This is a genomic window from Telluribacter roseus (assembly GCF_017355915.2).
In the GTDB taxonomy this organism is placed as follows: domain Bacteria; phylum Bacteroidota; class Bacteroidia; order Cytophagales; family Spirosomataceae; genus Telluribacter.
In genome coordinates, this window is sequence record NZ_JAFEUV020000012.1 from 28,214 (window position 1) to 85,884 (window position 57,671).

Annotated in this window: 40 protein-coding genes (1 of these 40 cut by a window edge); 20 read left to right on the forward strand and 20 right to left on the reverse strand. The window is 51.2% G+C overall.

Features of this window, described 5'->3' with window-relative positions; genetic code table 11:
• The first annotated feature begins 378 nt into the window (after positions 1–378).
• The 3 genes from JTN23_RS19505 to JTN23_RS19515 all read left to right on the forward strand — a co-directional run bounded on the left by JTN23_RS19505 (position 379) and on the right by JTN23_RS19515 (position 6,888).
• Positions 379–3,711 carry a SusC/RagA family TonB-linked outer membrane protein gene (locus JTN23_RS19505; RefSeq protein ID WP_247236715.1) on the forward strand — a complete coding sequence of 1,111 codons (3,333 nt, stop codon included), beginning with the start codon at positions 379–381 and terminating at the stop codon, positions 3,709–3,711.
• A gap of 27 nt (positions 3,712–3,738) precedes the next feature.
• Complete coding sequence (locus JTN23_RS19510; protein WP_247236716.1) at positions 3,739–5,439, forward strand: SusD/RagB family nutrient-binding outer membrane lipoprotein; 1,701 nt, start codon at positions 3,739–3,741, stop codon at positions 5,437–5,439.
• A gap of 93 nt (positions 5,440–5,532) precedes the next feature.
• Positions 5,533–6,888 (forward strand): purple acid phosphatase family protein, encoded by a 1,356-nt coding sequence (locus tag JTN23_RS19515; RefSeq protein WP_247236717.1) that lies wholly within the window; start codon positions 5,533–5,535, stop codon positions 6,886–6,888.
• A 17-nt stretch (positions 6,889–6,905) separates the two neighbouring features.
• Here JTN23_RS19515 and JTN23_RS19520 read toward each other — a convergent pair whose 3' ends face one another.
• Positions 6,906–8,216, reverse strand: a complete 1,311-nt coding sequence (locus JTN23_RS19520) for a hypothetical protein (protein ID WP_247236718.1) — start codon at positions 8,214–8,216, stop codon at positions 6,906–6,908.
• Between the two features lie 210 nt (positions 8,217–8,426).
• On the opposite strand from JTN23_RS19520, the gene JTN23_RS19525 reads away from it, so the two are divergent.
• The 4 genes from JTN23_RS19525 (at position 8,427) to JTN23_RS19540 (ending at position 15,061) form a co-directional block, all read left to right on the forward strand.
• On the forward strand, positions 8,427–9,671 hold the full coding sequence (locus JTN23_RS19525; protein WP_247236719.1) for a DegT/DnrJ/EryC1/StrS family aminotransferase: 1,245 nt from the start codon (positions 8,427–8,429) through the stop codon (positions 9,669–9,671).
• 29 nt (positions 9,672–9,700) lie between these two features.
• Complete coding sequence (locus JTN23_RS19530; RefSeq protein ID WP_247236720.1) at positions 9,701–12,382, forward strand: glycosyl hydrolase 2 galactose-binding domain-containing protein; 2,682 nt, start codon at positions 9,701–9,703, stop codon at positions 12,380–12,382.
• 312 nt (positions 12,383–12,694) lie between these two features.
• Positions 12,695–14,605, forward strand: coding sequence for a PAS domain-containing sensor histidine kinase (locus JTN23_RS19535; protein ID WP_247236721.1), 1,911 nt, complete (start codon positions 12,695–12,697; stop codon positions 14,603–14,605).
• A gap of 24 nt (positions 14,606–14,629) precedes the next feature.
• The gene (locus tag JTN23_RS19540) at positions 14,630–15,061 is read left to right on the forward strand and encodes a response regulator (RefSeq protein WP_247236722.1); all 432 of its coding nucleotides are present in this window, start codon (positions 14,630–14,632) and stop codon (positions 15,059–15,061) included.
• Positions 15,062–15,137: 76 nt separating this feature from the next.
• On the opposite strand, the gene JTN23_RS19545 is transcribed toward JTN23_RS19540, so the two are convergent.
• The 5 genes from JTN23_RS19545 to JTN23_RS19565 form a co-directional block, all read right to left on the reverse strand.
• Positions 15,138–15,839, reverse strand: a complete 702-nt coding sequence (locus JTN23_RS19545) for a 3-keto-disaccharide hydrolase (protein ID WP_247236723.1) — start codon at positions 15,837–15,839, stop codon at positions 15,138–15,140.
• A 32-nt stretch (positions 15,840–15,871) separates the two neighbouring features.
• Complete coding sequence (locus JTN23_RS19550; protein ID WP_247236724.1) at positions 15,872–17,035, reverse strand: AraC family transcriptional regulator; 1,164 nt, start codon at positions 17,033–17,035, stop codon at positions 15,872–15,874.
• A gap of 46 nt (positions 17,036–17,081) precedes the next feature.
• Positions 17,082–18,332 carry an MFS transporter gene (locus JTN23_RS19555; protein ID WP_247236725.1) on the reverse strand — a complete coding sequence of 417 codons (1,251 nt, stop codon included), beginning with the start codon at positions 18,330–18,332 and terminating at the stop codon, positions 17,082–17,084.
• 139 nt (positions 18,333–18,471) lie between these two features.
• Positions 18,472–19,308, reverse strand: a complete 837-nt coding sequence (locus tag JTN23_RS19560) for an ROK family protein (protein WP_247236821.1) — start codon at positions 19,306–19,308, stop codon at positions 18,472–18,474.
• Positions 19,309–19,782: 474 nt separating this feature from the next.
• Positions 19,783–22,392, reverse strand: coding sequence for a family 20 glycosylhydrolase (locus JTN23_RS19565; RefSeq protein ID WP_247236726.1), 2,610 nt, complete (start codon positions 22,390–22,392; stop codon positions 19,783–19,785).
• Between the two features lie 86 nt (positions 22,393–22,478).
• On the opposite strand from JTN23_RS19565, the gene JTN23_RS19570 reads away from it, so the two are divergent.
• The 4 genes from JTN23_RS19570 to JTN23_RS19585 all read left to right on the forward strand — a co-directional run bounded on the left by JTN23_RS19570 (position 22,479) and on the right by JTN23_RS19585 (position 28,795).
• Entirely contained in the window at positions 22,479–23,576 is a 1,098-nt protein-coding gene (locus JTN23_RS19570) for an acyltransferase family protein (protein ID WP_247236727.1), read from the forward strand.
• A 190-nt stretch (positions 23,577–23,766) separates the two neighbouring features.
• Complete coding sequence (locus JTN23_RS19575; RefSeq protein ID WP_247236728.1) at positions 23,767–24,744, forward strand: dihydrodipicolinate synthase family protein; 978 nt, start codon at positions 23,767–23,769, stop codon at positions 24,742–24,744.
• 1 nt (position 24,745) lies between these two features.
• On the forward strand, positions 24,746–26,254 hold the full coding sequence (locus JTN23_RS19580; RefSeq protein ID WP_247236729.1) for a sodium:solute symporter family protein: 1,509 nt from the start codon (positions 24,746–24,748) through the stop codon (positions 26,252–26,254).
• A gap of 270 nt (positions 26,255–26,524) precedes the next feature.
• Positions 26,525–28,795 (forward strand): NADP-dependent malic enzyme, encoded by a 2,271-nt coding sequence (locus JTN23_RS19585; RefSeq protein ID WP_247236730.1) that lies wholly within the window; start codon positions 26,525–26,527, stop codon positions 28,793–28,795.
• 54 nt (positions 28,796–28,849) lie between these two features.
• Here JTN23_RS19585 and JTN23_RS19590 read toward each other — a convergent pair whose 3' ends face one another.
• Complete coding sequence (locus JTN23_RS19590; protein WP_247236731.1) at positions 28,850–29,293, reverse strand: response regulator; 444 nt, start codon at positions 29,291–29,293, stop codon at positions 28,850–28,852.
• 251 nt (positions 29,294–29,544) lie between these two features.
• On the opposite strand from JTN23_RS19590, the gene JTN23_RS19595 reads away from it, so the two are divergent.
• From JTN23_RS19595 to JTN23_RS19605, 3 genes are all read left to right on the forward strand, one after another.
• Positions 29,545–30,831: a sensor histidine kinase gene (locus JTN23_RS19595; protein WP_247236732.1), complete on the forward strand. Its 1,287-nt coding sequence runs from the start codon at positions 29,545–29,547 to the stop codon at positions 30,829–30,831.
• 245 nt (positions 30,832–31,076) lie between these two features.
• On the forward strand, positions 31,077–32,423 hold the full coding sequence (locus tag JTN23_RS19600; RefSeq protein ID WP_247236733.1) for an NAD(P)/FAD-dependent oxidoreductase: 1,347 nt from the start codon (positions 31,077–31,079) through the stop codon (positions 32,421–32,423).
• A 44-nt stretch (positions 32,424–32,467) separates the two neighbouring features.
• On the forward strand, positions 32,468–32,995 hold the full coding sequence (locus JTN23_RS19605) for a YceI family protein (RefSeq protein WP_247236734.1): 528 nt from the start codon (positions 32,468–32,470) through the stop codon (positions 32,993–32,995).
• A 57-nt stretch (positions 32,996–33,052) separates the two neighbouring features.
• Here the strand turns inward: JTN23_RS19605 and JTN23_RS19610 are convergent, their stop codons facing one another.
• Complete coding sequence (locus JTN23_RS19610) at positions 33,053–33,814, reverse strand: NUDIX hydrolase (RefSeq protein WP_247236735.1); 762 nt, start codon at positions 33,812–33,814, stop codon at positions 33,053–33,055.
• A gap of 275 nt (positions 33,815–34,089) precedes the next feature.
• Here JTN23_RS19610 and JTN23_RS19615 point away from each other — a divergent pair, with 275 nt between their 5' ends.
• The 3 genes from JTN23_RS19615 (at position 34,090) to JTN23_RS19625 (ending at position 38,379) form a co-directional block, all read left to right on the forward strand.
• The gene (locus tag JTN23_RS19615; RefSeq protein WP_247236736.1) at positions 34,090–35,046 is read left to right on the forward strand and encodes a ParA family protein; all 957 of its coding nucleotides are present in this window, start codon (positions 34,090–34,092) and stop codon (positions 35,044–35,046) included.
• Positions 35,047–35,107: 61 nt separating this feature from the next.
• Complete coding sequence (locus tag JTN23_RS19620) at positions 35,108–36,082, forward strand: ParB N-terminal domain-containing protein (protein WP_247236737.1); 975 nt, start codon at positions 35,108–35,110, stop codon at positions 36,080–36,082.
• Between the two features lie 1,370 nt (positions 36,083–37,452).
• Positions 37,453–38,379, forward strand: a complete 927-nt coding sequence (locus JTN23_RS19625) for a replication initiation protein (RefSeq protein WP_247236738.1) — start codon at positions 37,453–37,455, stop codon at positions 38,377–38,379.
• Positions 38,380–38,444: 65 nt separating this feature from the next.
• Here the strand turns inward: JTN23_RS19625 and JTN23_RS19630 are convergent, their stop codons facing one another.
• The 4 genes from JTN23_RS19630 to JTN23_RS19645 all read right to left on the reverse strand — a co-directional run bounded on the left by JTN23_RS19630 (position 38,445) and on the right by JTN23_RS19645 (position 45,259).
• Entirely contained in the window at positions 38,445–38,594 is a 150-nt protein-coding gene (locus tag JTN23_RS19630; protein WP_247236739.1) for a hypothetical protein, read from the reverse strand.
• 238 nt (positions 38,595–38,832) lie between these two features.
• Entirely contained in the window at positions 38,833–40,269 is a 1,437-nt protein-coding gene (locus JTN23_RS19635; protein ID WP_247236740.1) for a RagB/SusD family nutrient uptake outer membrane protein, read from the reverse strand.
• Between the two features lie 36 nt (positions 40,270–40,305).
• Positions 40,306–43,542 (reverse strand): SusC/RagA family TonB-linked outer membrane protein, encoded by a 3,237-nt coding sequence (locus tag JTN23_RS19640; protein WP_247236741.1) that lies wholly within the window; start codon positions 43,540–43,542, stop codon positions 40,306–40,308.
• 736 nt (positions 43,543–44,278) lie between these two features.
• Positions 44,279–45,259, reverse strand: coding sequence for an aldo/keto reductase (locus JTN23_RS19645; protein ID WP_247236742.1), 981 nt, complete (start codon positions 45,257–45,259; stop codon positions 44,279–44,281).
• A 219-nt stretch (positions 45,260–45,478) separates the two neighbouring features.
• Here JTN23_RS19645 and nudC point away from each other — a divergent pair, with 219 nt between their 5' ends.
• Positions 45,479–46,405 (forward strand): NAD(+) diphosphatase, encoded by a 927-nt coding sequence (gene nudC / locus JTN23_RS19650; protein WP_247236743.1) that lies wholly within the window; start codon positions 45,479–45,481, stop codon positions 46,403–46,405.
• Positions 46,406–46,536: 131 nt separating this feature from the next.
• On the forward strand, positions 46,537–46,719 hold the full coding sequence (locus JTN23_RS19655; RefSeq protein ID WP_247236744.1) for a hypothetical protein: 183 nt from the start codon (positions 46,537–46,539) through the stop codon (positions 46,717–46,719).
• A gap of 94 nt (positions 46,720–46,813) precedes the next feature.
• Here the strand turns inward: JTN23_RS19655 and JTN23_RS19660 are convergent, their stop codons facing one another.
• The 6 genes from JTN23_RS19660 to JTN23_RS19685 all read right to left on the reverse strand — a co-directional run bounded on the left by JTN23_RS19660 (position 46,814) and on the right by JTN23_RS19685 (position 53,780).
• Positions 46,814–47,659 (reverse strand): alpha/beta fold hydrolase, encoded by an 846-nt coding sequence (locus tag JTN23_RS19660; RefSeq protein WP_247236745.1) that lies wholly within the window; start codon positions 47,657–47,659, stop codon positions 46,814–46,816.
• 20 nt (positions 47,660–47,679) lie between these two features.
• Entirely contained in the window at positions 47,680–48,537 is an 858-nt protein-coding gene (locus JTN23_RS19665; RefSeq protein ID WP_247236746.1) for a metallophosphoesterase, read from the reverse strand.
• 420 nt (positions 48,538–48,957) lie between these two features.
• The gene (locus JTN23_RS19670; RefSeq protein WP_247236747.1) at positions 48,958–49,275 is read right to left on the reverse strand and encodes a hypothetical protein; all 318 of its coding nucleotides are present in this window, start codon (positions 49,273–49,275) and stop codon (positions 48,958–48,960) included.
• Positions 49,276–49,704: 429 nt separating this feature from the next.
• Positions 49,705–50,565 carry a DUF2306 domain-containing protein gene (locus tag JTN23_RS19675; RefSeq protein WP_247236748.1) on the reverse strand — a complete coding sequence of 287 codons (861 nt, stop codon included), beginning with the start codon at positions 50,563–50,565 and terminating at the stop codon, positions 49,705–49,707.
• 219 nt (positions 50,566–50,784) lie between these two features.
• Entirely contained in the window at positions 50,785–53,445 is a 2,661-nt protein-coding gene (locus JTN23_RS19680) for a permease prefix domain 2-containing transporter (protein WP_247236749.1), read from the reverse strand.
• The gene (locus JTN23_RS19685) at positions 53,442–53,780 is read right to left on the reverse strand and encodes a PadR family transcriptional regulator (RefSeq protein ID WP_247236750.1); all 339 of its coding nucleotides are present in this window, start codon (positions 53,778–53,780) and stop codon (positions 53,442–53,444) included. Before JTN23_RS19685 ends, JTN23_RS19680 begins: the two co-directional genes overlap by 4 nt.
• A gap of 238 nt (positions 53,781–54,018) precedes the next feature.
• On the opposite strand from JTN23_RS19685, the gene JTN23_RS19690 reads away from it, so the two are divergent.
• Complete coding sequence (locus JTN23_RS19690; protein WP_247236751.1) at positions 54,019–54,474, forward strand: DUF1801 domain-containing protein; 456 nt, start codon at positions 54,019–54,021, stop codon at positions 54,472–54,474.
• 59 nt (positions 54,475–54,533) lie between these two features.
• Here the strand turns inward: JTN23_RS19690 and JTN23_RS19695 are convergent, their stop codons facing one another.
• Positions 54,534–55,667 (reverse strand): mechanosensitive ion channel family protein, encoded by a 1,134-nt coding sequence (locus JTN23_RS19695; RefSeq protein WP_247236752.1) that lies wholly within the window; start codon positions 55,665–55,667, stop codon positions 54,534–54,536.
• Positions 55,668–56,071: 404 nt separating this feature from the next.
• A protein-coding gene (locus tag JTN23_RS19700) for an MDR family MFS transporter (RefSeq protein WP_247236753.1) crosses the window boundary here: on the reverse strand, positions 56,072–57,671 show its 3' portion. 152 nt of this gene lie beyond the right edge of the window; only the last 1,600 of its 1,752 coding nucleotides appear in the window; its start codon lies beyond the right edge, outside the window; it ends in the stop codon at positions 56,072–56,074.

Here is a 57,671-nt window from a genome sequence, read left to right on the forward strand (position 1 = left end):
ACTACGCTTTCTGCCATTTCTGCCTTGTACATTGCGCCTCTGTTTCAGTTTTTTAGTCAGAGCCTGCGCAGTGTCGACGTACCGGCGGGGGGGGGGCCCCCCCCCCCCCCCCCCCCCCCACCCCCCCCCCCCCCCCCGCTTCTGTATTAATCATGTGTAAACTACATTACCAGATTATTAAATCATGAAATACCTTTATATACCAGTAGTCTTTTTGGGGGGCAGATCAGTATCATAGGTACCACTCCAAACGGTAGGCCCTATGGACAAAAAGCTACTTCAGGCCGGGTGCAACACCTCCTGAATAAATACCAGTACCAGGTTTTCGCATACACTTCTTGAACCTTTAGAGCAGGCATACAACTTAACTATCAACCTATGGAACAACACTCTATTATCCCACTAACGCTGCGACGATTGCTCATCATTCTAATTATGATTGGAATGTGCCTTCCAGCGGTCGCCAACCAGCCACTTCGTACTGTAACCGGTAGAGTTACCTCACAAGCCGACGGTACCCCTATGCCGGGTGTGAACGTACTGCTAAAAGGAACCCAGACCGGTACCACCACCAACGCATCAGGTACCTACTCCATTGATGTTCCGAACGACAACGCCGTACTGGTGTTCTCGTACATTGGGTACAACTCCATGGAGGTACCCGTAGGCGGCAGAAGTACGGTAGATATCACCCTCGAAGAAAGCGTAGAAACCCTGCAGGAAGCCGTAGTAACGGCTCTGGGTATTCGAAGAGAAAAACGATCGCTGGGCTATTCGATCGGTGAAGTGTCAGGAAAAGATATTGTAAATGTGCCGCAGGAAAACGTCATGAACGCCTTATCGGGTCGGGTAGCGGGGGTGCAGATCAACCAGACCAGCGGCGTGGGCTCATCGGTAAGCGTTATTATCCGCGGAGCTACCTCACTCAGCAGCGACAACCAGCCCCTGTTCGTGATTGACGGAGTACCCGTTGCCAACTCGCTGAACAACCTTCGTCAGATGGGTGATCGTAACAACGTGGACTATGGTAATGCCATTTCGGACATCAACCCCGAAGATGTGGAGTCTATTTCGGTACTGAAGGGCCCTAGCGCGGCCGCTCTGTACGGCTCACGTGCCGGTAATGGGGTGATCCTGATTACCACCAAGAAAGGAGTCAGAGGCCGTGGACTGGGTGTGGTGTTCTCTACCAGCAATGTATTCGAAACGCCCTACCGCTACCTGGACTTTCACTATAAGTACGGAAGCGGTAGCCGCCCTTCGCGCCTGGACGAAACATCCGCCTACTGGGCCGGTCCTGAACTGAACGTTGGCAATACCGCCGTGCAGTGGAACAGCCCTGTGGATGCCAATGGTAACAAGATACCAACGGAGCTGAGAGCCTATCCGGATAACATGAAGAACTTCCTGCAGACCGGAATTACTTCTACAAATAACCTGGCTATTTCGGGATCAAGTGACAAGGGTACCTACCGCCTGTCATACAACCTGATGAAAAACAAGGGCCTGATCCCCAACTCCGACCTCAACCGTAACAGCCTCTCCTTTGCAGGTACGTATGATGTTCACAGCAAGATACGCGTAACGTCAAATCTGAACTTTGTCCGTTCCAACTCGGATAACCGCCCCTCTACGGCCAACCGGGGTGCTAACCCGCTGGAAGCCGTGTACATCTGGCCGCATGTCAATGTACAGGACTTGCGGGACTACTGGGTACCTGGTCAGGAAGGTATACAGCAGCGTCGTCCGGCTAACAACGGAGATAACCCCTACTTCCTGGCGTACGGCATCAACAATGGTTTCGTACGGGACCGGGCTTTCGGTAATATCAAGGTGGATTTCCAGCTGACGCCTGAGCTGTCGGCCTACGTTCGGGGTATGCACGATGTATTCTTTGAAAACCGTGAGACCAAGATACCCTGGAGCTACTCCCGCGCCCAGAACGGAGGCTACTTCCTGCAGGACATTAACCGCAGTGAAAGCAACGCCGACTTCCTGCTCACGTACAAGAAGAAAGTGGGTGACTTTGACGTAAGCATTTCGGGAGGTGGTAACTACATGATCCAGTCGTACCGCGATGACTACATTGGTAGCGGTAGCGGTGGTCTGACGATCCCGGGTATCTACCGGGTGAGCAATATTGCCCGTGCCGGTGAAGGGGGTACCAACCTGCAGGTAAGCAACTACGCCGACCGCAAAGGGATATACAGCTTGCTGGGTAACGCTTCCATCGGATTCAGAGATATGCTTTACCTGGACCTGACCGCCCGTAACGACTGGTCAAGTACACTGCCCGTTTCGAACCGCTCGTACTTCTACCCATCCGCCTCACTGAGCTGGCTGGCCAACTACACCTTCAATCTGCCCCAGCAGGTATCCCTGCTGAAGTTCAGAGCAGGATGGGCTCAGGTAGGTAACGATACCGGTCCTTACCAGCTCAACCCGATCCTGTCGACTGGTAGCTGGGGTAGCCTCATTACGACCAGCCTGCCGGGTACCCTGCTCAACCCGCAGCTCCTGCCCGAGATCGCCACCTCCACCGAAGTGGGTGTTGACTTTAACCTGTTCGACAACCGCCTGCGCTTTGAAGGTACCTACTACTACGTAGAGAATCAGAACCAGATCCTGGATATCGCTACGCCTGCTTCGTCGGGCTATACCAGCAAGAAGATCAACGCAGGTCTGCTGGCAAGCCGGGGCTGGGAACTGATGCTGGGGGGTAGCCCTATCCGTGATCGCAACGGCTGGAACTGGGATCTGAGTGTCAACTTTACCCGCAACCGGACTACCATCAAGGCCCTGGCCGAAGGCATGAACTTCTATCAGCTGTGGGATGATAACAACGGCGGTGCCTTTACAAGAGTCGGTGAAGAAATCGGTAATATCTACAGCCGGGGCTACGCCTTCGTGGATGATCCGGCCTCTCCCTATTATCGCTGGCCTATCCTCTCTACCGCCGGCTCCTGGATCGCTGTCAACGATCGGGATGCCCGTATGAAGGTAGGTAACTTCAACCCCCGGTTCCTGATGGGAGCCCAGACCACCCTCTCGTACAAGCGCTTTAACCTCAATGCCAGCTTTGACTGGCGGTTTGGCGGTAATTTCCAATCCTACACCTACCGCTACGGTGGTTCCGACTGGAAATCACAGCTTCAGGTCAACAACCTGATTCCGGGAGGTCAGTATACCCAGGAACAACTGATCGCCTTGTTGAAATCAGATCCTGAAAAATACATCATCCCTCAGAACGGCAATTTCCCCCGGGTAGGTGGCTATACAGAGGCGACCGGTGGTCTGCCTTTCGACTCCAACGGCGACGGTGTGATGGAGTACGACGGGGTGTTCATTCCCGGGGTGATTCGTATGCCGGATGGTACTTACGTGGAGCACCTGGGTGGCCCCGGTACCATGATCCGTCCCGCCTCCAACCAGTTCCCGTGGAGCTTCAACCAGCAGATTACCTTTGATGCTTCGTTCCTGAAGCTACGGGAGATCTCATTTGGCTACGATTTGCCTAACTTTGGTGGTATCCGCAATGCCAACATCTCGGTGTTCAGCCGGAACATCGTCCTGTGGACCGCTGCTAAGATTGGTATAGATCCTGAGAGAGCGTTCCAGGCCGACGGCGGACGCTTCCGTCAGGGAATTGAGCTCCAGAACGTAATGCCATGGACGGTTCCCGTTGGATTTAAACTAAATTTCAATTTTTAAGAGACGAAACACTAAAAGCTTAACAATATGAATGTACTTAAGCTAGCAACCAAATCGATACTTGTGGGGGGGCTGCTGTTTGCTACGTCGTGTGGCGATCATCTGACCAGGCTGAACGAAAACCCCAACGGAATAGACCCCTCATCGGCCAATCCTAACCAGCTGCTCCCGTCTGTCATGACCGAAGCCGCCAAGGAATACGTAAGCCTCGGGTACGGGGACATTGGAGGTACCATGCAGCATACCCAGAAAGACGGCTGGTTCTCGGGCCATAACCATTACGACTGGTCGCCCCGCGACTGGAGCAACTGGTACGGGATGCTGCGTAACAACAACTTCCTGCACCAGCGGGCTGTGACCCTGGGCTATAAGTTTCATGAGGGTGTGGCACTTACCATGAAAGCCTTCATCTACGGCTCTATCGCGGATCTGTGGGGTGACGCGCCTTATAGTAATGCGGTTCGCGGAAACGAATCCAACGAGTTTCTTACACCTACGTTTGACAGTCAGGAGGCGATCTACAACGGGATCATCGAGGACCTGAAAGCAGCTTCGGCCCTCTTTGCTACCGGTGATAAAACGGGGGTGATCAACAACTACGATGTGTACTACGCGGGTGATCCGGCCAAGTGGCAGAAGTTTGCCAACACCCTGCTCCTGCGCTACTACATGCGTATTTCGGACAAGAAACCTGAAATAGCCAAAGCTGGTATCGAGAGCATCTATAACTCAGGGATTTATATCAAAACGTCCGCTGAAGATGCTACCATGAGCTACATTGGAGCCAACAGCAGCAACTCCTGGCCCGAGACGGTAGCCTTTGATCAGTCCGAATCCAACTGGCGCCGGATCAAGCCCGGAAAAGCACTGATCGACAACCTGGTTATGAACAATGATCCCCGCCTGACCGTCTGGTTTTCTCCGGTGCACGTCCAGTGGGTGGCTGACCCTACTCTAACCGTGGCCACGGATGAGTTTATCCGTAAAGATGGCGTTATCCAGCAGGGCGTGAAGTTCCTGACCGATGTACAGTTCAGAGCCCAGAAGGCCCTGGGTCACAAGTTTACCCGTCACTTCAATCCCAATCTGATACCGACTACGCTCCGCCTGGATACCGGCCGCTACGTAGGTCTGCCCGCCGGACTACTTGATCCATCGGAATACAACTACAACCCCACTCCGGGCCAGACCGTAGAGAACCAGCATGTATCGCAGCTTGCGGATGTATACCGCAACAGCAGTGGAGGTATCCTGCGCGCCCGACTTGCCTCAGCCGCCGAAGCTTCGTTTATCCTGGCCGAAGCAGCTCTTAAAGGCTGGGCAGTAGGAAGTGCCGAGACGCACTACAACACCGCCATCAAAAACTCCCTGGATGCCTGGGGCGTGGGTAGCCAGTACGCTACCTTCATCACCCAGCCTGGAGTGGCCTACAAAGGTACCCTGGCCCAGATCATGGAGCAAAAGTGGATCGCCGGCTGGACCGCCGCTACCGAGTCATGGTTTGATTTCCGTCGTACCGGTTTCCCTGCTCTGAAAGCCGGACCAGCTTCTCCGCAGCCTGTGTTGCCCGTGCGCTTTATCTACGGAGATAATGAGCAAAACTTTAACAACAACAACTACAAGAATGCCATGAATGCACTGCAGGAGACACCCTACTCAGTGCTGAGGGGTAAAAACAGCCAGTGGTCCAAGCCGTGGCTGATGCAGGGAACCAACAAACCCTGGTAATAAAGCGCCTGTTCATTCTTTTAGTCAGAGGCGGGATGTACCATCCCGCCTCTCTTTATTCAATTCCTCTTCTCCCTTACTCATTCCCGGTATATGTCCTTTCCCCTCAATTTCAATTTCTTTTTAGTTTGTACAGTGCTACTCGCGGCTCCCGGACTGGCTGCCGCCCAAACGGCGGCCTCTGCCCAGGATCTGACCCGGGCGACGGAGATGAATCTGGATGTCAAGCTGATGTTCCCTTCTCCAGTTCCGGACCGTATCATCCTTAATCTGACGGCTGAGCCGGAGAACTCGGTGGCGGTGAACTGGCGTACGGATACTACGGTGCAGCAGGGTATCGTGGAGGTAGCCCTGGCTACGGATGGTACCCAGTTTATCCAGCAACTCCGGAAGATCACGGCTACCACCGAGTACCTGCGCACCCGACATGAGCAGGAGCCCGCTGTAAGCGCCCACTACCATTCGGCCGTTATCGATGGACTTACACCCGGTAACGTATATGTATACCGGGTAGGCTTTGGGAATGGGTGGAGCGAGTGGTTCCAGTATAGGATGCCCGAGAGCACCAGGGGTCGTCCGCTATCCTTCCTGTACTTTGGTGATGCCCAGAATGATGTCAAATCACACTGGTCGAGGGTTATCCGGGAGGCGTACAAGAAAATGCCGGAAGTGGACTTTATGCTGCACGCCGGTGACCTCATCAATCGCCACGACCATGACATCGAGTGGGGCGAGTGGTTTCAGGCCGGTTCGTTCATCCACGCTACCGTACCCAGTGTCATGACGCCCGGCAACCACGAGTACCGCAACGTAAAGCTTTCGCCCCACTGGCGTCCGCAGTACAACCTACCCCTCAATGGCCCCAAGGGGTTAGAGGAAACCTGCTACCAGGTCAACTACCATGATCTGAAAGTGGTATCACTGGATGCGGAGCAGATAGACGAGACACCTTACTACGCCCAGAAGCAGGCCCAGTGGCTGGACTCCATCCTGACTCACGACGCGCGCCGCTGGACGGTACTGACCATCCACTACCCCTTTTACTCCACCAAACCTAACCGGGATAACCTGGAGCTACGCAATCGCTTTAAGCCCATCCTGGATAAACATAAGGTAGATATAGTCTTGCAGGGCCACGACCACGCCTACGGACGGGGCATGGTGAGCAACTCGCCCAGCGGACAAAACCGCCGGGCCCAGCTATCGGGTACCATGTACGTAGTATCGGTGTCGGGCCCTAAAATGTACAATCTGTCGGAGGATCCCTGGATGTTCAGGAAAGCGGGCAACAGTCAGATGTTTCAGATCATAACCATTCAGGACAATCAGCTCCTCTACAACGCCTACACCGCTAAGGGTGAGCTCTATGATTCATTTATATTGAGAAAACAGAAAGGAGAAGCCAATACGCTGGTCAATAAAACTCCCAACACACCCGAAAAGCGCTGAAAGAGGGCTTTCTGATATTAGATGTTATCCTGGTTACGGGCCTGTAAGGTGTTGAATCGTTTCTGTGCGTGGGGCAATTCGCCGTGGGTACTGATGGCAATGAATGACAGCAGGGCTATCAGTACCCCTACGGCCACCAGTCCGGCACTCCACGCTCTGACTGCTACGCCTCTTTCGGCAAATTCAGCCCTAACCTTTCCAATTAGAAGCGCGATGATCAGGTAGTTGACTATATACAGGTACTGCTCAATGCGGTAGGTACTTAGGAAGGCTCCGGTGATCAGCAGGCTGTACAGGATGTACAAGGCAAAGTGACCCAGGAAGAAGATCAGAATGTCGTGATAGGTAAAAGTAGCAGCTGTACCCGTTCGGGTGAGGTAGTACCTATATACCCACACGCCCGTTAGGACCAGAATCAGCAGGATCGCCACCCACTGTACCTCCCCCACCACACCCGGGGTAGCTCCGATCCCATCAAAGGTTCGGGACAGGCTCTCAGTCTCAAAGGACTGATCCCACACCACAAAAGGGATGATCAGCACCAGAAACAACAGGGGGAATAAGGTACTGCTTCGGCTCGTTGGAGTCTTAGCTGCCTCCCAGCGGGAGGTAAAGGTACCATAGGCCATACCTGCTCCGCCAAAGAAGCCCAGTGAGTACTCCATCACGTTCCAGAAATTGAATGGGATGCCCGACACATGGCCCAGTACCTGCAGAAAATTGCCGAACGCAAACCCAAATCCACCTCCCAGTCCTGCAAATACGGCTACTCGTAGGGCAGCATAGTACCCCTGTCGGACCAGGTACCACGTGAGGGCGGCGGCCATGCCGAGGCAGGCAGCCCATAGCTCCGACCGGGGAGGCGTCATCAGCCACCCAAACTGCTCGATCAGAAAGAAATAGAAGAGCAAAGCTCCTACCGTCATTTCCACGATGAGCTGGGGCCAGTGTACCTTTTCACCCCGGGTACCATCAGCCAGGGCCAGCCCGAACAGCCCTCCACCCATAAAGCCATACAACCCGCCAATGACAAAGAGCATGAATAACCCGTAGTACACGTTGATAAACTCAACATCCCGCCCATACCCTACTACCGCACCGTAGCTCATAATACCCCCTACTCCCCACCCGAGCGCCCCGGCTAGCGTAGCCTGAAAGGCCCGGCGATACCAGTCGTCGCGCTTGGTAATGAGGAGGATACTCAATGAACCAATGGCTCCGGCCCAGGCAGCGCCCTGCTCGTGACCAAACTGACCACGTATAGCCCAGGCCGTACCTAATGATAAGCCAGCCATCGCCATGCCGGCTACGAGTGTATCTCTCTTCATGCAGGAATCAGAATTATAAACCAGCTGGCAAAGGGGATAGGAATGCGTAAGGGAAGCTTTGGCTATACTACTGACACTATGGCTATTAGGACTATTGTTCTCAAAAATTTATCTATCTCAGGTAGTCTTAAACAGAGCCCCATTAGTACTTAGTATAGGAGTAGTACCTTTTGTCTGCCCGATACGCAGGATGATCTATCTTAACGGTATATGAATCAGCAAACAGACCTGGCCATCCACGGTGGGGCCAAAACCGTCACCCGTACCTTCCCCTGGCCTGTCTTTGACGAGTCGGAGGTTCAGGCCGTCATGAGCATCGTACAAAGTGGTGCCTGGGGCAATCCGGACTGCAAAGGTGAGGTAGAGGCCTTCGAAAAGGATTTTGCCGCGTACTGCGGTACCCGATACGCCGTAAGCTGTGTGAATGGATCGGTGTCGCTCCGGCTGGCGCTGATCGCCTGTGGCGTCCGACCCGGCGATGAAGTGATCGTGCCGCCCTATACGTTCATAGCCACGGCCTCTACGGTCATCGAGGCCAACTGCGTACCCGTGTTCGTAGACATTGACCCTGCTACCTACAATATCAGTCCTGAGGCCATCGAAGCGGCCATTACCGAGCGTACCCGGGCTATTATACCCGTACACTTCGCAGGACAGGCCTGTGATATGGACCGGATCATGGAGATAGCCCGGCGCCACAACCTGCGCGTTATCGAAGATGCGGCCCACGCTCACGGTGCTGAGTACAAAGGCCGGAAGCTGGGAACCATCGGGGATGTGGGTAGCTTTAGCTTTCAGTCCTCCAAAAACCTCAACAGCGGCGAAGGCGGTATCATAGTCACCAACGATGAGCCACTCTACCAGATGATGGCTTCGCTCCGCAACGTCGGTCGGATGGAAGGAGGCCAGTGGTACGATCACTACAACCCGGGCTGTAACTACCGGATTACCCAGCTGCAGGCTGTGCTCTTATCTCACCAGCTCAAACGGCTGGATGAGCAGACCCGGACCCGCAACCAGAACGGCCTTTACCTCAATGAGCTATTAGGTACTATTGACGGCATTACTCCCCTCGAAAGAGGCTTTGGGGAAACGCTCCACGCCTACCACCTGTATATTTTCAAATACGATAAGGCAAAGTTCGGCGGAGTACCCAAAGATGAATTCGTAGCTATGCTGGCGGCCGAGGGAGTACCCTGTTTCAAAGGATACCCGCATCCGCTCTATCGCCAGCCCCTCTTCCAGCAAAAGAACTTCATGTGCTACGCCATACCAGATAGCGTTGACTACACCGGCGTCTTTTGTCCCGTAGCCGAGCGGGCCTGCAGTGAGGAAGCCGTCTGGATACTCCAGCCCGCTATGCTGGGTACCCGTGAGGATATGGAAAGCTTCGCTCAGGCCATTATCAAGATCCAGAAAGCAGTATGTCCTGTGCCTTCCCCGACCACCCTATAATGTATACCCCTAGTCCTACCCTTGTAAGAATGCACTTTATCCCCTTCACCCGCTTTTTCCCACTAGTTATCGTTTTACTCAGCCTGTTGATCACCGGGTGCAGTACTGGTGTACAAGTAGAAGAACGCCCCCTCACCGACAACTGGACCCTTATCTCCTCCAAAGAGGTACAGGCTGACGTTCAGGCCTTATCTTCTGAATCATTCACCCCCGACAACTGGGTAAAAGCCTCGGTACCCACCACCGTACTGGGGGCCCTGGTCGATGCCGGAGTCTATAAAGATCCGTTCTTTGGGAAAAACCTGGAAACCATACCTCGCCAGCCCTTTGAAAACGCCTGGTGGTTCAGGACGAGCTTTGAGTTAGATGGCTTCAGTAGTGAGAAAGAACAGCTCCGCCTGCTCGTGGATGGCATCAACTACCGGGCCGACTTCTGGCTCAACGGCAAGCAAATAGCCTCGCAAGATACACTGTTTGGTGCCTTCCGCCAGTTCGAGCTGGATATTACTGAGGCAGCCCGGGCGGGTACCAATGTACTGCTGGTACAGGTTCACCCGCCTAAGGTACGTGACTTCTACATGGGGTTTGTGGATTGGGCTCCTACCCCACCCGACCACTACATGGGCATCTACCGCGAGATCCGCCTGAAGCGTACCGGTAAGGTATCCATCGACGCTCCGTTTGTACATCCCGATCTGGACCCGAAGAATCTGGCGGAAGCTACGCTGAAAGTAAGTACTGAGCTCACCAACCACAGCAACTCCCCCCGCAAAGTAGTAGTAACCGGTACCATCGAAGACATAAAGCTGGAAAAGGAAATAAGCCTGGCTCCCCGCCAGACGACAATAGTCCAGTTTACTCCGGACGAATTTGAGCAACTTCGAATTAAAAATCCCCGCCTGTGGTGGCCCAACGGCCTGGGCAGTCCGGAGCTGTACACCCTGAAACTGGAACTGGAGGAAGAAGGGTCGCTCATCGATCAGCAGCAGACCCGCTTTGGCATCCGAAAGGTCGAAACCTACCTCAACGACAAAGGCGTGCGGGGCTATAAAGTCAACGGCCGGGAGGTACTAATCAAAAGCGGAGGCTGGGTGGATGACCTATTTCTGCGCTATATGCCCGTGAAGGACGCCGCCCAAATCCGCTACGTAAAGGAAATGAACCTCAACTCCCTCCGCTTTGAAGGCTTCTGGGGCAACAATCACCACATCTACGACCTCTGCGATGAAAACGGGATCCTGCTCATGGTAGGCTGGAGCTGCCAGTGGGAGTGGCCCGACTACCTCGGTCTGGAACTGAACATGAAGGAGGGAGACGAGAACCTGCCCATCAACGAGGGGGTTGACCTCTATGCGGTGAAGCTCACCCCCGACGAGGAAACACTCCTATCCGACTACTTCCGCGATCAGGTCAGGTGGCTACGCAATCATCCGAGCATATTTACCTGGGCCGGTGGCAGCGATGCTATGCCTAAAGCCGGATTGGAGAAGCGGTACCTGCAAACGCTGGCCCAATATGACCCTACCCGCCCCTTCCTGCTGTCGGCCGGCGATTTTAAAAGTGACGTAACGGGTCCATCGGGCATGAAAATGAACGGTCCCTACGAGTACGTACCGCCCGTGTACTGGTACGAAGACCAAAAGCTTGGCGGTGCCTTTGGCTTCAACTCCGAAACGGGCCCCGGCCCGCAGGTACCACCGGCAGCGAGTATCCGCAAGATGATACCCGATGCTGACCTGTGGCCACCCGACAATACCATGTGGAATTTCCATTCGGGACGGAAGGATTTTAATACTCTGGGCGTGTACCTGACCGCGCTCAACAATAAGTACGGCAAGCCCCAGAACCTCGAAGAACTGGCCCTGAAAGCGCAAGTGATGAACTACGAAGCCATCCGGCCTATGTTCGAAGCCTTTGTCATCAACCGCCCTACGGCCACCGGCGTAGTCCAGTGGATGCTCAACTCGCCCTGGCCGGAGTTTTACTGGCAGCTTTATGACTACTACCTGATGCCCACCGGGGCCTACTACGGCACCAAAAAGGCCGCCCAGCCCCTTAGCCTTATCTACGACTACCACCACCATACCGTGCACCTGAGCAACGATACCCGCCAGCCCATCCGGGACTACAGGGCCGAGGTAGTCCTGCTGGACCAGCAGTCGAAGGTAGTGTACCGGAAGGAGGCCTCAATCCAAGCTGCCGCAGATCAGGTTCAGGAGCTCCTGAAGCTACCGGCTCTGGCGGGCAACCGCCAGGTATACTTCCTGGACCTGAAGCTCAAAGACGCAGCCGGCCGGGTAGTAGCCGATAACTTCTACTGGCTGGCCTCCCGCCCCGACCAGCTGGACTGGAACAAATACTTCTGGTACTACACGCCGCAGAAACAATACGCCGACTTCTCAGCTCTAAGTACATTACCACAGGTACCTGTACAGGCCGAAAAGAAGGTAATCAGGCACGGGGACGAAAGCGAAGTAGCTGTTACCCTAAAGAATCCTTCAGCCCATTTAGCCTTTTTTATAGAGCTGGAACTGGCTCAGGGAGCTGACGGACCTGCGGTACTTCCCGTTTACTGGTCCGACAATTACGTATCGCTACTACCTGGTGAAAGTAAGACCCTGACCGTACGGTGCAGCGCCAAGAACACTGAACAGAAAGAACTGGTGGTCAGGATCAAAGGGTACAACCTGCAGAGGTCCATTACTCTTTGATTCAGGCTCCTGTCTTTTCCCTTGGATCTGGTTTGGATGGCTTTGGAGAACACAAATTGTACCCCCTCTTTTTGTTCCAGATACATACGTATAGCTATGAACGGACATAAACGAATGAACATGAAAAATATTTATCTGCCTTAGTCCTTTTTCTTCAAACAAAACTTTTCAACGGCAGTTACGGCATAGTATAGCTGGCTATCACTATACGTCAAACACGACCAGACTGTATTAAGATACTAGCGGTTACATGTTTTTCGTTTTTTTATTAACTTTGTCTACTTGTTTTCATAAAAGCTAGTCGCTTTATACATGCAACAAAATTGTAATCTCCTGCTTCAGAATATTAAGGAAGCGATCCTGATGCTGGATAAAGATGGATACATTATGTATTCCAATCCAGCAGCCACCTCTATTTTGGGTTATACGCCCGATGATCTTATAAATAATCACCTTACCAAGCTATATGGTGACAAAGAGGAAGCCGTAAAGGCTGATTACGAGATCCGCGAGTCGCTGAAGCATGGGAAGTATCAGGTTGAAGGCTGGAAGTACACGAAAACCGGTAGCCAGGTATGGTGCGAAATGCGGCTGGTCCCACTATACAACGAACAGAACATACACGTAGGGTACTCATGTACCCTGCTGGATATGTCCGAACGAAAAAAACGGGAGATAGAGCTACGCCAGTCGGAGGAGCGGTACCGCCTGATGGTGGAAGGGGTAAGAGACTACGCGATCTTTATGCTGAATCCGACCGGGCATATCATCACCTGGAACGAAGGAGCCCGGCGCACCAAGGGGTACAGTTCCTATGAGATCATTGGCAAACACTTTTCTACGTTCTATACCGCGGAGGATCTGGAAAACGGCAAACCTGCCCGCGAACTTAAAATAGCCATTGAGACCGGAAAGTACGAAGAAGAAGGCTGGCGGATCAAGAAAAACGGCTCTGTGTTCTGGGCCAATGTTGTGATTACGTCCCTGTTTAACGAGCAAAACAAACATATCGGATTTTCGAAAGTAACCCGTGACCTGACGGAGCGGAAAGAAAACGAGGAATCGCTCCGCCAGAGCGAGGAGCGGTACCGGTCGCTGGTAGAGCAGGTAACTGACTACGGGATATTCATGCTGGACGAAAGGGGCCGGATCATCAGCTGGAACGAAGGGGCCCGGCGTATGAAAGGGTACAATCCCGATGAGATTATCGGTAAGTACTTCTCTATCTTCTACCCGGAAGAAGACATCCTGAACGGAAAACCCTCACACGAGCTGAAAGTAGCCCGGGAGGTAGGTAAGTACGAGGAAGAAGGCTGGCGCCTCCGCAAGGATGGTACCCGGTTTTGGGCCAACGTAGTTATTACGGCCGTCTATAACTACGACGGTGCTCTCATTGGCTACTCCAAGGTAACCCGCGACCTGACCGAGCGCAAAGAAGCCGAACGGGCCCTGCGCGATAGCTATGAGCGCTACCGCCAGCTCAGTGAAGAACTGAAAATAATAAATGAAGAGTTAACATTGGCCAATGAAGAGCTCGAGCAGTTTACGTCCATCGTATCGCATGACCTTCAGGAGCCCGTAAGAACAATCAAAAGCTTTCTGCAGTTGATTGATATGAAGCTGAACAACCAGCAGTACGAGGATATGCAGATCTACATCACCAAGTCGGTCAATGCCGCTAACCGGATGAAGGAGCTGATCCAGAATCTGCTGAGTTACACGCAGGTAAGTAAGAAAGAAATATCGGAGGATGAGGTAAACGTACAGGAGCTGCTTAACCAGGCCCTGCAGAACGTCAAAACCTCGGTCGATACCACTAACGCCGAGATTATCATTGAAAGTGAGGTGGATACCATACATGGCGATAGTATTCAGCTGGTACAACTGATCCAGAACCTGCTCAGCAACGCGCTGAAATTTACCGAAGCCGAGAGTCCCCGTATCATGATCAAATGCAATAAGGAGGACGGACAGGTTAAATTTGCCATCAGCGACAACGGTATTGGCATAGCGGAAGATGACCTGAGTAAAATATTTGAAATATTCAGGAGGCTGAACACCAGGAAAGAGTATCCGGGTACCGGTATTGGACTGGCTATCTGTAAGAAGATCGTAGACAGACACCGGGGGAAAATCTGGCCGGTATCCGAAAAAGGAAAAGGCACAACCTTCTATTTTACAATCAGTGAAGAAAAGGTAGACAAACTACCAATACTACAGTAGACAAACTACCAATACTACAATAGAATGAGAAAGTTTAAAATCATTGTGGTGGAGAATGACGAGGACGAGCAGTTCTTTATGAAGCAGGGCTTCGATACCTCGGGCTTATTCGAGATCATAACCATGGTACGCAACGGAGATGTGTTGCTCGAGTGGTTAACGGACAACCAGGCTACCCTGCCGGACGTCATCCTGTCGGACCTGAACATGCCGGGCAAAAACGGCTATGATATCATTTCCGGTATCAAGTCTAACCCTACCTATACCCATATTCCTGTGATCATTACCTCGACATCCTCTACCAAGACGATCGTGGACAAATGCCTGAATTTGGGAGCCGCCGACTACGTAGTTAAGCCCGATACGTTCATTGAGTACGTTCCCTACGTGGAGAACCTACACCGACTGATTGAGAATAAAAATCTGGTGAAAGACTCTGATGCCCTGGCATCCTGAAGGTGATCAGGTACCTATACAAAAAAGAGCCTTTATACGTAAAGGCTCTTTTTTGTAACTCGTATGGATCCTGAGACTATAACTCCCGTATACGGATATTCCGGAACGAGGCCTCATCGCCGTGGTCCTGGAGCAGAATGTGCCCCTCGCCCATCCCGTAGCCTTCTACGCTCTTGAACTTACTGGCTGCCTTTGCCTCCATAAAAGCCTTACTACCCCGCTCATATTCGACTACCTTGGTACCATTGAGCCAGTGCTCCACGTGGTTGTCCTTCACCACGATCCGGCCGGTGTTCCATTGACCGATGGGCTTGAGCTTACGGGCCGAGGGCGCTATCATTTCGTACAGGCTGGCCGTGCGGCGCTTATCATCCTTGTCTTGAGCTATATCCTTATTTCCGGTATCATCGATCAGCTGGTACTCGGGGCCCAGCAAGCCTCCGTCAGGATACTTCCGGACGGCGTACTTCAGGCCGGTATTGGCACCCGGCGCCAGCTTAAACTCAAACTGCAGGTCAAAGTCGCCGTACTTCTTCCGGGTGATAATATCTCCGGCCTTGTGGGTCTTATTGCCGCCTCCATTTACGGTGAGTATTTTGTCCGACACCACCCAACCCCGTTCCGGAAACTGATCTGACCCGCTGCTGGTCCACTGGCTGGTGCCGGTTCCATTAAAAAGCCAGATCCATTCAGACGGTGGTTCGGATTGTACGGGTGCATTGGTTTGGACGAACAGGGCTGTACCGGTTAGGAAAAGAGAAGTAATCAGGGTAATCATCGGTATAAGGGTTAGGTGTTTCAATCAAACTATTATCTGCCGGCCAGGTAGCGGTTGCGGTACTCAATAGGGTTACATCCTTTTACCTGCCTGAACTGCCGGGCTATGTTCTTGCTGTCGTTGAGGCCCATATCCAGGGCTATCTCAAATACGGTCATGTCTGTTTCGAGCAACTTCTGCGTAAACTTCTCGATCCGGAGGTTATAGATGTACTTGTAAATGGGGTAGCCCGTAATATCCTGGAAGCGTTTCTCCAGCGAACGCCTTGACAGAGGTACCTGCTTTACCACATCCTCCACGCTGAGGTTGCGCTCTATATTCTGGTGGATGTACTTGAGCGAGGAGGCAATGTGGTGGTCATGGGTAGCATAGATATCCGTTGACTGCCTCGTCACGATCTGAGTCGGCTTCACCACGATATCCTGGTACTCAGCGATGCCGTTGCGGATCATGTAGTCGAGGAGCCGGGCGGCATCGTAGCCTCCCTTTTCGGCATCCAGCGCTATGCTCGACAGCGGCGGATCCGACAGCTCACACAGCATCACGTCATTATCCACCCCCAGTACGGCTACCTCTTCGGGTATACGTATACCCGACAGGCGGCAGGCTTCGGTAATATGCTGGCCCTGGTTGTCGTCGCAGGCCATCAGCGCTATGGGCTTGGGCAGTGACTTCAGCCACTGACTAAGTGAACTGGGCCGGTAGTACCAGAGCTCACTGGCGCTTTCCATCGTATTCTCGAACGAATGTACCTGATAGCCGGCCCGCCTGATGCGCGATTCAAAGCCTTCGGCCCGCTCCCTCGACCACACGATATCCCCGAAACCGTAGAAGGCAAAGTGGGTAAATCCCTTTTTGAGGAAGTACTCGGCTGCCAATACGCCGGTTTCGTGGTAGGCACCGGTGATGTTGGGTATCTCGGTAAAGCGCTCCTTAAAGTCCTGGGCGATCACGGGTATACCGGCCTGTACGATCTTCTCGATATCCTTGTCATTGTACAACTGCCCGATGATGCCATCCGCCTCCCACTCGAGAGCCCACTGCAGTATTCCTTCCAATCCGATGGTTTCGCGGTGAAAGAGCGGCATCCGGCAGAAAATCCACGGACCGTACTCACTGGAGTACTTGCTGATGCCTTTTAGCAGGTCTTTGCTGTACTCCTCCGCAAAATCAATAAGCAGTATGATCTTATACATGCCTTACCAGTAGTTGCTGTACTATAAGTGACTCAGGGGGACTTTTCTACTTAAATAAGTCCTTGAAACTACTCACCGTAGCATTGTTGACCAAAGGCTTGGCCCACAGCCCGATGCTCAGGATATAGCCCAGGGTGAGCAGGTTAAAGAGCATGGCCATCCGGAGCCCCACCAGCTCGCCCAGCCCGCCAATGATAAGCGGGACGATGGCCCCTCCGGCTATACCGCTACAAAGTATACCCGAGAAGGTACCGTGGTGATTAGGTACGGAGTTAAGCGCCAGCGATACGATGATCGACCACATCACGGAGGCGAAGAAGCCCGTGATCGGAAAGGCGTAGATAGCAGTCTCCTTTAATCCGAACAGCGCCACCAGCAGCGCTACGACCGCCCCGGCCGTAAAGGCAATGAGTACCCTCCGGCTGTCAAACAACTTGAGCAGTACCAGCCCCAGTACGCAGCCGATCGTCAGCAGTCCCCAGAAGTAGGACATCACGCTGGCTCCCGTTGTAGCCGGGTCTACGTCGTGGTAGGTCTGCAGAAACTTGGAAGCCCAGTTGGCTATACCCTGCTCGGTACCCACGTAGGAAAAGATACCCAGGAAGAAGAGTAGCACCATCCGGTTGGACAGTAGCTCCCGGAAGGTTTCGCCGGTACCCATGCGTTCGTCGTCACGCAGTTCTACGGCCGGGAAGCGTACCAGGCCAATCACCAGTACCATCAGCAGGGCCACCAGCGCGAACACCCAGTAGAGCGATACCCACTTCATGTCAGCAGGTACTACGCCGTTGAAAAGACTGATCAGTGGAGAGCCATCGCCCGAATGTACATGGCGCACCAGGTAGCTGTACAGCAACGGACTCAGGAAGGAAGCTCCGCCAAAGAAAAGCTGCGCCAGTACCGAGTTAAAGGCAAAGTTCTCCTCTCCCCCCGCTACCCGTAGTAGCGGGTTGATCACCACCTGCAGCATAGCCATGCCGATCCCGATCAGGAATAGGGACGTAAGCGCGATGGGGAAGCTGGGAATGATAGCAAACAGCAAAGCCCCGGCAAAGGCGATCACAAAGGCCCAGAACAGTACCTTTTTCTCCCGGTACTTCTCGGCCATGATACCCGACGGTATGGACATGACACCGTACGAAACAAAAAAAGCAAAAGGCAGAAAACCAGCCAGGCCGATGCTCAGTTCAAAGCTATCAACGATGTCAGGAATAATAGGGCCCAGGATGTTGCTCAGGAAGGAGATGACAAAGAATATGATAAAGATGAGGAAGACCAGCAGAGAGTTACGTTTCATACAATAGGTACTAGCAAATGCAGGGTTAGGAATAGGAGTTGATCAGGTACCCATAGGTACCTGCTGAAATATACGATAAATTAGATAAGCCCAAACGGAGCAAGAGGCATTTTGTACGTGATTCGTTGACCATTATTCATCAGAGCGCCTGGTCTACCAGCGCCGCGGCCCCAAGCAGCGCTATGCAATCATCCTCCGAGCGCATGATCTTCAGACGCCGGACGGACTGCGGAAAGGCAAAGTCATCCAGACTATGCAGCATGGTGTCTTTGAAGAAGTCGTACCCTTTGGCGATGGAGCCCCCCAGTACGATCACTTCGGGGTCGTAGGCGTAGATAACGGCCTTGATGGCATAGCCCAGGTGCATGCCAAACTCTTCCCAGATTTTCAGAGCCCGGGTGTTTCCGCGCAGGGCAGCCCGTTGAGCATCGTAGGCGGTGAGTCCGTGCTTTTTCTCAAAGAAGTGGCTGCACACGTAGTACTCGAGATTACGGTCCAGGTAGGGCAGCATTCCTATTTCGCCGGCGCCGCAGTTGTGCCCCATGTACAGGCGGTTGTTGGTAATAAGCCCCGACCCCAGGCCGGTACCTATGGCCATGCCTACCACGGAGCTGTACGTCCTGGCAAGCCCGTAGCGGTGTTCGCCCAGGGTAAAGCAGTTGACGTCGTTGTTGATAAAAACCGGTAGTCCAAACTCCTCTTCGAGTATGTTACGGAGCTCTACCCGTTCCCACGATGGTATGTTAACTACGTTATAGACGATGCCTTTTTCGATATCAACTACGGAGGGTACCCCTACGCCTATGCCCTTTACTGGAAGCTTCGCGTAAGGCCGGATCAGTTCCAGCAGTTGGGATAAGGTGGCCGACAGCGAAGCCTTGTTTTCCAGCGCCACTCTGGATAACTGGGTAATGGTACCGTCCTGCTCGATACCGGCCCGTATGGTACTTCCTCCTAAATCTACACCAATAGTCATTGTGGATGTATAATGTTGTGTAGCCCGAGGTACTCTAGTCATAGTACCAGGTGAGCTATTTGTACAAATTCATGAACCTACTTTGCCTGCTCCTGCCTTTCTCACTTCCTCTACACTACTGATCAGCCGGGTACCTGTAAGCCGAAGCTTTTCTATCTGGCACTTGGTTGTACTTTTCAAATAGGACATTTTGGCCCTTATGCCTGATGTACCTGTTTGTCCTGTTTTGTTGGGATAGATTAGAGGCGGAGCTGCTTATGTGGTATACCTTGAACCGCGGGAGAAGGACTATCAGCACGGGTGAAATTTAGTATAAGGCAACCACTAACCCTTGCAAGAATATCAATGTGATACTAGCCCGTAGAGTGTTGTGCCGGTAAGTGACTTAGCGAAGAGGCGGATCAGGTACCTAGGAGAAAGGTATCTCTCTCCATTTTGAGTTCAGGAAGAAGGAAGAAAAATGTAGTACACTACCTACCGGTTAGTGAGCACTTCCTGTGGTTGCACCAGCGTGGTACGGCTGGATCTGCCGGAGGCATCAAAGCTTTTGAGCTTTACAGTACCACTTGCTTTAACAGGCCCCCTATATACTGCTGATTCTATGTGTGGTTCGGTGCCATCGGTAGTGTAACGTATAGTAAGTCCCGGAAAGGCTACATTGGCTTTTAGAGTCCCCTGTTCAATGATGGCTCCCGGCAGCGGCAACCGGTAGTTGTACCCTCCGTTGAGTCGGGCCAGCCGGGGCAGCTCTTTCTGCGCCAGCGTATTGGCAAACCTATTCCAACCCGCCTGTATTTCCTGCTCGCGCCTGTCAGTGCTGCTGATTGTTTCCCAGCTGCGTTCGGCAGCCCAGGCACTCTCGGCAAAGCCCAGGAGCTTGGGCAGCAGGTAGTACTCCATCATGTCACGTCCCTTGATGGTTTCGCTCCATAGCTGGGCCTCTACACCCAGTATATTTTTCCGGGCTTCGGGTTTGAGGGATTGCCATCCCGCGGGTTCTTTACCTGTATCCAGTGGCTGGCCCATGTGGGTGGTATAGGTAGTGCGGTACATTTCGTAGGGGGCAAAGGTCCAGGCTTTGCGGGTATCCACAAATCCCGCCCAGTACAGCCCCGGCTCCTTTGGGTCGTTGGAGTACGCCAGATCAAAGTAGAAGTTGGAGACGTTACAGAGTACTACCGGATAGCCCGCGTTGGCCAGCCGGTACCCCAGGTCAGGGTAGTCAAACATATTGTTCCAGATATAGGGTACCACCTTTCGTCCCACAAACTCCGGATTAGGGGCCAGTTTACCCGTAGCCGTTTTAGTCAGTACTGTCTCTTCCCAGGCATGTACCGTCAGGTTTCGCTTTTCGAGACGCTTGAGCAGCTCCCTGAAAAAGTAGGTCTGCAGATTCCTGGGATCTTTGATGTCCGGCTGGGTTTTGAGTAGCTGGGCGGCCAGGGGTGACCCCGTCCAGGCACCTTCGGGTACTTCATCTCCCCCGGCGTGGATCACATCCATCTTCAGGCCCGCCTCCTGGTACATCTTCGCCATTTCATCCACTACTTTCTCATAAAAACGATAGGTCGACTCCCGGGCCACGCTTACCACGTTATCCTTATACCCCTGGGCCGACAGGTACACCGATTGATCATCCGGGTCCACCAGCCGGTACTTTTCGGCCTCCTCTGACTTTCCCTCCTTCATCAGTCGGTGATAGCGTGCTTCCATGGCCTTGATCGCCGCCCGCGCATGACCCGGGAAGTTTAGCTCGGGGATTACCTTGATATGTCTTTCGTTGGCGTAACGAAGTATCTCGATAAAGTCTTTGCGGGTGTAGTACCCGCTGCCGTACCTGCCGTTCTGGTTGGCTACCGGTCCTGAGCCATAGGCAGGGTGCATAACCGGATCGTGCATAGAGGCCGTATGTTGCCGCTGAGCCCCCACCTCCGTTAGTTCAGGGAGTCCCTCTATCTCGAGGCGCCAGCCTTCGTCTTCGGTGGTATAAAACAAGAAGTGGTTAATCTTGTAGAAAGCCAGCAGGTCCAGCAGGCGTAAGATAGTTTCCTTGGTCTGGAAGTTGCGGCTAACATCCAGGTGCAGGCTACGAAACGCAAACCGGGGTGCATCTTCTACCATAATAAAAGGAAGCGAAATGGATCGGGAGGCCTGGAGGTAGTGCTCCGCCGGGATCAGGGCCAGCAGACTCTGCACCCCATAAAAGGCTCCCGCCGCACCATTGGCGGTAATGGCGATACCATTATCACCGATCTGAAGGCGGTACGCCTCCTCTTCCCTATCATTCACCTTTACCCTTCCCGACCTCAGGTAGATACCCGTCTCGGCTACCGGACCGGTACTACTCACCCGAAAGCTCCGGCCGGTGAGCACTTCCAGTTTCTTTTTCAGAAACCGGGCTTCATTTTCGAATCTCTTCTCATAGTGGATGGTGAGGCGGTTGTCGAGGGGGAAGGTGCGGGCTCCGGCTACAACGCGTACCGGCGTAGGGATGATCTTAAGGATAGCATCGGTATCGAGCTGGCTCAGGCCCAGGTTGTTCCGATACGTCTGTTCGGGCGTAGGCAAGGGCTCCAGATCATCCCGGCTCCGTCGGATCTGCTCCGTGCGGACGAAGGGCTTTACGCGGTAGTCGTCCACCTGTACGATCTGCTCTTTCTTGCCATAAAATACAAAGTACAAACCTACTGGTGCATCCGTTTCTTTAATTACGCCTTCAGTACCCATGTAATGAATCTCAATGGTAGCTCCGGGTTCCAGCCGGAAGCCCTTCTCGGGTACCAGCTTGTAGTAGTCGCCGTTGATATGCTGTATGGAAGCCGGTTGCGGTTTGGAATGGGCGACAATGGGTCGGGGAGCCATGTTAAAGAAAAGCGCCCAGTTCTCTTCGGTGAGGGTAAGCTTGCTGTTGTTGGTCATGACAAACTTCGCCTCAAACTCGTCTTTCTTCTGCGTCAGATTGCTTACCAGCTCCCAGGTCACCGACACGTGAGGCTCCGTTTCGGTGGCCGTCTTGCCGGACGACAGGCACCCGATCAGCCCCATCATGAGCAGTATCAGGGGTACATATATGTATTTTATCATCTTCAACACTTGGTTAAGTAGCCTGTATAGTACTGAAAGCAGTAATCAAATTACTAATAATCACTCTAACTTCTAAAAGTTTTGTAATGGAGCGCTCCGGAAACCGGCTGATTTCGCTTGATGCCATGCGTGGGTTTACCATAGCGGCCATGATACTGGTAAATTTCCCGGGCGATGGTGACCAGGTTTACCCTCCCCTCCAACACTCCGTCTGGAACGGGCTCACCTTTACGGACCTGATCGCTCCCTTTTTTCTCTACATCGTAGGTGTATCGATAGCCCTGGCTTACGGCCGAAAGCTCTTCACCAATACGCTGGACGCAGGCGTGTACCGTAAGATCGTGGTGCGTTCGCTGAAGATCTTTGCCGTTGGGATGTTCCTGAACCTCCTGCCCAACTTTGATTTTGCGGAGCTGCGCTGGACAGGTACCCTGCATCGTATCGCTATTGTATTTCTGGTGTGTGCGCTCTTGTTCCTGCATACTGGCTGGCGGGTTCAGGCCCTGGCAGGGGCTTTGATCCTGATTGGCTACTGGCTGGCGATGACGCTGATCCCTACCCCCGGAACGGGCCGCGTCATGCTGGAGCCGGGCGTAAACCTGGCCGCCTGGGTAGACTCGCAGTACCTGCCCGGCCGGATGTGGCAGGGTACCTGGGACCCCGAGGGTATTCTAAGTACCTTTCCTTCCATCGCAACGGGTATCACGGGTATGCTGGCGGGCCGGCTACTCATCAGCGGCTATGAGCCGAGCCACAAGGTCAACTACCTGATGACCGCCGGACTTTTTACCGCTGCGCTGGGGTACTTCTGGGGCCTGGTATTTCCGGTGAACGAAAACCTGTGGACCAGCTCCTTTGTGCTGGTCACGTCGGGACTGGCCTCCCTCCTGCTGGGAGCCATGATGTTTCTGGTGGATATCCTGGATCGTACGAAGGGTATGGCACCGGGGGTTATTTTTGGAGCCAATGCCATTACGGTCTATGTACTGGCCGATATACTTTCCATCCCGTTTTACCAGATCCCCATTGGAGATTCTACGCTGAACAGCCATGTCGTAGCTGGTCTTACCACAGCAGGTGTAGCACCCCGGCTGGCCAGTATGGTATTTGCCCTGCTCTTTGTAGGTATCAATTTTATCCCGGCTTACCTGCTTTACCGTAAGAAAGTCTTTATCAAGCTGTAACCCCATTTGCCCTCTCAGCCCCCTACATTATCAGAAGTAATATACGAGCCGTAGGATTCACTAAAACAAACGGAGCGAATAGCCTGAATCTCACGGTACGAGGTACTATTGGTTAGAGTTGGTAGAGAAATAGCTTTTCTCAAGTACCGATACGAATCCTAAGACTGTACCCTTAACCCTGTTCAGCTATATGTTACAATCCATGAAGTTGCCCGATGGGCTGTGGCCCGTCATGCTAACCCCCTTTACCAAAACCAACGAGGTAGATCTGGACGGGCTGGAGAGGCTTACGGAGTTTTATATAGAGGCCGGCTCTAATGGCTTATTTGCCAACTGCCTCTCGAGCGAGATGTATCAGCTAACCGAGGAAGAACGCTTGCTGGTAACCTCACAGGTAGTCAAAAAGAGCGGGGAGCGGGTGCCGGTGGTAGCCACGGGTACATTCAGCCGATCCGTAGCCGAGAATGTGGCCTTCATCAAAAAGATACACGATACCGGCGTGCAGGCCGTGATCCTGATCACCAGTATGCTGGCGGAGCCGGATGAAAGTGAAGAGGTACTGCGCGGCAGGCTGGAACAGATCCTGGAACAGACGGGGCAGATCCCATTGGGGGTGTACGAATGTCCGGTACCCTACAAGCGCCTGCTGAGCCCCGCCCTGATGCAGTGGATGGCCCAAACGGGCCGCTTCCTGTACCATAAGGATACCAGCTGCCACTCGGGAGCACTGGAGCGCAAGGCCCAGGCTATCGGGGGTACCGACTTTAACCTGTACAACGCCGATACCACCACAGCGCTTGATTCGCTGGATGCGGGGGCCAATGGTATCTCCCCTATTTCGGCCAACTACTATCCGGAGCCCTACCGGTACCTGCTGGATCAGTACCAGCAGTACGGGAGAAGCGAGGAGGTTACCCGGCTGCACGCCATGCTGACCATGATGGACCGGGTCACGCACACCTACTACCCCTACGCGGCCAAGGTGTTTCTGCAGCGGCGCGGCCTGAAGATCGAAACCAGTACCCGCATTCCCTGCGAAACGATGCCGCAGGTCGATCGCCTACGCTTCCAGGCCCTGATGGATTCATTCCAGGCTTTGGCCGCGCAGCATGGTTTTCCTCTGGTGCTCCAGCCTGTTCACTATACCGACACCACTGCCTCCCTCTGATATGAATCTGCAACTAACGGATCTACTGGTCTTTGTATTCTACATGGGGGGGATCACCCTCTTTGGGAGCTCGTTCTATGCCAGGAGTAACTCCTCATCGGCCTTTACCCTGGGCAACAGTAACTTTCCCGCCTGGGTAGTGACCATGTCCATCTTTGCTACCTTCGTAAGTAGTATCAGTTTTCTGGCGCTGCCGGGTACAGCCTACCTGTCCAACTGGAACGCCTTCGTATTCAGCTTATCGCTGCCTATTTCGTCCATCATGGCGGTTAAGTTTTTTGTACCGCTCTACCGCCGGATCAACAGTCCGTCGGCCTATGCCTACATGGAGATGCGGTTTGGACTATGGGCACGCATCTATGTATCAGCCTGTTACCTGCTCACCCAGATCATGCGGATAGGTACCATTCTGTACCTACTCGCGCTGCCGGTGACTACCCTGCTGGGATGGGACATTGTGACTATCATCGTGGTGACGGGCCTAACGGTAATGGTATATTCGCTGCTGGGAGGTATACAAGCGGTAATGTGGACGGACGCCATCCAGGGGATCGTACTTATAACCGGTGCCCTGATGTGCCTGCTGTACATTTGGTACCTGATGCCCGAAGGTCCCGCTCAGGTATTTACCATTGCCAGTCAGCACGATAAGTTCAGCCTGGGTAGCTTCGGGACGAGCCTTACCGAATCTACCTTCTGGGTGGTACTGATCTACGGTATCTTTATCAACCTTCAGAACTACGGCATTGACCAGAACTACGTACAGCGGTACATGGCCTCCCGTTCGGACAGCGAAGCCAAGCGCTCGGCATTTTTTGGCGGGCTCCTGTACCTGCCGGTATCATTTCTGTTTTTTATGATAGGTACCTCGCTGTTTTCCTACTACACGGCCGTACCGGAGGCTCTTCCGGCCACCCTTCGCGACTCTGCCATGAGCGACCGGGTTTTCCCCTACTTTATAGTTGACAAACTACCTCCCGGACTAACCGGCCTGCTGATCGCCTCCATCTTCGCGGCCGGTATGAGTACGGTTTCGACGAGTATCAATAGCTCGGCTACGGTTTTTCTGACCGATTACTATAAGCGTTTTAGCCGTTCGGAGGTTACGGATCAGGCTTCCATGAAGGTACTGTATGGTACTTCGTTTGTCATAAGTGTGCTGGGCATCCTGATCGCTATCGCCATGATCGACGTCAAGAGCGCGCTGGATGCATGGTGGAAAATGGCGTCGGTATTCAGCGGGGGTATGCTGGGGCTGTTCCTACTGGGGGCGTTCGTAGAAAAGATCAACCGGAAAGGGGCCGTTGTGGGGGTAGTACTAGGCCTGATTATAATCCTGTGGATGAGCCTCTCCCCTATCTTTTTTTCAGATAGTGAGTGGGTAAGCCCCTTCCATGGCTACCTAGCCATTGTGTTCGGCACCATGACTATTTTTCTGGTAGGATTTCTGTCATCCTTCCTCATTAAGAACAAAAATAAAGAAACCACGCCGGTATACGAGCCGGATTAATATACTGACTTAGGTACAGGGCGGACAACTACAGACAGGGCGTTTTGGGTTGTCCGCTTTTTTTGTTCGTGAACATCCTCCTTTAATCGGGTTTACTACCTGACTACCTGCTGAATACTTTCTCTGAGTAGTCTCTGCACAGAGTACCTTAATTTCATACTATAGGATATTCAGTGCTTCAAATCAGGAAATTGAGTTTACTTTTGATCCGGAAAAGCATTTTGTAGCCAAATCATCACTACTATTGCGACACTTCACTCAACAAGTACCATGATAAAGATCAACAAACAGGACGCCCTGAACTATCACCAGCATGATCAACCCGGAAAGATAGAGGTGGTGCCCACTAAAATGCTGAGTACCCAGCTGGACCTGGCCTTGGCCTACTCTCCCGGTGTAGCCGAACCCTGCAAGGAAATAGCCAATAACAAAGATGACGCTTATAAGTACACGTCAAAGGGTAATCTGGTAGGTGTTATCTCCAACGGTACCGCCGTACTGGGTCTGGGCAATATTGGTCCTGACGCTTCCAAACCGGTGATGGAGGGAAAGGGAGTACTTTTCAAGAAATTTGCGGGGATTGATGTATTTGACATCGAGATTAACTGCACCGACCCGGACGAGTTTATCCGCATAGTGCGGTCGCTGGAGCCTACCTTCGGGGGTATCAACCTGGAAGACATTAAGGCGCCCGAATGCTTTCAGATCGAAACGGCCCTGCGGGAGCAGATGAATATCCCGCTCATGCACGACGACCAGCACGGTACGGCTATCATATCGAGTGCGGCCCTGCTCAACGCGCTGGAGCTCGTCAACAAGGACATCAGTACCATCAAGATGGTCATGAATGGGGCCGGTGCGGCCGCTATTTCCTGCCTGAAACTGTACCTGTCACTGGGATTGAACGTGGAGAACGTGGTCGTGTTTGACAAAGATGGTATCATCAACGCCGACCGTCAGGACCTGGACCCGTACCGTACGCAGTTCATTACCAAACGAAATATAAGTACCCTCGAGGAAGCGATGGGCGGGGCGGATGTATTCATTGGACTGTCGGCGGGTAATGTACTACCGCCGGAGTACGTGAAGCTCATGGCCAAAGACCCGATCATATTTGCCCTGGCCAATCCGGACCCCGAAATAGCCTATGACCTGGCGATGTCGATCCGGGAAGACCTCATTATGGCTACGGGTCGTTCGGATCATCCCAATCAGGTCAATAACGTACTGGGCTTCCCGTATATATTCAGGGGAGCGCTGGACGTACGGGCTACGGAGATCAACGAAGCCATGAAGCTGGCCGCCGTAAAGGCCCTGGCCGAGCTCGCCAAAGAGCCTGTTCCTGAGCTGGTTACCAAAGCCTACGGCGATAGTACCATTACATTCGGGAAGGAGTACCTGATCCCCAAGCCTCTGGACACCCGACTGATTACCCACGTAAGCCCAGCCGTGGCTCGTGCGGCCATGGAGTCGGGAGTAGCGCGCCACCATATCGAAAACTGGGATCAATACGAGCAGGAGCTTATGGAGCGCATTGGTATCGACCAGAAGCTGATGAACCGCATCGTAGCGCAGGCCAAAAAGAGTCCCAAACGGATTGTTTTTGCCGAAGCGGACCACATCAAGATCCTGAAAGCGGCTCAGCAGGTGCTGGAGCAGAAAATCGCCCACCCTATCCTGCTCGGTAACCAGGAAAAGATCAAGACTATCATCAGAGAACACGGTCTGGACCTGTCGGAGGCTACCATCATTGATCCGACTAAGGAAGAAACTATGCTTGAAGAGTTTGCGCAGGTCCTCTACCAGAAGCGCAACCGCAAGGGGATGACCCTGCTGGATGCCCGTCAGGCGGTACTTTCGCGCAACTACTTTGGTAGCCTGATGGTCGAGACCAACCAGGCTGATGCCCTTATCTCGGGGCTTACCCGCGATTACTCCAAGACCATCCTGCCGGCCCTGCACGTCATAGGGGTAGAAGACGGCGTCAACCGGGTAGCCGGTATGTACATTGTACAGACCCACAAATCGCCCTACTTCCTCGCTGATACTACGGTGAATGTAGACCCTACCGCCGAAGAGCTCTGTGATATTATTGGATTGTCGGCCAAGGCCGTGCGGTTCTTTGATGCGGAGCCACGTATGGCGGTACTCTCCTACTCCAACTTTGGATCCAGCCGGGGCCCCATACCTTCCAAGGCAGCCGAAGCCGTCAAAATTGCCAAAAAGAAGTACCCGGAGCTGATCATAGATGGTGAGATTCAGGCCAATACAGCCGTAAACAAAAACCTGCTGCAGGACCACTACCCATTCAGCCAGCTGGCCGAGAAAGGAGCTAATACCCTTATATTCCCGGATCTGAACTCCGGAAACATTGCCTATAAACTATTACAGGAGATAGGTGGAGCCGAAACCATCGGGCCCATCCTGATGGGTATGCGCAAGCCGGTTCACATCCTGCAGCTGGGTTCATCTACCCGTGACATCGTCAATATGGTAGCCATCGCGGTGGTGGATGCCCAGACCCACAGCAGGGAGATCTAAAGCAAACAGGGGTCAGGACCCATTACTATGGTCCTGACTCCTATCCTATTCCGGTTACAATCTATCGCCAGGCAGTGTAACCGTATCCCACCAGTACTGGCGCAAGGTTTCAAAGTACTTCAGCCAGCTGTTATAATCCGTCGGCTTCACCAGGTACGCCGTAGCGCCGTAATTATACACTTCCGCAATATCATTGGTATCCTTTGAGAAGCTAAGGATTACCACCGGTACCTGTACAAAGGGCGATCCTTCCTTTTTTAGTTCTCTTAATAGCTGCCACCCCTGCTCACGCGTGGGCAGGTACAAGTCCAGGAGTATGATCTTGGGCAGATTGGCCCTGCTATCCAGGCAATTCTGCAGGTATGTGCGCGCTTCTTCCCCATTGATTGCCAGTACGGGTTCAACATCTGGTAACCGGTCTTTGAGCGCTGATTCTATAATAAACCAGTGATCCCGGTTGTCTTCAACGATTAATATATGTGAACGATTATAGTTCATTACTTAACAAGGGGGTGTTTTAGCTGTTGTATCTAGTATAGAGCTCCATTACCTTATTAGCAGCAAACAATCTGTAAATACCAAAGTAAGGTAGGCTTAATTTTTCACTATTGGGCTCTATTCATTGCTTACTATGTAAAATATGATGCCATGAGGGCTATCAAGTAGCCTATTCTATGGCAATGGTTGCAGAATCCTTATGTAATAAGTATCCTACTAGTTGAAATCATGTAATTCATACGAGCATATCCATGGCAGCAACTGAAAGAAATGAACAGCCGGCGCATCTGGCCTCCTACTTATTCAGTCGACGGGAGGCTATCCTGAACAACTGGCGCAGAACCTGTGAAGAAGACATCAATCTGCCCTCGCTCAGGACTATGTCACGTGAGGAGTTCAACAATCTGGTACCACTACTCCTGGATATCTATGAACTACGATTACAGGATATCACAAAAACGGATGATCCGACTATGATCAGCAGCCAGCATGGCCTCCACCGCTGGCATAATGGCTTTTTGTTTAGGTACCTGCTTATAGAAATTAAATATCTGTACCAATGCCTGGCCGATGAACTGGACCGGTACTGGCAATTGTATCCGGAAACGTCAGCCACCGTAATAAAAAAAGCCTATAACCTGCTGATTGGGATTATGGGCGAAACTATAGATGGAAGTGCCAGCCGATTTGATGAGTTACAGCACCTGCAAGCGGCCAGCCGTGCGGCCAATCTGGAAAATGCTTTTAACCGGCTCAACGAGCTTTCGCGGGAAAGGGACGATATACTGCGTACATCCTCCCATGACCTGCGCGGCAGTATGAGCATCATCCAAAGTGCGGCCTTTATGCTGGACATGGAAGGCAAATCAGACGAGGAACGCAGGCAGCTCATAGAAATGCTCAACCGTAACCTGCAGAATGTCCAGGGTATGCTACAGCAGCTCATGAGCCTGGCCCGACTTGATGCAGGTCAGGAAAAACTTGAAATCACAACCTTTGATGCTTCTCACCTGCTCTTTGAGCTTGTAGAAAGTACTACCCCCCTGGCAGATGAACGGGGTATAAAGCTACTCGCCGATGGACCCCGGCAGCTCCTGGTCACTACCGATGAAGTTAAAATCAAACGTATCGTCCAGAATCTGCTGTTGAATGCGCTCCATTATACACCTTCGGGCGTAGTATCGGTTACCTGGGCTACCGAGAGCGAGTCCCGCTGGACCCTGACTGTACAGGACTCCGGGCCGGGGTTACCCGAAGGGCTGGTATCCCTGCTGGTCAATCACCTGAAGCCCCCCCTCGAAAACACGGCCATCTTCAACAAAGAGGATGCAAAGAGCATTGATATAACCCAGACGGTAGGGTATAATGAGTACATGCTCAAGAACAATCCTCTTAAGACCGGTGAGGGGGGCGAAGGTGTGGGATTGTACATTGTGAAGCGGTTGTGTGAGATGCTGTCGGCCACCATGGATGTAGAGACATTCCCGGGCAAGGGTACGCTGTTCCGGATACGCTTTCCTCTTAATCTGCACTCTTAAAGGCCGTATAGCTACGAGAGTAGTCAGCATCATATACCTGAGGATCTAAACATTTACCGGTCTATACGTATTTAGTAATCATAGCAGTAGGTAGTAGCCGTGTCAGCTCCGGCCCGGGTAGAATGAGGATTTTAGGCCGCAGCCCAATACGGGTCCTTCTGATCCTGCCCCCTGGCTGTACGTGGCATACTTTTTTGCCTTCTGAATAGATTAACCGTTTCACGATCAGTTTCAACCTATTGACTATGCTCGAGATAGACAAGCTTTCACTTAATATACCCGAAACTACCAAACCACGGGTAGTTATCATAGGGGGAGGTTTTGGTGGTATAAATCTTACTAAAAAGCTGGCAGGCAAGGATTTTCAGGTGGTGATGTTTGACGTACAGAACTACCACGGATTCTGGCCTCTGCTCTATCAGGTAGCCACGGCCGGTCTGGAGCCTGATGCCATCGCCGAACCCCTGCGCAAGATGTTTGGCAGTGATGAGTACGAAGATTTTCATTTCAGGCTGGTACGCGTTACCTCCGTCGACCCGGTCACCAAGACGGTACACACCGTAATTGGAGATATCCACTACGATCATTTGGTGATAGCTACCGGTACCAAGTCCAACTACTTCGGGAATGATCAGATCAGGAAGTATGCTTTCCCGCTCAAGAAAATACCCGATGCACTCAACCTCCGGAGTCAGCTCCTGCAGTGCTTTGAGCAGGCCAGCATGATCAAAGATCCCGACATTCAGCAGAGCCTTCTCAACTTCGTGATCGTTGGCGGGGGGCCAACGGGTGTAGAGCTGGCAGGGGCGCTGGCCGAGATGCGCCGGTACATCCTGCCTTCGGACTATCCTGGGCTGGATTTTTCAAAAATGAACATTTACCTCATTGAAGGCCTGGACCGTGTACTACCTCCCATGGATCCCAAGAGCAGCGAAAAAACCAGAAAGTACCTCGAAAAGCTGGGAATTAATATTCGCCTCAACACCCTGGTAGAATCTTACGACGGCAATACCGTTACTTTCAAAGGCGGTGAACAGATCCGGGCTCATACGCTGATCTGGGCAGCCGGTGTGACGGGAGCCGTCATTGAGGGCTTACCGGCTCAGTCGGTCGAACGCGGCAAAATACTGGTTGACCGGTACAATCAGGTACTGGGCTGCGAAGGCATCTATGCGATCGGGGACGTAGCCCTGATGCGAACGGATAAGTACCCCAAAGGCCACCCGGGGGTAGCTCAGCCAGCCATCCAACAGGGAAAGCTACTCGCCAAAAATCTCAAAAGAAAGATCAGAAACGAACAAATGGAGGAGTTTGAGTACTTCGACAAAGGTTCGCTGGCCATCATTGGCCGAAACCGCGCCGTGGCCGACCTACCGGGTAATATTCACCTGGGAGGTTTTTTTGCCTGGGTTACCTGGCTGTTTGTACATATCATGTACCTGATCGGCTTCCGGAACAAGCTGGTTGTACTCAGCAACTGGTTGTATAAGTTCTTTACGTATGAGAATGGTACCCGTTTGATTATCCGTCCATTTGTCCGTAAGGGAGATAAAGCCACTCAGGAGTTTGTAGATAAGTACAGGATGGAGTAAAGCGAAGTTAATTAATACATGTTACACTAATAAATTGAATAAGTATGGCTACATGGACATTGGATCCTGCGCACAGCGAAGTGCAATTTAAAGTAAAGCACCTGATGATCACTACCGTCACGGGGTACTTCCGTACGTTTGATGTAACAGCCCAAACGGAGGGAGACGATTTTAGCAATGTCACTGAATTGGTTTTTACGGCGGATGTTGATTCGATCAATACCAATAACGATCAGCGTGATACGCATCTGAAGTCACCTGACTTTTTTGATGCCACCAATCACTCTCAGATCCGCTTCGTGGGCAAGACCTACGAGCAAACCGGTGACGATACGGCGGAGTTGCAGGGAGACCTTACCATACGAGGGATAACCAAGCCAGTTACTGTACATGTCGAACACGGAGGAATAGTAGTTGACCCCTACGGCCAGACTAAAGCCGGCTTCACCGTAAACGGCCGAATCAGCCGGAAGGAGTTTGGACTTAACTGGAATGCCGTTACCGAAGCCGGTAGTGTGGTGGTCAGTGACGAAATCAGACTCAATGCCGATATCCAGCTGGTGAAGCAGTAGTAGTATCTACCAGCCTATATAAAAAAGGCCCTGTTAGCAGTAACAGGGCATTTTATTTTACAGGAACATCAGACTACCCTCTTCGAGTGCTGCCTCGTACCGTTCCCTATTAAAACTGTACAGGTACGGTGAGCGGTGCGCTCCTCCTTTCCGGCGTTCTTTCAACCTGTCCAGGATCTGAAGCCCCAGTATCTTCTTTTGAAAGTTTCGGGGGTCGAGCGAGCGCCCCAGTATTGTTTCGTAGAGTCGCTGCAATTCAGGCATGGTAAACTTCTCCGGAAGCAGATTGTAGCCTACGGGTTGCAGGTTAAGCTGTATGCGAAGCGTTTTCAACGCTGATTCGATAATTGCGTTATGATCGAACAGCAGATTAGGCAGTCCATCAACATCCCGCCACTCACAGGCTTCGGTCAGGAAGTCAGGCGTGGGCGTTACCTTCGAGAAATCCACCAGCGCGTAATAGCCGATGGAGACGGTACGGTTGGTCCACCGGTACTCGCTAAAAGGTAGACCCAGTCGCTTCCAGGTATCTTCAATATCGTACCTCTCTACCGAACCAAACGTCTGGAACTGCCGCAGGAAGATATCCGTCAGTCCTGTCCGTTCTTCCAGTACCCGTTTGGCCGAATCATCCACCGACTCTGTTTTATGTATAAATCCTCCCGGTAGGCTCCATTCATCCGTGTTCTTCCAACGGACCAGGAGTACTTTCAATTGGTTTTCATAAAAACCAAAAATGATACAATCTACAGAAAGGTAGGGTATGGCTTCGGTATCAATCCGGTTGTAGTGGCTTTCGACTTGCTTTAAATAATCCATAAGAGAAAAACCTGAGGTCATTCACTAGCTAGGTGAGAAAAGTACGTAAAGCTAAATAAGTAAAGAGCAATCTCAACCTACTATGCTGAATATTCATTACTACGTATATAGAGGCTGGCCTGTTTATGAGCCTGGATAAGCATTCGCAGACACGTAGAGGTAGTAAATGGATAAAAACAGCGTGAAATGCGAAAAATGTGTCTATAAATTTTGACATTATTCTTCTAAAAACCTTTATTTGTCTAAATAACTCGCCTAACCCCAATCATCATTTTATGCTCACGCACGAAAAAGCAGTAGAGTTTTTCCAGAAAAATCCAGCCTTATCCCTTTCCGTTATAGAAAAAGAAGCCGGATTGCCCTCCAGTACTCTTTCCAAGGCAGTAGCCGGTAAACGCAACCTGAATGAAAAGCATCTTCAGGCTCTGCAACCTGTTGTAAGCAAGTACGGGTACCGCGACCAGCAGCAGTCCAAGGCCAAAATTATTTCTATCATTAATCATAAAGGAGGCGTTGGCAAAACCACCACTACCATCAACCTGGGAAAAGCCCTGTCGCTGCTAGGCAACCGGGTACTCCTGATCGATATGGACTCGCAGGGAAACCTGACCCAGGCGCTGGGCATTGATGAACCGGAGCGCCAGGTGGTGAACTCCCTGCTGCAGAGCGAGCCGCTTCCGCTGTATTCCATCGCCGAAGGCTATGATCTGGCCCCCAGTGACCTGGAGCTGGCGTATGCCGATCTGGAACTCGTACAGGCCGTAGGCGGAGTAAATCAGCTTCGTAATGCGCTGGCTCCCCTCCGACCTCAGTACGACTATATCCTGATCGACTGCCCCCCGGCCCTCAATATCTTTACCAACTCATCCCTGGTTGCTTCTAACTCCTGCCTCATTACCTTACAACCCGAAGCCTCCGCCATGAAGGGGGTGAGTAACCTGTTTGACCGTATCTTCCAGGTCCGTGATCGCATCAACTATGAGTTGAAAGTAGAGGGCATCGTACTCACCATGGTAGACAAGCGCCTGAAGGTACACCGTGACATGATAGAGTACGTCAACAATACCCTGGGCGACTTCCCGATCTTCAAGACCGAGATCCGGAACAACGTAACCATCAAAGAATCACAGATAGCCCAGCAGGATATATTCAGCTACGCCGAACACTCCAACGGAGCTGAAGATTACATGAATCTGGCCAAGGAACTCATGTCGGGTAGTTATCGGAAGTAGAAATAAGATTGTACAAGACAACCCATGTAGGAGAGGGGCCACGGCCTACTATTAACAAATCATGCAGATGAAGAAATACCAGAGCTTCCTTGGGGAGAAAAAAATGATAAAAGATCAGGGGCTGCTCCGGCACGAGGAGATCCGCCGGCAGATAAAGGTACTTCCCGAGCTGGAGGAACTGATTCCACCCCTGCAGGAGGATGAATTCAGACAGCTGGAAGAAAACATCATTAAAGAAGGATGTCGCGAGGCATTGCTGATCTGGGAAACTACCGAGAACCATGTCAGCGAGTCGGGTGACCCGGGTACTCACAATTTCATACTGATCGACGGGCACAATCGTTACCGGATATGTCAGAAAAATCAGCTGGACTTCAAAATTCACCTAGTTGCTTTTCCTTCGCTCCCGGAGGTAAGAGAGTACATGATCGATAACCAGCTCGGCCGTAGAAACCTTTCACCCGAACAGATATCCTACCTGCGTGGTAAGAAGTACAACGCCCAGAAGATTAGCCGGGGCAAATACGATCGCAGCAGCCATAAGGGTCAAAATGTCCTTTATGAGGGGGAGCAGGAGTCGCAGGAGCATAAAGGTCAAAATGTCCCTTATGGTAGTGAAGCCATGGGATCTACTTCACAGCGCCTGGCGAAGCAGTTTAATGTTAGTGAAAAGACTATAAAGAGAGATGCTGAGTTTGCCGAGGGGCTGGATAAGCTGTCACCTTCGCTGCGCAAGGATATACTGAGCGGTAAAGCCAACGTAAAAAAATCGGATATACAGCAATTGGCTAAGGCACCCATCACAGCGGGCGAAGCGATAGAAGATCTAGCCCAGTACGTACAGGTACCAGCTACTGGTAAGCCAGCCAATGCTCCGGAAGCGAAAGATACGGGTAGTGATAAAAAGTCCGAACTGAGAAAGAGGTTGTCGGAACTGGTTATCCAATTGGATAAAGGAGGCAGTCAGATAGGTAAGATATGTGATGAGATCGTTGAATGTGCTTCGAATCTGAAAGAACTGTCAAAGAAGAAGTAGGGACACAAATGTAGTAGGAGAGGAGCATAAAGGTCAAAATGTCCTTTATGCTCCTCTTTTCTTTAGTAGGTTGAACAATAAGCTTTTACAGACATTATTACGACAAAATCCTCGCGAAAAGGCAACGGTAAAGTGTGGGTATGTATATGTAAGACCTTGGATGAAATACGATAACTGCGACAAAATCCTAGTGAAAATGGCACAACGAGTAGCGCCTGTACCCGTCAACTACGACAAAAACCTCGCGTTATCCAGCCACACTTCATAAAGATCAGGTACTTCAGAATGTATAATGTATTTGAAGTATTAGTATTCAACTACGACAAAATCCTAGCAAAATCAGCACTGATGACACGCTATAGTTCGAGCTCATTTACGACAAAATCCTAGTAACATTATCTGCTCTGCTTAATGATGACCAGAAGTCTGCATACCTAACCGCCAAACTATCTAATTACGACAAAATCCTCGCGGTTCGAAGCTTGTGGTACCAGGTATACTGCGAAGTGTTACAAAAAGCAGCATCGTAAACTGCGTCAAAATCCTCGTCAAAGAGCAGAGCTGACCATATGAGGATTCTCTGTGTACTACGACAAAATCCTCGCGTTGTATGGGTATAAGAGGGGTATAGGAGCCTACATTAATTACGACAAAAACCTCGTCAAAAGGAGGTCTGAATCCCTGGCTACCATAGCTAATTACGACAAATTCCTAGTCGTTTGTCTACCAGATGTACATAGCCCGGAGCTTGTATTTAACTTTTCAAAGCTAAGGTGGGACGAAAGGTATACTGGAAGAACCAGGGTGGGGGAAAGGTAGCCGAGGTACTACATCTGGATCATGCAATGCTGTCATTGCTAAGGATATGCCCTACGATCTACCGGTAGGCTACCTAAACTAGCGATTAAGGCTAAAAGGCATTGGTACAGAGGCAGTTCTTTCCAACTACGACAAAATCCTCGTGGCGGGCCTACTTGTTCTCAAAGGGCTTGAAGCTTGTTTTTCTTTGTTTTTTCTGGCTTTAGCTACCCTTTCTGGAGTTATCCACACTGTAAAGTACCCTAAAAGCTCTACAGCAATCTATTGTGTATTTATTTATGATATTTATACTTGTTATTTGAGGGTGATACATGTCGCTGTTAATGAGCGGGTTAGAGGACGTTTGTGCGACAGAATCCTCGTTTTGTACGTCATATTCCTAGTTACGTGCGACACTTTCCTCGAGCAACTACGGCAAAATCCTCGTTTGCTGCGACAGAATCCTCGAACACTTGCGACAAAAACCTAGTTAATTGCGACAAAAGTTATCCACTGTCGCAGTAGTGTAGGAGTTTTTCTTATATTGCGTCTGTTATCTCCCCATTTCGCCCATGAAATCTAAGGAAAAAGCCGTTATACAGGAAGTCGCGCATAAATTAATTACGCAGGACAACGCCATTACGAGTGCCCGGTATGAGATGTCCGCACTAGAGAAGAACATTGTGTACCTGCTCATGGGGCAGCTCAAGCAAAGCGACCAGTCCGACACGCTGTACTATATATCCGTACGGGAGCTGATGGACCTGACCCACACGAAGAACTCCTACGAAGACCTCAAACGGGCCACTGAGAGCCTCGTAGGGCGTGTATTGAGCATTCCCCGACCTAACGGCAACCTCCTACAGGCGTCACTAATATCATCGGCTGAATATATCTACGGGCAGGGCATCATTGAAATCAGCCTGGACCCCAAGATTCGCCCGTACTTCTTCGATCTCAAGAAAAACTTTACCACCTTCCAGCTGCACATGGCCCTTAGCCTCAACAGCAAGTACGCGAAGCGGATCTACGAAATGCTCTCGCAGTACAAGGACCTGGGACACCTGAAGCTCAACCTGCTCGAAATAAAGAAAAGGCTGCACCTGTACGATGAAAAGAAAGGAGAGGAGCAGTACCAGAACTGGAATGATTTCGTGCGGAGGATCCTGAATGTGGCGAAGAAGGAGATCAACGAAAAAACAGACCTGAAAGTCGACTACAAGGGCATCAAGAAGGGACGCAAGTATGTAGATGTAGAATTCACGATCAAGTTGAAGGACGGGAAGCAGATACCCCTTACCCTTGATGATACCAATACGATGCTATTTAGCCGCCTGGTGAACGATTTTCGCCTACGACGTGATCAGGCTGCCCTGGTCGTAGAAAAGTACCCTGTACCTGAAATAAACAAGACTCTGTACGACATCAGCCTCAAGATGGCCGATGGCAGCGTAGGGAATGTTGGAGCCTATACCGCCAAGGTATTTGGGCTGAACTAGGGTAGGGGAAGAGTGGCAACGGCTGGTAAGTAGCCGTACAGGCCCTTAAGACAAAAGGAAACCGGTCAGGATTCCTTATCTGCGCGTTTAGAAGCCAGGTTTCTCATTTGCTGAAGAGCCTCCTGACGGGACATCCGGTTTTTATTGTTCTTCACTTCGCTGATAGCCTCTTTGGTAACACGGCCCTTAAAGAAGTTGAGTAAGGCGATTAACATCTGTTATTTCATTTACTGGGTAATAAATATACTCTGTTGCCACTATAAGTAAAGCAGGTGTTCCACCGGGTATACTACCTTTCAGGCAGAATTAACGAGTGGTAGTAGAGATGGCTACTACTAACATGCCCAACAACTCCTAAATATACACAGATCTTGCCTTTGCTCCTAATATTCTACATAAAACAGCCGCCCTGGCAAGATGCCAGGGCGGCTGTTATTTTACCAGAGGTACCGCTTAGTACCCCTCATTCTGCTGGATCTTGGTCGGATTTATGTCGATCTGGCTTTGTGGAATCGGCCAGATCAGGTTGTTCTGCGTCAGCGGTGTTTTGATACCGATGGCAGTCGCCTTGGCCTGTAACACCGGCAAAGCACGTCCGGTCCGGACCAGATCAAACCAACGGTGCCCTTCGAAAGCCAGCTCTACCCGGCGCTCCTGCTCGATAGCCAGGCGCATCGCTTCCTGTGCAGTGACCGAAAGGGCATTTAGACCGGCACGGGTACGGACCTGATTGAGGTAGGGGAGGGCCTCGGCGGTTCTTCCCAATTCGTTCAGTGCCTCGGCGTACATCAGCAGCACATCGGCGTAGCGCAGTACGGGCCAGTTGTCGTCGGAGTCGCCGGATACCACGGGAGTATCCAGGTACTTCTTCACGAAGTAGTAGTCCACCCGGTTACCCGCTGCGTTGACATAGCTGGTAGCCATTGACACATTCCGACGTACGTCGCCGGCTTCGTAGGCTTGCTCCATATCGGGCGTAGGGCGGTTGTTTCCTCCCCCTCCGAATAGTACTACGGCGTTTCCGGAGTTCTCGGGTGCAAATGCATTGGCAAAACCACTTCCCTCACGGGGTACCAGACCCTTCTTGTACTGTACGTCAAAAATGGACTCCTTATGGTTTTCATTGGCGGCATTGAATACATCCGCATAGTTGGGAAGTAAGGCATACTGGCCGCTATCGATCACCTCTTTGAGCTTAGCCGCGGCTTCGGCGTACTGCCGGTTGGTCAGGTATACCTTACCTAGTAGCGATTTGGCGGCTCCACTGGTTGCCCTGCCTATATCGGTACCTGTATAGCTGGCCGGAAGTACCTTCTCGGCATCGGTCAGATCCCTGATGATCTGAGCATATACTTCGGTAACAGGCGCGCGGCCGTACTCATACCCTTCGGCCGGATCGGTAATCTCCTTCAGGACCAGGGGTACAGCACCAAATACCCGCACCATGTTAAAGTACATCAGGGCGCGCAGAAACTTGGCTTCACCGGTTATCCGGGCTTTTAGGGCTTCGTTCATGTTTACCGCGCCTATACGATCAATGACCGTATTGGTACGGTAGATGCCCCGGTAGCCGTCATTCCAGCGCTCGAGCAGCACCGGATTGGTCGTACGGATGTAGAACTTGTCAAACTCATCCTGATCCGTCACCGAGCCCGAAAGCACCGGTGTCGTGTTGTCCGAAGGAATCTCACCTACTATATAGAAGTTACCGTACTGGCCGGGGGCCTGTAGTATGGCATAGGCGGCATTGATGGCGGTAACCATATCCGCCTGCGTCTTAAAGAAGTTGTTGGTGCTGGTAGTCGAAACCGGACTCAGGTCCAGGAACTCTTCCCGGCAGGAGGTCAGGCTAAGCGCTGCCAGAAAGGCTATTACTATTTTCTTTTTCATGTTGATTCTTTATTAGTGGTACTATCACCTGATTGCTTAGAATGAGAAGTTTACGCCAATGGTGTACGTACGGGCCAACGGATACGAACCGTAATCTACACCGCCCGTCAAAGCGCTCTCATACCCACTTACTTCGGGGTTATAACCCAGGTACTTACTGAAAGTAAAGGCATTCTGTACACCGGCATATACCCGGGCATTCTGAATCTTTACACGCTCAGAAAGAGTACGGGGAATGTTGTAGCCCAGGGTAATGTTCCGGATACGGAAGTAGCTGGCACTTTCTACCCAGCGGCTGGATATAGCGTTGGTATTTCCGGTAGTACGCATGTTAGCTCTGGGTACTATTCCATTACCGGGCTCTTCCGGTGAACGCCAGCGGTTCAGTACCGTAGTAAGCTGGTTCTGGTTTCCTTCCAGGTTTTCGATAAAGCGACGACTGAGGTTCAGGATTTGGCCACCCTGTACACCCTGGGTAGCGATGCTCAGGTCAAATCCCCGGTACGTAAAGGTGTTGTTAAAGCCATAGATAAAATCAGGCTGATTGTTACCAATGATCGTACGGTCGTTGGCATTAAGTACGCCATCATTGTTGATATCCGCAAATTTCACGTCGCCGGGACGAGCATCAGCGAAGTGCGGATACGAATCCAGGTCGGCCTGATCACGAAATACCCCAAGCTGCTGATAGCCGTAGAAGTTACCCAGGGGCTGACCGATCACGGTGATGTTGGTTTCGCCTACACCGGATCCGCTACGGATAGCATCACCGGTGGGCCCCAGTGCCAGTACCTTGTTGCGGTTGAATGAGAAGTTAATGTCGGTCGTCCAGGTGAATTTGCCTACGGCATTGCGGGTCATCAGGCCAAATTCCATCCCCTTGTTTTCAACCTTACCGATGTTCTGGTTAGCAAAAGAAAAACCGGTTACCGAAGGTACCTGTACCTGCAGGAGCAGATCGGACGTAATGCGAGAGTAGTAGTCGGCGGTCAGGAATATACGGTTTCTTAATAGACCCAGCTCGAGACCTATGTCCGTCTGGCGGCTCTTTTCCCAGGTCAGATTTGGGTTACCGATCAGGTTGGTGGCCAGACCACTCCTGAGTCCACCCCCGAACACGTAGTTGTCAATACCCAATGTACCTACTGAGCCATAGTTGGCAAAAGCGTTGTTACCCGAAAGACCGTAGCTGGCTTTCAGCTTCAGCTCCGATATAGCGGCTATATCTTTCAGGAAAGGCTCCTCGCTGACCCGCCAGCCTACCGAAGCCGAGGGGAAGGTACCGTAGCGTTTGTTGGCTCCGAAGCGTGAAGAACCGTCGCGGCGTACCGAGGCATTAAAGATATACTTGTCGCGCAGGGTATAACCTACTCTACCGAAGTAAGACGCCATTGACCATTGCTCCTTGAGCGAAGTACCCCCTGATATTACCCCGGCATTGACAGTACGCACGATATCAGTAGGGAAGTTATTGGCTTCGATCCGGTTAAGCTCGAAGGTGTTCTTCTGGGCTTCCACTCCCACCAGCGCACTGAAGCGGTGATCAGTACCCAGCTCAAAGTTGTAGTCAAGTACATGGTTAGTTACCCAGCTGATGTTTTCGTTAGTTATAGATGAGCCTGTGTTAACAGTAGGCGGAAGCAACTGGTTGAGAGGCATGGTAGACGCACGGAACTGGTTCTGACGCAGGAAGGTAAGATCCCCGCCAATGCTACCCCGGTACTTCAAGTTATCCCAGATACCAATTTCCAGATAGGTATTTCCCAACAGGCGAAGTGTATTGACATGATTGTCAGCTTCGGTGATGTTAGCTACGGGATTGGTTACACCCGGCCAGTCGTAAGGAGCTGCTACCGAAGCCTGCGAGTTGTAGGTTATGCCATCGGCCTGGAAGACAGGTATAACCGGTACCAGCGCCAGGGCCGAATTGATCACACCATTACTAGCCCAGTGGCCATTCGAGTTCACCCGGCGATCCATGGTATAGCTGGGGCTCAGGCTCATACCAACTTTCACCCTCGGGAGGAGCTGCGCATCAATATTGGAACGGAACGTATATCGGTTGATTCCTGATTCTCTAATAATACCATCCTGCTTCAGGTAGTTACCCGATACCATGTATTGTAGCTTATCAGTACCGCCGGAGGCAGCCAGTTGGTAGTTGCTGATGGGAGCTTTCCGGAAAATCAGGCTCTGGTAGTCATAGGATTGTAAGCTGGCCGGATCGTCAAAGTTCAGATTGGGAAATTCACCTCGGGGATACCGGTAGCGCTGACCGGCCGGACGGGCACTGTTAGGATCATTGATTGAAGCACCGGGTACCCGATCCAGGTAGGCATTGTTGGTACCATCCTTATTGAACTCGGCAAACTGCTGGGCATTGAGCATATCCATGGTTTTGCTTACTTCCTGAATACCGGTATAGTAGTCGAAGCTCACGGTGCTCTTGCCTGCTTTTCCCCGCTTGGTCGTTATCATAATTACCCCGTTGGAACCGCGTGAACCAAATATAGCCGTGGCTGAGGCATCTTTCAGTACATCAATGGTTTCGATATCGTTGGGGTTGATCAGGTTAAGTCCACTACCGCTGATCAGGTTTCCTTCGATCTGATCACCCGGGTTCAGGGGCTGACCATCCACTACAATCAGTGGACCGTTGCCGGCGCTGATCGAGCCCAATCCCCGGATCTTGATAGCAGGACCACTTCCCGGCGAACCCGACGCCTGCTGTACCAGTACGCCGGGCATACGTCCGGCCATGCCTTCACCTATATTCGTGACGGGCATATCCTTGATCGCCTGCGTGTTGAGGGAAGAGATAGAGCCGGTCACATCTCTTTTGCTCTGCGTACCGTATCCAACCACCACCACTTCGCTAAGCGCCCTGACATTGGTACCTAGCTGGACGTTCAGGGTAGTATTGTTACCCACGGGCATCTCCATGGTTTCGTATCCTACAAAGCTGAAAACCAGCACCGCACTTTGATCGGGTACGGCCAGGGTAAACGCTCCATTGACATCCGTAGTAGTACCTCTGGATGTACCTTTAACAAGTATACTTACACCGGGTAGGGGGGCGCCTGTTTCATCAGTAACGGTTCCTCTCACAGTCACGTCGGCTACACTAATCTTTTGCCTTTCGGTCAATAAGGATCTATCCCTTTCAGAGGGGGTAGCCATGGCTAAGCTCGAAACACCAACAGCCAGGCTAATGTGCAGGAGAAGCCCTGGTAGCCGGTGGTATGGTTTGGGATGAGTCAAAGGTTTATTCATAATTTTAATTAGGTTGTTAGGTAAGCAGAATCTAAAAAAGTACTGGATATGATTACGTATGACAACGTTGCCGGTTGTGGTTACTGGCTCTACCGGGCTATGGCAGCGTACCTGCGTGTACTAAAACTGGGTAGAATTATAGGTTTGAGCATAGGCAACCAGGTTTTGTTTTGTAGGAGTAGTAGTAGGCTTTTATTTTTTCAGGTCCGGTATAGTACTATTTCGGTGATCCGCAGCAATGACTAATTCTTTGACTTTGATACCAGAAGAGGGGGGAAGCGGATGCCTGTTTTATTTTAAAATAATTTACCAAATTTAATCTAATAAATAAATAAAATAATACAAATAGCTGGTACTTACTATCAGAATGTAGTATAGTATATGATTAGGGACTGCCTGAAGCCGCTTTTACCCTGAACGGCTTTGTGTATTATCAACACATACAAACTGACTCCAGAGAAACCTATTCACTGTGCCTGAATGGATTACCGTCCGGCATTTTCTTAGAAAAAGTATAAAATTTGTTGTAAATAACTCTTTGCTGCAACTGCTATACGTTACTAGAGACGTTTGTTGCTCTAATTGTTTTAAATAAATGGATTATTAAAAAGCCCGTCGACCTGACAACGTCAGACCACCGGGCTTTTTATAAATAGCGTGAGGTACTACTACCTGTACAAGTGATATTTGTCCGGCTACACTGAGTACTCCATCCGAATCATTTTACGTCATGCAATTAATGGTTTGTCATTCTCGCCATTTCAGCATTATAGCGGGGGCCGATGTTGGGGTACTTCCGGAGTAATGTCTCAATTGCGACTAAATCCTCGTTTGTCAGGGATAGGTCGACCGCGGCAGCGTTCTCCTCCAGGTACTTTCTTTTCTTGGTTCCGGGTATGGGTATGATGGTCTCTCCCTGAGCCAATACCCACGCCAGGGCCAGTTGGGCGGGTGTTGCATGTTTGGAGCTGGCTATGGCGGCGAATTCTTCCGCCAGCTTCTGGTTGTTCAGGGCGTATTCATCCTGATAGCGGGGTAGCTTTCGTCGGAAATCATTTTCTCCAAGATTCGAAATATCCAGGGTATTCGTCACCAGTCCGCGCGCCAGGGGGCTAAATGGAACAAAGGCAATACCCAGCTCACGGGTCAGCGGTAGTATTTCATCCTCTACCTCACGGGTAATTACCGAGTACTCACTCTGCAACGCCGCAATGGGATGCACGGCATGAGCCTTACGAATGGAGCTCGCTGATGCCTCCGAAAGCCCCAGGTACCTGACCTTTCCTTCTTTGACCAGTTCGGCCATCGCCCCTACGGTTTCTTCAACGGGTACGTGGGGGTCCACGCGGTGAGCATAGTACAGATCAATGTAGTCGGTGCGTAAGCGCTGGAGGCTCCTTTCCACGGCCGTTTTCAGATAGGCGGGCGATCCGTCAAAAACCTGCTTGACATCAGCATCCAGTTTGAAGCCAAATTTAGTAGCCAGGAATATCTTATCACGATTAGGGACCAGTACTTCCGACACCAGCTTTTCGTTCTCCCCATTGGCGTACATATCAGCCGTATCCCAGAAAGTAATGCCCAGCTCAATGGCCCTCTGCAGGGTAGCAATGGATTCTTTGTCGTCTGGCTGGCCGTAGGCATGGTTCATACCCATACATCCCAGTTCGATGGCCGATAGCTCCACATCGGTATTTCCAAGTTTTCTCAATTTCATTGGCTAAAAGTATTTTAAGTGAAAACAGGTATAAACTGTTGGCAATAAGGGAGAAGCGTAACTCCCTCATAAATGTATCAAAACTATGCATAGCATTAAGCAGGGGAGGGTAGATGGAGCACCTTATCGCCAGGAGTAGCCGTGTTTGCAAGGTTTGAAAACTACATGCTGGTTTTGGATGTTCGTAGGAGATACAACTACTATACAGGCAGGGCTTCTATGCAAAGCGATCATTCCAGGAAAACCAATGTATTCGCGGCCGGTACCCTGTATCGGGTGTCTGAGTCGAGGGTAGATGAGCAGTATATACAGGCAAAGCTGCATGATCCGGCAGCCCACTTTGTCCCAGTCTGGAAGAATAAAAACCTGGTAGCGGCGGGTGATCCGCTCCAATCGGTGTACATGTCCTATGATCAGGCGGCTCCTATGCTTACGGATTCAGCTCCCCTTATTTTTCTGGGTGTACTGGAGGGCATCCCCCACTTTGCCTTTGCCCTGCCCGACGAGGCACCCGTTGACACCCTATTCCCGGCCGGACAACAATTTAAAGACCTCCGAGATATTGGTGTGCTCCTTACGCAGGACGAAGGGAGCCTCTATGCCTACGCCCGGGCGCTGGTACACTGGCATCGTACCCACCAGTACTGTGGCCGGTGTGGTAGCAAGACCATCAGCCAGGAAGCAGGGCACGTACTGCAGTGTACCAATCCAGCCTGTGCGCTTCGGCATTTCCCCCGAACCGATGCAGCCATCATTGTACTGATTACATATCAGGAGCATTGCCTGCTCGTAAGGCAATCGGTATGGCCAGAGGGAATGTATGCCACGGTAGCCGGTTTTCTGGAGCCGGGCGAAAGTCTGGAAAATGCCGTAGCCCGTGAAGTGATGGAGGAGACAGGCCTGGAGCTGGAACATATAGAGTACCACTCTTCCCAACCGTGGCCGTTCCCGGCCTCCATCATGATTGGATTTACAGCACAGGCCACCACTATGGAGTACAAGCTTGATCAGCTGGAGATTGAGCAGGCTATCTGGGTAACAAGGGAAGAGCTATCTGTGAAACTTAAGGAAGGTACTCTTAAACTACCTCCACCACTATCCATTGCTTCCCGTCTAATTGATGACTGGTTTCGTGCGGGTGAGTAGTACTTCCTGTTTTAATTATAGGCAGTCATAGATCTGGAAAGGCTAAAACAACAGGAGAAATTTGGACTGATCCGATTAACAATTCGCAAGGCTGCTGGTTACATTAGGGACACACCAAAACTTTAAATGCTATGACTAAGGGACATAATAAAGGCACAAATAATGAGCAACAATCGAAAGAAGATGTGAAGCATGTGCAGGGCCAGGATAACCATCTGAAGCATAAGGACCGCGAAAAGGGATCCTCTTCCCGCTCCGGCCGCAGTGCCGACGATGACCCATCGGGAGGTACCAAGGGGGGGAATGCTGTTTAAGAGCTAAGGCTAGCCTTCAGATACCAGATTTTTTAAAGTCCAGCCGGGGGTAAGCATCTCCTGGCTGGACTTTACTTTTTACTATCCAGCTCATTTATTTCTTAATAGCATAATGCTCCGCCAGTATTCGATAAAATACCTCCTCATTCTGTAACCAGGGCAGATGGCTGGTACCCCGGACCGTGATGAAGGATGCCGTTGGATACCTCTTTCTGACGTACCTTCGGCTGGGGCCAATCACGTCATTATCTCCGTAGGTCACGGTGATTTTGTACTCTGGCGCAGGGACTCTCTTTAATCTATGGTAGAAGAAAACCCGGGTATTGGTACGGATAATAGGCCGGGCTTTGATATGGTCGACCAGGAAGGGTACCGGATTCTCTACCTGATAGCCCTTGTTGCAGTTGATGCAGAACTGGGTATAAAACTGGGTGAATGCTACATTACTGCCCAGCACCCCCAGCAGACCATTTTTGCACATGGACACCCATTCCAGCAGTGAGCTTCTTCGCTTGTTAAATCGCCCTATCTCTACCCCCATTTTGACCCATTGCCAGCCGGTACCGGTACAGGGGCTGATGAGGAACAGACTACGTACAAATGTCGGTCTTTGCCCGGCGTATAGCTGAGCATACAAGCCACCCCAGGAGTGACCCAACAGATGAAAGCGGTCGAGGTGGAAGTAGCGGGCAATACAATCGATGTCCGAAATATAGGCTTTTACCGAATAATCATGTGAGGGGCAGGGGGAGTTGAGTGTACCCCGTTGGTGAAACTCAATGACCTGAAAATGGCTGGACAGGTACTCGGCCATGGGGCCCAGTCCGTCAGGTGCACCCGGACCACCGTGTAGGAATATTATGGTCTCCTTATGCTGATTAGGGTATACCGTGGTGTACAGCCGGGTATTTTTATTTTGTATGTAAAGTACTTCTTTCATGAAGCAGGCAAGGTAGCGTATCAGGTGTAGTACAGAAAACTGGTAATCTCGGCTCTGGCTCCAAACCTGAAGGGTACCGTAGAGGTACCAAATCCTTTGGACAAGTACAGGTAAGGGGGCTCTGCGTTGTACCAGCCTTTGAGGTACTTTCCCGCCTTGGCAGGCATATAGGGGACAAAGCGACCCAGCAGCGTTACCTGCCCACCGTGGTTATGACCGGCAAATAGGTACTGTACACTGATTGTATCCTGGGGCTCACGTTGGGCATTCATTATTTGCAGGGCCTTTTTCAGGTCTTCCTGGTGCATCGGGCTATGGATCAGTACCAGATGATTTTTCTCTCCACCGACACCCTCAAACGCTTTCTCGATGTCATTTTCACCGTACAACAAATCGTCAAGCCCCGTCACCATGATCCTCTCGCCCCGGATCTGGTAGGCTTTTGATTTGTTGATAAGCAAGGTGCCATTGTACTGAGCATAGAGCTTTTTGAGCGCATCTATATCTACTTCGGCCACGTATTCATGATTTCCCAGGATAGCGGCCTTAGGTATATTTCTGTCCAGCAGGTCCAGAAACTCACGCAGTGCAGAAATGTCACCCTTAGCATCGATCGAATCACCCGTGAATAGTATAAGGTCCGGTTGTAACTGGCTTACGGTAGCCTGTAAACGAAAGCAGGTATTAGCAAGCGGTGCCCTAAGGTGCAAATCCGAAAGCTGTAACAAATGTATGGGCCTTTGAGCTGAGTGAAGGTTACCAATCCTAAACCTATTCACCTGAAAAAAGTGCTTCTCCAGAAATAGAGCATCCAGCAGAAACAGAGCCGTTCCTGTGAGTGCCGCAGACAGCACAACCCGTTGAATAGGTTTGTTCATAGAATATGGTATTACTTAGTTGTACCAGGTAGTGCCTCATCCTCAACACGTCTTGCATCCCGTACCAGTTCAGCGCGTACATTATATAGGTTCGGGAGAAGAAGGGTGAGAAAAAGCGTTGTTGCCCCTAACTAACAGTACTATCAGCTGTACCACTACCTGCCTACGGGTTGTCCCGGCCGCCTTGTGCAGACGTAAAGGCTGTGTAACTGAATAATTTAAGAAAAAAGCAACAAGCCTTCTTCGTGCAGTGGTACCAGTACAATGTTAAACGTACCGGGGCACAAGCAACAGCAAGACCTCATACGTACAGTTACCCGCTATACGTTGCCATGTACAAGATGACAAAACCGCTTTGGTCAGGCCTTAATGGGCTTGATACATGTGTAAACTACTGTACTAAAGACTCACCCCGACACACTACATAGCATAGCCACCTGCAGGCTGGGCGGGCAGATCATTCCAATTGGCCTCGCTTTCTGCATGTCGGGGAGTCAGGGCTGACAAGATGGAGCTGAAGAAGCCAGGTTGGGGTGGTACGTAGCAAAAGTGTCCCTCTGCCTTGGCTAACTCTTCGTAATAGAATGGAACTTTGTAGTAAACATTTTCGCCGGTAGCGATCAAACTATTAAGGCCAGTTGCTACAACCTTCCAGAGTTTTACATCTTCGCCTACGCCGTGGCGGTAATAAAAGCAGTCGCCGGGTTGTAGTTGGTGTGGGGATTTAATCCTGTTCATAACTATATGTGGATATGTTCTAGTTTTCTTACAATTATGATATGTAAATCTATAAATGTAGGTTTCGATAACTATTGGGTACTATGTCACTTACCTCCATGACCTAAATAGTACTTTCAGCATATAATTATAAATTATAAAATAGTGTACCAGACGGAGCCTTATTGGATTATTTGATAATATATTAATATAAAATATAAAAAAATCAAGTAGAATATTGTAGTTTATTTAGATAAAGCTTCTCATTATCAGTAGATAGTGGGGAAAAGCCGTACAAGTTGTGCCTGTTATAAAGGTGAATGAGACCTTTACCGGAAATAGGAGTCAATATGGGTACCGATTTGGGAAAAGAGCTCCTCAAATACCTGTTCACGAAGTTCAACACTTCTTCTATTATTTCTATTTTTCCTGTTCCTGACGCAGATAAACTTATAGTGTAGGCAGCCATTTCAGGATAGCCGGTCCCCAGTAGTGGATGGTAAAAAAATATGTGCCTAATATCAGGAAAGAGGTTGCAAGCAGCAGCATGAAGGATGCTAGAATCTTCAGTACGGGCGATGCCCTATATGCACGAGCACGTATGAACGCTTCGGTTACCAGTAGATTGGGTAGGTAAAAGAAAAAGGCCATTACCTGGTCAAAGGGGCCTGTAAAGGTTTTGGTATGGCCTATGCCATTGGTGAAGAAAAACCAAAATCCGTAGTCCATGCGGTAAAGCCACGACCCAATGGCCAACGCATACAGCCGTAGTGCCCAGGCCCGGTGCTTTTCCAGCCGACCTGCTCGGATGTGGCGGTACGTTTGGACAGCCGCTACAAACATAAGTATACCGTAGAGCGCAAACCCAATGTCCATGACGGTACCACCTATGGTACCCTTCAAGATGATAAATGATAGGCCACCTACGGCCGCCAGTAGAGAGGCCAGAATGTACACCCGCCCAATCCACCGATGAGCAGCCGGATACCGCTCTCTGACGCTACTCATCAGCTGAATGCTCCCGAGTATAAGGATGATACCGCCCGTGGCAAAGTGCAGCCCGATACCGGAGGTAGTAGCCGCTGAGCCCCGGTCATACAAGCCGGGTAGTACTTCATTCCAGCGTTGCATATCGCCCTCGTACAGGGCAGCGGCATAGAAGGCCAGAATATACAGGCCGAACAGACAGGCGCTGAACCAGACGGTAGCTACCAGCACGACAGATGACCAACGTAACAAGGTAGCGCTTAACCGGGGCAGTCGTTGATAATCCGTCGCTGTATTGAGTGTTTCAAGTTGTGCTTTTTCCATGGGTAGAGGTAGTTTGGGTTTACTGGTATCGTGGGGCGCCAGTGAGGTATCTGCTGGTGCTCAGCCGGATAATGGCTACAATATCGCAAACTTCCGGATTCAGGGCAATAGCTCCTGCTAAACCTAAAAAAGCTTTATCCCCGGTACTTAAACGGGAATAAAGCTTTTTGGGATAGTTATGTAAAATAGGGCTGCACGAGTAAGTGCCGTATCAAACGATTATTCCGACCTCAACGACTGGATGGGGTTCATGAGAGCGGCCTTAATACTCTGGAAGCTCACTGTGAGCAACGCTACTCCTACTACCAGCAATCCTGCCAGTCCGAAAATCCACCACGCAATATCAACGCGGTATGAGAAGCTCTGCAGCCACTGATTCATGAAGTACCAGGCCAGCGGCGAGGCAATGATAATCCCTACCATTACCAGCTTGAGGAAGTCCTTCGAGAGTAGCATGACGATACCCGCTACCGAGGCGCCCATCACCTTACGGATGCCAATCTCTTTGGTCCGCTGCTGTGCCATAAAGGTAGCCAGTCCCAGTAGCCCCAGACAGGCGATGAAGATAGACAGCGATGTAAACAGCAGGAACAACTTCTTAAATATTTGCTCACTATCATAAAACTTCGCAAACTGCTGGTCCAGAATTTCGTACTCAAACGGAAACTCCGGCGCCCGGGCCTCCCACTCCGTTTTGAGGAAATCCAGAGCGGCGGCCATTTTTTCAGGTCGTACCCGCGCTACCATTGTGTAGTAGGCAGGCTCATGCACGTGCAGTACCAGCGGCTCTATCTTCTGGTGCAGGGATTTGTAGTGAAAATCTTTTACTACCCCGATCACCTTACCACGCTTAAGCGTATCGGCCGGATTGGCTGGTACCCATTTAGGCCACAGCATCTCCTTCCCCAGGGCCTGCTCGGGCGTACTCCAGCCCAGCGCTTTCACGGCGGTTTCGTTGATTAAGAATGCTTCTTCCACGTCGGTACCGTACTGCTCCGAGAGGTTGCGTCCGGCTACCAGTTCCATACCCATAGTAGGTATGTAATCAGGATCAATCAGAAACATGCTGATGCCGACTTCCTTGCCCTGACCCGGCAGCTTTACACCATCTCCGGCAAACATCCCTCCGGGCAGCCCGTAGCAGGCGGTTGCTGATAGGATATTAGGATTCTGCAGGAGCTCCTGCTTGATGCTCTTGTAGTCACGCCTCATGTCATCGGATTGGAAAGGCATGATCACGAGTTGCTCTTTATTGAAGCCCAGGTTTTTCTGCTGGACGTAGTTGAGCTGGTAGTATACTACGCCCGCCCCGATGATCAGGGCCGTCGATACGGCAAACTGTACCACCACCAGGGTTTTGCGGAGGCCATAGCCCCCCTGCGCCTTCGTCTCGAGGGTACCTTTTAGTACCTTAATGGGCTGGAAAGCCGACAGGAAGAAAGCCGGATACAGCCCTGCCAGCAAACCTACTACCAGCAGAGCGGCTAGGATCTGGACCAGGAACAGCGGCGACAGGGCATCCAGCAGCGACAGCTCCTTGCCGGCCCAGCTGTTGAGAACCGGCAGCACCACCGCCGTCAGGCCAATGGCCAGTACCATAGCCAGAGCAGTCAGTACCATAGACTCGCCCAGAAACTGCCCTACGAGCTGGCTCCGCTGCGCACCAATGGACTTACGTAAGCCCACTTCCTTGGCCCGCTGCATGGAGCGGGCGGTGGAGAGGTTCATGAAGTTGAAGCAGGCGATCAGCAGCGTAATTAAGGCAACAATGGCAAAGGCGTATACATAACGGATGTTACCTTTTCGGGCCAGATCATACTCCAGTTCCGCGGAGTGGAGGTAGATATCCTTAAGGGGTTGTAAGGTGGTCCGGTAGGCATCGTCCCGCTGTTCCGGATTAGCATACCGCTCCACCATCGCGGTGATCTTATCGTTGACCCTGGCCGGATCAGCCCCCGGCGTGAGTAGCACGTAGGTGAACATCTGTTGCCAGCCCCAGCTTTCCAGGCGGGCATGGTCGCTGATTATATCACGTAGCGTATTGAATGAACCTATTGCATTGAGCTCGAGGTGTGAGTGGCGCGGCATATTCAGCATCACCCCCGTCACCCTGAACTCTAAGCCACCATCTACCTTCAGTATTTTGTTCAGGGGATCCTCCTTACCAAAGTACCGTTCCGCCATAGCCTCGCTGATGACCAGCGATCCCTGTCCTTTTAGTGCCTCCTCCTTGTTTCCCCGCACCAGCGGCAGAGTTAGTACATCGAAGATGGTAGAGTCGGCCAGAATAAATCCGGTTTGTTTGAAGCGGTTGTTGTTGTACACAACCAGCGGGTCGTTGAACGTAAAGATGCGGAAGATCTTCTCTACTTCCGGCAGGTAGGCCTTCATGGCCGGACCGTAGGCGGGAGCTGATCTGGCCATGTGGTTCACACGGCCTTCTGTAATCCGGTCGTTGCGGAGGCGGTAGACCCGGTCAGCCTTTTCGTGGAAGGTATCATACCTGAGCTCATCCTTGATGAACAGGTAGATGGTCAGGCAGCAGGCGAGGCCCACCGCCAGGCCCAGTACGTTGATGACAGCATACAGCCGCTGCCGCTGCAGGTTCCGGATTGCGATTTTGAGATAGTTTTTGATCATATCATGGCTGAATATAAAAGGTGAGGTAGTTTGGTTGGATTTACGTTTTATGGCAAAGGGTTTGATAAAGCTCAGCACATCCCACACGTATTGTTGCCGGGCCGAGTGCTCTCCGAACAGTGTAACCCTGCGCTGAAACCGCTCGTACAGGTCACCCTGTACTTCCTCGAGCAGGTGAGGAGCACAAAACCAGCTGAGCAACCGGTCGGCCCAGCGGGGTGGGGTAGGAGTCCTTTTCATAGGCTAAGTGCCGGTAGAACATCCGGTGATATAGAGTTCCAGAGGCGGTTACGGGTTTCGCGGATACTCTGCAGGGAGTAGCTCCCTAAGGTTAGTACCGTAAACAGGCGCTTGCGCCGGCCGCCCCGCTCGGCGGTAGCGTCACCCAGTCGTGAGCTCAGCATACCTTTTTCTTCCAGGCGGTTCAGAGCGGCATGTACGGCACTTAGGCTTACGGAACGTCCGGTCTGCTTTTCGATTTCTTCGGCAATGGCTACACCGTAGGCGTTATCATACAGGACCGCCACCGTCAGCAGTACGAGTTCTTCAAATTCACCGAGGTAGATTCTTTCCATAGCATGCTATATGTTCCACTTTTGTAGAGAAAATAACGTGCCTATTTTTTAAATTAGGGTAACGGTCTGATTATCAGTAGGGATAAGGAAGCGTTGGACTAAATTTATGTCCGATTATGAACAGTTGTTGTACGGCGGTGAACAGCCTATATTTGCTACAACTGGCGTAGCGTAGGACAGGTAGATTGCCAACCCGGATTGGCTTAGTAGATTCGACTAACTAAACCCTTAGCTGTATATGGAAACAAAAGCGGAATCAATTGAGGACTATCTTGACCAGCTCCCGACGGAGCGGAAAGAGGCCGTACTGAGGATACGGGAAACTATTCTGGCTAATCTGCCTGCGGGTTATGAAGAAGCCCTGAGTTACGGCACGATCGGATATGTAGTACCGCACTCATTATACCCGGCGGGCTATCACTGTGATCCAAAACTACCACTGCCCTTTATGAGCCTGGCATCCCAGAAGAACTACGTTGCCCTGTACCATATGGGCCTGTACGCAAATCCCGAGTTATTAAATTGGTTTATCGAAGAGTACCCCAGGCATAGTTCAGTCAGGCTGGATATGGGCAAAAGCTGCATCCGCTTTAAGAAAGTGGATGCCATACCCTACGCACTCATCGGGAAACTGGCTGGAAAAATGAGTACTGATCAATGGATCAGCCTGTACGAAAGTCAGTACCGTAAGTAGCCTTATAAAAAGGGGGGATAGCAGCCGCTAGCCCCCCTGTTCTCTTGCCTAGGCTTTACCTAGTCAGGATGTATAATACCCGGACGCTCTGATACACCATTACCATTCTCTCTTTTTTCTTTCCTGGGCTCTCCATTATGATTGGTGAGATACAGCGTACGAGTAGGATAAGCAAACTCAACGCCCATCTTCTGGAACTCTTCGTACATCCGGAGGTTGATGGTTTGCTGTATATCCATGTATACGTTGTAGTCGGAGCTAAGGACAAAGTATACTACCTCAAAATCCAGGCTGGAATCGCCGTAAGCGGCAAAGTGAGCCCGGTCAAAGGTGGTGTTATCCTGGCTGGTAATGATGGATTTAACTACCTGGGGTATAAGCTTAAGATTCTCGAGCGAGGTCTGGTACACAACGCCGAATTTGAACAGGATCCGACGCCTTTCCATCCGCTTGTAGTTGTGTATGCGCGATTTGGTCAGATCACTGTTGGAGAAAATCAGCTGCTCGCCCGTGAGGCTTTTGATACGGGTTGACTTCACACCGATGTAATCAATTACCCCCATCTTGTTGTCAATGATGATAAAGTCGCCGGCTTCAAAGGGACGGTCAAAGAAGATTACGAAGTAGTTAAACAGGTCGCCGAGTATGTTCTGAGAAGCCAGTGCAATAGCCACACCACCTATCCCCAGACCCGCGATAACCGTGGTAACGTCGTACCCCAGGTTGTCGAGGAGCGAAAGCAGACCCACGCCCCAGATGACGATGTTGATCACGATCATCAGTCCACCCAGTTGCTTTACCTTTTCTTCGCCCCGTTCCTGCCTCCTTACATACGAATGCAGGAGCATCAGTATGATGGTCGAAACGATGCGTATGGCCAGGTAGGTCACTACGACCGTAATACCAATCCTCAGGATGTTTTCAATTTTACGGGATAGTGTCAGATACGTAAGGCCGGAGTATATTACGGTAATATAAAGGGCCGGTACCCCAAACCGCTCCATGCCATGAACCAGGTAATCATCTACATGGGTAGCGGTATTACCCGACAGTTTTTCTACTTTCCGTAGTATAACTCTTTTGAATAAGGCAACGAGTATAACCCCCAGTAGTATACTGCCAAAAGCAATAATGTAGTCAAGTACACTATTTCTAAAATATACTTTTTCAAGAATTTCCAGATCGTCAAACATGATAAAGGCAAATAATGATAATACAGCTAAAAACAATTTATTCCTCACCAGTCAATGCATAGTTGCTGGTTCGCAGGACCGTAGCAGCTACTGCATCCAACTGGTACGCGAGAAATCAATTGGTAGTAGGGAAGTGGTTTTATTGATCCATCAGGCCTTTTCCCCCCATACAATCTCCCGCTCCTTCTCCTGACCGGCCGTACCTTGTAGTAACAGATTCAGGCCTGAGGTCAGAAGGATGCACTAACCGAACAGCCTGCAAAACCAGGTTATTAATCATTGATTACAAAAACGTAGGTCTTGTAATATTCCTAAATTATCAACGGCTCACTAATGTTGATTGTTTGATGTAGTTAAATAAATGCAATTTTTTAGTTGATACACAATAGGTTACAAAGCCATTTTTAAATTTCGGTAACCGGAGGTGGAGCATTGGTTTTACGAAGCGGAAGCTGAGGCACAAACCATGTGACGAGCCACGCCAGCAGTACGATAAACAGCAGGTAATAGTAGTTGCTGGTAATAGCCTGAGCAAACGTTTGCTTCATGGTGTCCTGTGACTGACCCGCCCGCTGATTGGGTTCCATAGCCAGGTTACTGAGTACTTCATCAATAGTAGATGCGGTTATCCGTCCGTTTTGTAATTCTATTTTCAAGGACTCTGGCAGGGCTGGGTCGTCCAGTAGTTGCTGACGGGTGGTCTGGTCCTGCTCTTCCACGGCCTGTTTCAGAAGTTGGGCCTGTCGCTGCCGTGTATGATCGGCCGTGGTGGCTGGTTGAGCGGTACCCTGCGCTGTAATGGCCTCGGGTACCCCCTCAGCCAGGGCGGAGGGGGCAGGTAGTGTGGTCCCCGACAGGGCCGAAGCCAGTAACGCTCCCATGAGAGCAGTACCTATCACGCTCCCGATCTGTCTGAAAAACTGGTTGGCGCTGGTAGCCTGTCCCATGTTTTGTACCGGTACCGAATTCTGGATGGCCAGGGGGAAGAGCGGTAGGGTAGGTCCCATGCCTATACCGCACAGCGCCATGTACAGCAGTACCGATGCGAATGTGGTGGTGGGCGTCATCTGGGAAAGAAAAAGTACCCCCACTGCCATCACGGCAATGCCACACAGGAGGATGTACTTGTAGTTGCCCACCCGCGATACCACCTGTCCGCCCGTAACGGAGCCAATCACCATACCCAGAGACAAGGGTACCATACTGGCTCCGGCCTTAGTGGACGAGACGCCGATCACGTTGACCATGAACAGGGGCAGAAACACGATAATACCCATAAACGCAGCCCCCAACAGGAAAGAGGCGGCGTTGGAGGTGCTGAACACCCTGTTCTGGAACAGACGGAGGTTCAGGATCGGACTCTCGATCCGGAGTGACCTCCTGTAAAACAAGATCAGGCACAGACTACCCCCTCCCAGTAGCCCCAGTACCAGGGGTGACTCCCAGGGGTAGAGGTTTTTGTCCAGTTGTAAGCCAATCATAAGGGGGATAAGGCCCACAATGAGCAGGGTCGCCGACCAGTAGTCAAACGTTTGTCGGGTACCCCTGGGAGGTAGTGGAGGCATTTTGGCTATGATAAACCAAAGGGCCAGGGCACCAATGGGAATATTAACATAGAATACCCAGCGCCAGCCCGCTATACCGGGTATGATATCACTGCCGTAGTCGGTTAGCAGGCCACCTACCCAGGGACCTATCACACTGGACAGTCCAAAAACAGCCGAGACATAGCCCTGGTACTTACCCCGTACAGCGGGTGGAAACAGATCAGCGATTACGATGAAAGCCATGGAGAATAGGCCCGCTCCGCCAATACCCTGTATAGCTCTGAAAATGATAAGCTGGTTCATGCCGTCACCTATTAGTGGAATAGGCCCAAATTCACCGGAGATTGCACAGAGTAACGAACCCACCAGAAAAACGGCAATGGCTGCCAGCTCAATGGACTTACGGCTGTACATATCCGCCAGCTTGCCGTAAATAGGTACCAGTACCGTGGACGCT

Coding starts and splice junctions, on each gene's coding strand:
- JTN23_RS19505 (WP_247236715.1), top strand. CDS start 379: ATGGAACAACACTCTATTATCCCACTAACGCTGCGACGATTGCTCATC.
- JTN23_RS19510 (WP_247236716.1), top strand. CDS start 3,739: ATGAATGTACTTAAGCTAGCAACCAAATCGATACTTGTGGGGGGGCTG.
- JTN23_RS19515 (WP_247236717.1), top strand. CDS start 5,533: ATGTCCTTTCCCCTCAATTTCAATTTCTTTTTAGTTTGTACAGTGCTA.
- JTN23_RS19520 (WP_247236718.1), bottom strand. CDS start 8,216: ATGAAGAGAGATACACTCGTAGCCGGCATGGCGATGGCTGGCTTATCA.
- JTN23_RS19525 (WP_247236719.1), top strand. CDS start 8,427: ATGAATCAGCAAACAGACCTGGCCATCCACGGTGGGGCCAAAACCGTC.
- JTN23_RS19530 (WP_247236720.1), top strand. CDS start 9,701: ATGCACTTTATCCCCTTCACCCGCTTTTTCCCACTAGTTATCGTTTTA.
- JTN23_RS19535 (WP_247236721.1), top strand. CDS start 12,695: ATGCAACAAAATTGTAATCTCCTGCTTCAGAATATTAAGGAAGCGATC.
- JTN23_RS19540 (WP_247236722.1), top strand. CDS start 14,630: ATGAGAAAGTTTAAAATCATTGTGGTGGAGAATGACGAGGACGAGCAG.
- JTN23_RS19545 (WP_247236723.1), bottom strand. CDS start 15,839: ATGATTACCCTGATTACTTCTCTTTTCCTAACCGGTACAGCCCTGTTC.
- JTN23_RS19550 (WP_247236724.1), bottom strand. CDS start 17,035: ATGTATAAGATCATACTGCTTATTGATTTTGCGGAGGAGTACAGCAAA.
- JTN23_RS19555 (WP_247236725.1), bottom strand. CDS start 18,332: ATGAAACGTAACTCTCTGCTGGTCTTCCTCATCTTTATCATATTCTTT.
- JTN23_RS19560 (WP_247236821.1), bottom strand. CDS start 19,308: ATGACTATTGGTGTAGATTTAGGAGGAAGTACCATACGGGCCGGTATC.
- JTN23_RS19565 (WP_247236726.1), bottom strand. CDS start 22,392: ATGATAAAATACATATATGTACCCCTGATACTGCTCATGATGGGGCTG.
- JTN23_RS19570 (WP_247236727.1), top strand. CDS start 22,479: ATGGAGCGCTCCGGAAACCGGCTGATTTCGCTTGATGCCATGCGTGGG.
- JTN23_RS19575 (WP_247236728.1), top strand. CDS start 23,767: ATGTTACAATCCATGAAGTTGCCCGATGGGCTGTGGCCCGTCATGCTA.
- JTN23_RS19580 (WP_247236729.1), top strand. CDS start 24,746: ATGAATCTGCAACTAACGGATCTACTGGTCTTTGTATTCTACATGGGG.
- JTN23_RS19585 (WP_247236730.1), top strand. CDS start 26,525: ATGATAAAGATCAACAAACAGGACGCCCTGAACTATCACCAGCATGAT.
- JTN23_RS19590 (WP_247236731.1), bottom strand. CDS start 29,293: ATGAACTATAATCGTTCACATATATTAATCGTTGAAGACAACCGGGAT.
- JTN23_RS19595 (WP_247236732.1), top strand. CDS start 29,545: ATGGCAGCAACTGAAAGAAATGAACAGCCGGCGCATCTGGCCTCCTAC.
- JTN23_RS19600 (WP_247236733.1), top strand. CDS start 31,077: ATGCTCGAGATAGACAAGCTTTCACTTAATATACCCGAAACTACCAAA.
- JTN23_RS19605 (WP_247236734.1), top strand. CDS start 32,468: ATGGCTACATGGACATTGGATCCTGCGCACAGCGAAGTGCAATTTAAA.
- JTN23_RS19610 (WP_247236735.1), bottom strand. CDS start 33,814: ATGGATTATTTAAAGCAAGTCGAAAGCCACTACAACCGGATTGATACC.
- JTN23_RS19615 (WP_247236736.1), top strand. CDS start 34,090: ATGCTCACGCACGAAAAAGCAGTAGAGTTTTTCCAGAAAAATCCAGCC.
- JTN23_RS19620 (WP_247236737.1), top strand. CDS start 35,108: ATGCAGATGAAGAAATACCAGAGCTTCCTTGGGGAGAAAAAAATGATA.
- JTN23_RS19625 (WP_247236738.1), top strand. CDS start 37,453: ATGAAATCTAAGGAAAAAGCCGTTATACAGGAAGTCGCGCATAAATTA.
- JTN23_RS19630 (WP_247236739.1), bottom strand. CDS start 38,594: ATGTTAATCGCCTTACTCAACTTCTTTAAGGGCCGTGTTACCAAAGAG.
- JTN23_RS19635 (WP_247236740.1), bottom strand. CDS start 40,269: ATGAAAAAGAAAATAGTAATAGCCTTTCTGGCAGCGCTTAGCCTGACC.
- JTN23_RS19640 (WP_247236741.1), bottom strand. CDS start 43,542: ATGAATAAACCTTTGACTCATCCCAAACCATACCACCGGCTACCAGGG.
- JTN23_RS19645 (WP_247236742.1), bottom strand. CDS start 45,259: ATGAAATTGAGAAAACTTGGAAATACCGATGTGGAGCTATCGGCCATC.
- nudC (WP_247236743.1), top strand. CDS start 45,479: ATGCAAAGCGATCATTCCAGGAAAACCAATGTATTCGCGGCCGGTACC.
- JTN23_RS19655 (WP_247236744.1), top strand. CDS start 46,537: ATGACTAAGGGACATAATAAAGGCACAAATAATGAGCAACAATCGAAA.
- JTN23_RS19660 (WP_247236745.1), bottom strand. CDS start 47,659: ATGAAAGAAGTACTTTACATACAAAATAAAAATACCCGGCTGTACACC.
- JTN23_RS19665 (WP_247236746.1), bottom strand. CDS start 48,537: ATGAACAAACCTATTCAACGGGTTGTGCTGTCTGCGGCACTCACAGGA.
- JTN23_RS19670 (WP_247236747.1), bottom strand. CDS start 49,275: ATGAACAGGATTAAATCCCCACACCAACTACAACCCGGCGACTGCTTT.
- JTN23_RS19675 (WP_247236748.1), bottom strand. CDS start 50,565: ATGGAAAAAGCACAACTTGAAACACTCAATACAGCGACGGATTATCAA.
- JTN23_RS19680 (WP_247236749.1), bottom strand. CDS start 53,445: ATGAAAAGGACTCCTACCCCACCCCGCTGGGCCGACCGGTTGCTCAGC.
- JTN23_RS19685 (WP_247236750.1), bottom strand. CDS start 53,780: ATGGAAAGAATCTACCTCGGTGAATTTGAAGAACTCGTACTGCTGACG.
- JTN23_RS19690 (WP_247236751.1), top strand. CDS start 54,019: ATGGAAACAAAAGCGGAATCAATTGAGGACTATCTTGACCAGCTCCCG.
- JTN23_RS19695 (WP_247236752.1), bottom strand. CDS start 55,667: ATGTTTGACGATCTGGAAATTCTTGAAAAAGTATATTTTAGAAATAGT.